Source organism: Myxococcus guangdongensis (assembly GCF_024198255.1).
Lineage (GTDB): Bacteria > Myxococcota > Myxococcia > Myxococcales > Myxococcaceae > Myxococcus > Myxococcus guangdongensis.
Window position 1 is genome coordinate 57672 of record NZ_JAJVKW010000019.1, and the last position, 57671, is coordinate 115342.

Genomic DNA, 57671 nt, shown 5'->3' on the forward strand with positions numbered 1-57671 from the left:
CCAGGTCTCGAATCCAATCGGAGAGGGGCTGCCAGTAGCGCAGCAGCGCTTCGTGCGCGACCTCGATGAAGACGTCACCCCCCTCCCCTCGACTCAGCACCAGGACGCGGCCCTCCACCAGGTGCCCGAGCGCGAGGTCGAAGGCGCCACGACGCGGCTCCTCGGCGGGACGCAGCCGCTCGAGCCTCGCGCGCTGACAGGCGAACGGCACCACCGTCTCGCGGACGTCCACCAGCTCCACCAGCAGCCGCCGCGCCTGCTCCCGCGCGTCCTCGTGCAGGTCCTGGTAGAGCCTGTCCAGCTCCTGGGCCAGCGCGCCGCCCACGCCGCCCATGGACTCATAGGCGCTGTGCCTGAGCCACCGTCCGTCGCGCGAGCGCCACAGTCGCTCCAGCGCATGCGCCAGGAGCGGGAGCCCTCCGGGTTGGCGCTCCACGTCCTGGACGAGCCTCTGCGTCAAGCCCTCCTCCAACAGGACGCCGTGCTGACTTGCGGGGAGGACGATGGCCTCACGAAGCTCGTCACCCGTCATCTCCGGGACGAGCAGCAGGTGCTCGCCATCGAAGAGCACGGAGTCCAACCGCGGCCCGCCCTCGCCCAACCGCACCTCCGCGCAGCGCCCCAGGTAGTCCACCCGCAGCGTGGCGAGCACCACCACCCCTCGCCGCGAGGCCTCCCACAGCGCGCTCAACAGCGCCGAGCGCTCGTCGGCGCCCAGCAAGGTGAAGGCTTCATCCAAGGGGTCCACCACCAGGAGCCGCTGCTTGCCGGGAGAGGGCCGAGCCCCATGGATGGCCTCCAGCGCCCCCGCCACGCCCGCGCGCACCCGCGTCACCTCCCAGCGATGGGGCGCCAGCGTGGGCAGCAGCCCCGCCCTGAGCAGCGAGGACTTGCCGCTCCCGGAGACACCCGCCATCACCTGGAACGCGGGGAGCTGTCCGGCGGCCGCCGCCTCGACCCTGCGACAGAGCCCGCGCAGCAGGGGCTCCCGGCCGAAGAAGCGACGCCGGTCCCCGAGCTCCAGGGGACGCAGACCGCCGTAGGGCTGGAAGATGAAGGGCCGCAGGTCCGGACCGTCGCTCGTCCGCGCATAGAGCTGGAGTGAATTCCCATCCATCCTCGCGCCGTCGAGCCGCAGCGTCTTGCGCGCCACGGCCAGCGCCTGCTCGAGCGACGTGGTGCGCTCGAGCAGCTCGCCATAGAGCGCGCGGGTGAAGAGGACGGAGCCCTGCTTGGAGAACGGCAGGCGCGAGGCCACCACGGCGGACAGGCCCGCGCGGTGGAGCTCACGTGCCGGGCTCCCGAGGTGATGGCCTGGCAATCCCCCGTCGCCGCCCCGACACGCACACAGCACCACCATGCGCAGGCGCTCCGCATGGGGCTCGAGCGCGGCGCGCAGCGAGGCGGCGTCCACCACCTCCGAGTCCCCCTCCAGACGCGAGGAGTTCAACACGAGGCCATAGGCCCCTGGCTCCGAGGGAGCGCCATGGCACAGCAGGTGGAGCGCGGCGATGGGCTCGTCACTGTCGCGCAGGGCCTGCTCGAGCGAAGCGAGGCTCACGTGTGGCAGCACGTCTCGCGCCGGGTCGAAGGCATATCCCGCGCTGGCGCAGACCTCCGAGAGGGCGCGCTGGTGCGCCGCGGCCGGGACATCTCCAGCCCAGGCGAAGAGGATGCGTCCGCCCGCGGGAGGCGGCGCGGGCCTCAAGGTGCGGGTGAGCGAGCCAGGCCGCTCGTAACAGAGCGTGCAACCCTCGAGGTCACCGAGCGCCTGTCCCGTGGCCTCCAGCGTGAGCATCTCCCAAGGGAGCACGCAGAGCTCCGCCGGCTCCAACTTCAGACAGAGCCGGACGGCCCACCCCTTCGCGAGGGCCTGCCTCAGTCGCCGCTCGTCCTCCGCCCAGCCCAACGTCGACAGGAAGGAGCGAAGCAGCTCTCCCAGCCGTTGGGCCGCGTTGGGGCTGGGGCGACTGGAGCCCAGGGTGGCCAGGTCCTCCAACGCGCGCTCCCAGGGGAAGGGCGCGCGAAGGGACGTGCCGTCCTCCCGGAGGCGGAGGTAATCCGTGGGCTGGAAGCGGAAGCGGTCCGCGTCGTGCGAGCGCTCGCCAGAAATGAGTTGGAGTGTCAGTTCCAGCGAACCCGAGGACATGGAGTGCTCGTTCCTGGTTCAACTCACGGACAGACGTTCGCGAAAGTAGCGCCGGTACAGCTCACAGCGAGGCAACACCACCGCCCCCTCCTGCCGCACCAGGCCCGCGCTTCGGAGTCGGATGAACACATCCTCGTTCGGACAGACGCCGCGCTGGAGCACCTCGCGCAGCCCCGCCTTGAGCTGTGGCTGGCTGCCCAGCCGGAAGAGCAGGTGGCGCAAGTGGTCTCCGAACGGTCCCCGGTCCTCCGCCGCCTGGAGGAACAACTCCTCCACCCGCATGCTCCCGCTGGCCACCAGGTAGAGCGCCTTGCGCGCCAGGTAGGGGTGCCCGCCGAGCAGGGCGAAGAGTTCCTCCTGCTGCCGAGGGCTCAGCGGCGAGCCCTGTCGCTGATTGAGCTCACTCACCTGCGTCACGGAGAAGTCGCCCAGCTCCACCGTCTGCCCCACGTTGAAGGGGGACTGCATCAGGTTCTTGATGAACAGGAAGGGCTCGGTGGAGGTGACGAGGACGATGCTGAGCTTCTTCCACACCGGCGTGGTGGGCAGCGCGCGGTTGTTGTGCCAGCTGCGCAGCATGCCGAAGAAGTCCGTGCCGAAGGGCAGCTCGAAGAGGGTCTCCACCTCATCGAGTCCGAGGACGAGGGGGACATCCAGCGCGCGCAGGACGTGACCGCTCATGTATTGCCCGCAGCGTTGGCTGCTGCCCATGGGCTTCTGCCAGTAGGCGCCCACCTGGTCTGCCAGGCCGAGCTGGTCTCCGAGGGAGCTGCAGAAGCGCTGGAAGAAGAGGTCGGGGTTGGTGAGGGAGGGAGAGTCGAACTCCTGGAGTGACAGGTAGGCCACCCGCTTGTTCGCGGCGAGCGCCCCCGCGAGTCCGCGCATGAGCAGCGAGCTCTTGCCCATCTGCCGTGCCCCCTTGATGGTCACCGTGGTCCCCTGCTTCTGGGAGACGGCCTTCATCACCGTGGAGTCGGCGTCTCGCACGACGTAGAAGGCGGACTCGGTGTCCATGGCGCCGTCGAGAGACTCGTCGAGTTCGAGCGGGGCCGAAGGCAGCGGGGGCCGCATCATGGCGCAGGAGGCATGGGGCACCATGGGCGCTGGCGCCGAGACGCTCGACGTCGTTCCGGGCAGCGTCCCCCCTGTCATCGCCTTGTCGATCTGCTCGAGCAACCGAGGCGTGTCCTCGGGTCCCTCCCAGAGCGCCCAGTTGATGGGGCTGAGGTAGCTGCTCAGGGGCGGAGGGAGCCGCTCGTGGTAGGCGACCCGGATGGGGAGCAGGACGGGGTGCCCGCGTTGCGCGTGGAGCTGGTGCGCCAGTTCGATCTCCGTGCGGGCCATCTCGCTGTTGACGGAGAAGGGAGACAAGAGCGTGATGAAGAAGTCCGCCTGACGAATCTCGGCGTCGATGCGCTCCACCCACCGCTCCCCTACCAGCATGGAGGTATCGATGAAGACCTCGTGCGAGACCTTGAGCGCCTTGACCAGCGCATGGGCGAGGTCCTGGTCCGGCCTGACGTCACGCTTGTAGCTGATGAAGACACGCGCCATGGGTTTTCTCGTTTCTGTCGCTGGATTACGGCAATCGGTCGCACGTTTTCTGGTACGGCACGACCTCTCGTACGTCCGCGGGCCACTCCTCGGGCTTCAGGTTGCGCGGCAACAATGAACAGACAAGGTCGATCCAGTCCGCCGTCTTCACGGGCCACAGCCGCACGATGCCGTCCTCGCTGACCGTGGCGAGCCGTGAACCGTCCGGATGGATGGTGACGCTCCGGACAGGACTGTCGACGGGCAGCATTGCGATCCGACGACCCGTCGAGACATTCCACAGTCGGACGGAGCCGTCCTCGCTGGAAGTGGCCAGGAGTTCGCCATCCGGGCTGAAAGCCACCTGGGTCACGGTTTTGTCATGCCGCATCTTCTGCAGTTCCGTCCCCGTGGCAACGTCCCATAAGCGGGCGAGGCTGTCCTCGCTGCCTGTTGCCAGGATGCGACCGTCACGGTTGAAGGCCAGCGCCGTGACATAGAGAGCGTGCTTCAAGGGGCGTCCCAAGGGTGCGCCACTGGACGCGTCCCAGATTCGGGCCGTATTGTCATTGCCCGTCGTCGCGACAATCGCTCGCCCCTCATGGAAATCCGCAATACCCTGGCCGCCAGGGCGAGGGCTGGACAACTGCGCATCAGCTGGAAGCGACAAGAATTGCATGACACCATTTCCATCCAGCTGAGGCGGACCCTTGCCACCCCGGTTCGACACCGGCGTTTTCATCTCTGGACCCTGACTCCCAGGCAGTCGCTCCGCTTCGGCAGCGACCCAAACGCCTTCCTCCGCATTTCCCATGGATTCTCGACCAGCAACCGGGATGGCTCCCATGGATTGGTCATGCTTCAACCGAAGGGATTCGATGAGCGTGACTCTCGGGTCCCCATCCTGGCTCGCATGGATTCTCGGTATTTCGACGCCCCGGGGCAGCGGCCCCAAGAGAGGGGTGCCCGTTGCGGCGTTCCAGAAGCGCGCCCTGCCATCCTCGCCGACGGTGGTCACGTATCGCCCATCCTGACTGAAGAGGGCCATTCGCCCAGGCGAGCCATGGGGGAGGTGGATGAGCGGAGCGCTTGGAGCAAGGCTCCAGAGCAGCGCGCGCCGTCCTTCGGTCGCGGTGGCCATCGTCTTCCCATCAGAACTCAAGGCCACGGAGTTGACCCGATACAGATGAGGCATCAGCATCAATTGCTGTCCGGTAACGACGTCCCACAATCGCGCGGTCTTGTCCTCGCTCGCGGTCGCCACACGCCCCCCATCTCGGCTGAAGGTCACCGACGTCACGGCTTTGTCATGGCGAAATGACATCAACTCCCGCCTCGTGACGACTTCCACGAGCCTGGCAATCTTGTCCTCACTGGCGATGGCCAGGACGTTGCCATCCGGACTGAATGCCACGGAGGTGATGCGCGCCTTCTGCAGGAGGCCCTTGAGTACGCGTTTCCCAGTTCCCACATCCCAGAAGAGCACCGTCTTGTTCGTGCTGCCCGTAGCCAGCGTCGTTCCATCCGGGCTGAAAGCGAGCGTCGTGATTCGACTCCGATGTTGCAGCGGTTCTCCGAGGGGTTTGCCATTGACCGTGCTCCACATGCGCACGGTCAGGTCCTCACCCGCGGTGGCAACGCGGGTTCCGTCCGGACTGAAGGCCAGCGCGTTGATTCCGCCATCGTGGGCCAACAACTCCCCGACCGACTTCCAGGTCTTCGTGTTCCACAGGCGCAGGGCGCCACCGTCACTGGAAGTCGCCGCCAACCTGCCATCACGGCTGATGGCCACCGCGGTGACGGCGTCTTCATGGAGGAGCACTTCTCGCGGCCTCTTGTCGGCCATCCCCCAGACGCGAGCCGTCATGTCCTCCCCCGCGGTCAGCAGGAAGCTCCCATCCGGACTGAAAGCCACGCTCAGGACGTTTCCCGCGTGCTCCAGGGAGGCAGTATCGGGACGACGAAGCTGGAGGACCGAGCGGATGAGCAGGTCCATGGCGGCCGAGGATTCATGGCGTCTCACGGCCTCCACGGCAAGGGCGGCACTCATCGCCAAGGCAGAGGATGTTTCTCGCAGCGTCGCATCCGCCTTGTTCAGGAAGACGTAGGAGAAGGCTTCGCGCAGCTTCGATGCGGCCTCGGCCTTCGCCGCGGCAATCTCTCGCTCTGCCTGTTCCTTCTTCGCCTCCGCATCCCACGCTTCGCGCTGTAATCGCGCCACCTCCAGGTGGCTTCGTGCCACCTCCGCCCTGGCGATACGTTGCTCGTCCTGCGCCGCCTGTTTGATTTGTTCGGCTTCCTCCCTGGCTCGCTGACGATCCCTGTTGGCCTCTGTCCGCGTCAAATTCGCGTCGGCCTCCGCTTCTTGACGCGCCTGAACAGACACCCGGCTATTGTGCTCCGCGGTGGCGCGCGCCTTCTCTGCATCCCCGAGCTGACCATTCAAGAGCACTGCCGCCGGCAGCAGCACGATGAAGCCCGTCACCACCAACCCGAGAATGGCATACCGCACGATCCGCCAGTCCACGGGGAGCATGCTCCCCGCCCACGACACGGTGAAGACCCGCTCGTAGATGGCATTGCGGACCCGAAGCATCCCCTTCGCCTGGCAGACCACGCCCGACAGCTTGAGGTGCGCCTTGATCAACGAGCGGTCCTCGTCGCGCACCCGCCATCCCCGTCGGACATCCTGATACGTCCGAAGCACCCGCTCCGGGTCCGGCGCCCGGCGCGTCAGCATGTCCCGGACGAACACCAGGTTGTTGTCCTGGAAGCTCCGCTCCGAGAAGAACGTCCGCTCCACCACCCGGTCTACATCCAGGCGGGACCAGTTCCCCATGCCCTGCTCATGGTGGTCGACCAACGCCTGACACAGCCGCTGCGTGAGGTACGGATGTCCCCCCGTCCACGCCATGGCCCATTCGAGGACCCGGCGTCCCTCCTCGAGCGTGCTGCCCAACCCCACCGCCAGCGGCGCGGCCTCCTCGAGCGTGAAGTCCGTCAACTCCACGCGCTGCCCCAGGTTGAACGGGGTGCGCCTCTCGTCCTGGATGAGGTCTCCCGGCGACGCCACCCCCACGAGCACGAACGACAGTCGCACCAGCTCCGCGTTGCGCGCCCGCGCGTTGTACAGGTAGCGGATGGCCGCGTAGAAGTCGTCGGTGAAGCCCATGCCGAGCGTGGTGTCGATTTCATCGACGAACACCGTCACCCGCTCCTTCACCTCCGTGAGCACCACCTCCTCCAGGAACCGCGTCAGTCGCTGCACCGGCCCCTGATCCCCATACTGCCCCCACCACTCGGCCGCGTCGGTGCTCAACCCGAGCTGCTCCTGGATGACCACCAGCAGCCCCACGTACCACTGGTCCGACGTCACCTGCTTCCCGATGCGCGTCAGGTCGATGATGACCGAGCGAATCCCCTCATCGAAGAGCGCCTCCGCCGTGCGCACCATCAAGCTCGACTTGCCCATCTGCCGGGCCGTCAGCACGAACGCGAAGGTCCCCGCCCGGCACAACGCCAGCATCTCCGGGTCCGCTCGCCGCTCCAGGTAGACGCCGCCACCGGCCTGCACCGTCCCGCCCACCGTGTACAGGCTGGTGTCCATCAGCCCGCTCGCGTCGTTGAACAGGGTTCGCATGCTCAAACCACCCCGGTGAACGCTCGCGACGAGCACCCCGATTCAAACCGCGTCGCGCGGCGAGCGCGCCGTGGACTTCGCTCCCGGGTGATTGCGAACCTCCCCCTCGAAAGCCCCGCTCGAGCCGGTTCGGAAGAGACTCCGCGAGACAGCAGGGCAGCAGCACAGGAGAGGACTCGCACGGGCGCTCCGGGGGTTGGCTTCAACGCCCGCACAAAGCAAGTGCCAGACCACCTCGGGTCCCGATGAAAACAGGGATTGCGCGCTGGCGCCCCCTGGCTTCGCGAGCGCCGACTGACGCGTCACTTGCGCGTCAATGCCATGCCAATGACACCCGATTCGCCTGCAACCCGACAGGGCGCCTCCCATCTCAGCCGAGGCGCGCCTACATCTAGCGCTCCGTCCCCCTGAGTCAGGGCTGCCTTCATCCCCCGCCGAGCACCTCTCATCGACTCGACAAATGCGAGACGAGCCCGCCTTGCAGTCCGGATGCCTGCCCCACGGCCAGGAGCCCCACCGCGCCAGCATGCGCGGCCAGGGCCCCCGGCCCGGCGTCACGGCATCAACTCACGAGTCGTAACCCGTGTACCCACGCAGCACGACGACCTTGCGGCTGGCCGGGTAGTACAGCACCGCGAACTGGTTGAACTCGTGGCAGTTGTGGCAGGACACCTCCTGCGTTCCCAGCCACGCCTGCACCTCACCGCCGCCGGTGAACGCATCGATGGCGGCCAGGAGCGCCGCGCCGTCACCGTAGTAGTTCGAGCTCAGCAGGATGCTGTTCGCCAGGCCCGCGCGGTTCGTCACCGTGCCCTCCTCGAACGTCGGGATGTCCCGGTACCCCGGCCACTGCAGCGCGTCGAACGCGGTGCGCAGGCTGGCGGCCGGCTGCGAGCAGCGGGGCGTGGTGTACGCGGAGATGGAGTTCAGCCCGTGCCACGCGCCGTTGTTCGAGCCGTCGTTCCACGCATCCCGCGCCGCCTCCAGCGCCGAGGCGTCGATCTCCGTCAGCGCGAACGGCGTGCTCGGCGTCTCGTTGCAGATGTTCGTCACGTACTGGCACCGCGACACCTGGCGGTACGTGCCACACAGCCCGAAGTCCAGCGTCCCCGCCGGCTGCGAGTGGATGCAGTCGTACACGGACAGCTCGCACGCGGGCGTCGGCCAGACCTCGTACGCGTCTCCCGTCGTCAGGGCCAGGCTCGTCACCCTCGGCACCAGCCGCGCCGTCTTCTGCGACACCGCCTGCCCCCCCTGAATGACGTTGAAGGCGAGCGGAATCGTCGTCGGGTCCATCGCCTGCTCCACCGCGGCGTAGGACCAGTCCAGCTTGAAGCTGTCCGCGTCCACGCGCGACACCTGCGGAATCCCATCCGGCCCCGTCACGAGCAGCCCGTCCGCCAGCACGTCCGCGCGGCCCCGGTACACCAGGCTGCTGATGGGGTCCTTCACGTAGACGGGGTCCACCTTCTCGTCGATCCACACCGGCGACGTGCCCCGGAAGTCGAAGAAGCGCGGGTACACCTCGATGCGCGCCGTGTACTGCGTGGGCGTGCCCGTGAAGGTGTTCACCGTGATGAACAAGGGCAGCCCGGAGAGGATGGAGTTCAGCTCGTGCCCCACCGGCAACACCACCTCGAAGCGGCGCTCGCTGATGATGTTCGCCGTGCCGAACGCGTCATCCGGCACGAAGCTGAACACGTACTGCAGATACCGGTTCGCCGTCGCCTTCAGCACCAGCGAGCGCACCCCGTTGCGCGTCTCGAACGTGCCCATCGTCTCGAAGCTCAGCTCCAAGGACGCCTCGGACGCGGAGATGCGCGTCGCCGTCGCCTCCGCCTCGGAGACCGCCAGCTCCTGCTCGAGCGCCGGCTGCCCATCCGAATCCATACAGCCCGTCGTTCCAGACAACGCCAGACATGCCATCAAGACATTGCGAAGACGCATCATTCCGCTCCAGGTGAGTTACTCGGGGAAAATCACAATAACGTGAGCACCCGGCCGCATGACGTGTCAATCCCGTCACAGCGGTGCGGGCCCCGAACAGACCTGGGCTGATACATGAAATGAAGAAGGCGCCGACCCCAGGACAAGGGACCGGCGCCCGGGGACGACGAGACGTCAGGAGTCGTAGCCGGTGTAGCCCTGCAGCACGACGACCTTGCGGCTGGCCGGGTAGTACAGCACCGCGAACTGGTTGAACTCATGGCAGTTGTGGCACGGCACCTCCTGCGTCGACAGCCACGCCTGCACGTCACCGCCACCCGCGAACGAGTCGATGGCCGCCAGCAGCGCCAGCCCGTTGCCGTAGTAGTTCGACGTCAGCAGGATGCTCTGCGACAGACCGGCCCGGTTGGTGAACGTCCCGTCCTCGGCGGAGGGGAAGCCCTGGTTCTCCCACGCCAGCTCCTGCATCACCGCCTGGATGGTGGTGGGCGTGGTGGGACACTGGGGCGCGATGTACGCCGTCACCGGATGCAGGTAGTGCCACGCACCATTGTTGGAACCCAGGTTCCACGTCGCGCGGGCCGGCTCCAGTGATGAGGCATTGATGGACGTCAGCGAGAACGGCACCGGCGTACAGGCCTTGGCCGACGTCGCGACTTCCCGCCCCCCCTCCGCGAAGGCAGCGAAAGAAAACACAGCGACCACCGCAACCATCAGACGACGGAAGTTCATCAGTGTGCTCCAGGTGAGGAAGGCGCGGATTAGCACACCAGATTGAGAAACCAGCTAACAAAGGTGTCACTTCCACCCCTCGGGGCCGGGGCCGTTTTGTTGACGAGTCCCCGGACCACCCTCCTAATGCCGGACACGTCAGTAGCGGCCTGTAGCAGTCCCCCCGGGAGGAACCCCCATGCAGGATGGAAGCGCCAGCCCCCTGAGCCCCGAGCTTGCCCCGTCACCGGGCGCCACGGAGACGCCCGTCGACGCGCGGGGCCCCGAGGCCGACATCGTCTCCACCCACGTCCTGGTGCCCGAGGAGCAGGTCCAGAAGCTGCGCGAGCTGGCGCGGCGGACCCGTATCCACCAGAGCGAGTACCTGCGCGAGGCGGTGGAGGACCTGCTCGGCAAGTACGGCCGTGGCGCCGCCAAGCCCGAGGGCCAGTCGTGAGCCTGCTCGCCCCGACAGGCGCCTCCCCGCGCCTGGGCGAGCTCTGGCTCCCGCGGCGACGCCGCGAGCGCCCCTCCTCCATCCGCGACGCCATCATCCGCTGGCTGGACCAGGCGCTGTAGGCGCTCCTCCCACGCGGCACCTGGAGGTGACAGACACGCGCGGGCTAGGCTTTCCGGCATGCGCACCGTCCTGCTCGTCGCCGCCCTCGCCGCCTCCGGCTGTGCCGGCCCCGGCGGCTTCCAGAAGCTCTACCCCGGCATGACGTCCCGGGAAGTCGTCGAGGCCATGGGCCAGGGCCCCACCCGCGCCCACGAGTTCCCCGACAGGTCCTCCGCCTGGTACTACGGCGAGGACCAGTGTGTGTTGATGCGCGAGGACAAGCTCGTCGCCAAGTCGACCACGCGCGAGCGCACCGCCGTCGACACGCCCATCGTCTCCATCCGCGACACCGCGAAGGCCGTGTGCGCCCCGGAGGGCTACGCCACGGAGACGCGCGGCGAGCAGCGCATCGACACGCCCTTCGGCACCTTCAAGGGCTCTCTCGGCACGACGAAGGCGCCCAGGAAGACGACGCCTCCGGCGGAGAGTGGCGACACCGCGCCGAGCGCCGACGCGAAGCCCGAAGACCACCCCTACTGAGCGGGCGTCACGCGGTGGGGGCCGCCGCCTCGCCTTCCTTCTCCAGCTTGCCCGCGATGTCCTTGAAGGACATGTGGCCCAGCGACATGAGGAGGAGGCCCAGGCCCACCGTCTGCGCCGTCTGCGCCATCCACAGCACGTTGGCGTACGCCAGCCCACCGGCGTTCACCACGGTGGCGGGCAGGAAGAGGCTCAGGCCCACCTTGCACGCCGCCTGGAAGGTGCCGACCATGCCCGGCGCCGCCGGAATCATCACGCCCACGACCAGCACGCACAGCACCACGTACGCCTGGAAGAGCGACAGCTCCATCGGCTGACACACGGTGCCCGCCGCCACGCCCGAACAGTCGAAGGCGTTGGCGAGCAGCATCATCCCGAAGCCGTTGAGGCCCCAGTAGCCCACGGTGAAGAGGAAGAAGAGCGCCACCTGCTTGGCGTCCGGCAGCTGCCGCATGGCGCCCACGAAGGTGTCGACGATGTCCGCCACCTTGTCGGAGAGCGCCGGCGCGAAGCGGCCCACCGTCGCGCGCACCAGGCGCACGGTGCGCTCCTGCTGCCACAGGCCGAACAGCAGGAAGAGCAGCCCGCCGCCGAACACCGCGAACATCAGCCACGAGCCCAGCTTGACGTAGCGCACCTCGGGCGTCTCGGTGGGCACGAAGAAGAGCAGCACCCGCATGGACGCGGCGACGAAGAGGCCGTCGACGATGCGCTCGAGCACCACGGACGTCATGGCCGCGCTGCGGCGGATGGAGCTGCGCTGGGCGATGAGGAAGGGCCGGGCGAACTCGCCCAGGCGGAAGGGCAGCACCAGCAGCATCATGAAGCCGATGGCGGAGGCCTCGTTGAGCTTGCGGAAGGGCACCCGCTCCAGGCCCGACAAGAGGCTGCCCCAGCGCAGCGTGCGGAAGACGTGGATGCCCAGCAGGCAACCGAAGTACGGCAGCAACCAGATGTAGTTGGCCGACTTGAGGCTGGTGAGCTGCGTCCCCCAGTCCGTGTCCCGGAAGGCCCACCAGAGGAAGACGAGGGTGACGAGCAGGCTGGCTGCGAGCTTGACGGCGCGTTTCACGGCGGCCGGGTATACCGTCAGTCCTGGTCGGACTCCAGCGACTCTCCGGCCAGCAGGCGGAATGGGTGGTCCCGCAGGAGCTGGCTGGCCGTCTGTTCCCCCACCCGGCTGACGAGCTCCGCCAGCGAGCGCCCCACCCAGTCCCGGGCCCCCACCGGCCCGTGGAGGTCCGTGGCGGCGACGGCGTAGAGCCCCTCGTCCAGGAAGGCGCGGGCCAGCTTCTTCGCGGTGGGGCCATAGCGGCCGATGAGCGCCCCCACGTCGAGCTGGAGCCGGGCGCCGGTGCGGACGGCCTCGGCGGCGCGCCCCTTGCGCTCGAACTCCACGCAGCGCTCCGGATGGGCGATGAGCGGCACCACGCCCTTGGTGCGGATGCGGAACAGGATGTCCGGCAGCGCGGGCACGGGCGCGGTGTAGGGCAGCTCCACCAGCGTCACCTTCCCTGCGCCCAGCATGCGCGCAGTGGGCGTTCCCAGGGCGCGCAGGAAGGCGTCGTCCAGCACGTTCTCCGCGTTGCGGCCGAGCGTCAGGGGGATGCGCTCGCGCTCCAGGGCGGCCTTCAGCTCGGCGAGGCGGGCCTCCACCACGTCCACGGGCGCATACTCGGGCCGGGCGTGGGGGCTGGGCGCGACGGTGGAGAAGCCCAGGTCGACCAGCGCCCTCGCCATCTCCAGCGCGTCCTCCAGCGTGCGCGCGCCGTCATCCACGCCGGGCAGCAGGTGGCAGTGCAGGTCGACGTAGCCCTTCACGCATCCTCGCGCTGGCGGTCGGGATGGCTTCCGGGCGGCAGCTCGTCCTCCGTCTCCTCGGACGGGCGGTCGGGCATGCGGTACTCCTCCCCCAGCCACTTGCCCAGGTCCACCGCGCGGCAGCGGCGCGTGCAGAACGGGAACGAGGTGTTCTCAGGGCGGGGGGGAACGGGCTTCTTGCAGATGGGACAGGAGAGGGTGCTCATGAGGGACCTGTCTTCTTAGATAAGCCTTGACGCTCTCGTGGGCCAGGACGTTTCGTGCCCGCCCGCCCGGAGGAGGCTCGCCATGAAGGTCATCCGCATCACCACGCCCGGAGGCCCCGAGGTCCTCGCCGAGGAGGAGCGCCCCGAGCCCGTGCCCGGCCCCGGCGAGCTTCGCGTGCGCGTGCGCGCCACGGCCCTCAATCGCGCGGACCTGCTCCAGATTCGCGGGCTCTACCCCGCCCCGCCGGACGTGGCGCCGGACGTCCCAGGCCTCGAGTACGCGGGCGAGGTGGAAGCGGTGGGCCCGCGCACGCGCCGCTTCAAGGTGGGTGACCGGGTGATGGGGCTGGTGGGCGGCGGCGCGTGGTCGGACCTGCTCCTCACCCACGAGCGCGAGGCCCTGCCGATGCCGGAGGGCATGGACTTCACGGACGCCGCGGCGCTGCCGGAGGCGTACCTCACCGCGTACGACGCGCTGGTGCTCCAGGGAGGACTGAGGCCGGGCGAGACGGTGCTGGTGCACGCGGTGGCCAGCGGCGTGGGCTCGGCGGCGGCGCTCTTGTGTCAGGCCACCGGCGCGCGCGTGGTGGGCACCGGGCGCAACGCGGCGAAGCTGTCCCGCGCCTCCGAGTGGGGCGTGAAGCACACGCTCGTGTGCGAGTCCTCGCCGCCGCGCTTCGCGGACGAGGTCCGCGCGCTCACGCAGGGCCGCGGCGCGGACCTGTGTCTGGATCTGGTGGGCGGGGACTACGTGCCCGAGTCCATGCAGGCCCTGGCGACCAAGGGCCGGATGCTGCTCGTGGGGCTGGTGGCGGGCGCGAGCGCGGAGGTCAACCTGGGCCTGTGGCTCACCCGGCGCTTGAGCATCACCGGCACCGTGCTGCGCAGCCGGCCACTCGAGGAGAAGATGGCCCTGGTCCAGAGCGCGGAGCGGCACCTGCTGCCGCTGTTCCGCTCGGGCGCGCTGCGCGCCGTGGTGGACGCGGTGCTGCCCCGGGCCGAGCTCGCCCAGGGCCTGGAGCGCATGGCGCGCAACGACTCGGTGGGCAAGCTGGTGGTGCGCTGGGGTTAATCCCAGCCATACCAATGCTGCTTGCGTGAGTCGTACGTGTATTTCCAGAAGACGATGGTGTAGCAGGTGATGCCAAACGAGCCGTCCTCGCGACGGTGGTAGGCGGTGTCCGCGGCGACGGAGCCCACGGGCTCGGGCCCCTCGCACGTGGGCACCTGGGCAATCCACTCGGGCACCAGCTCCTTGACGGACTCGGGATAGGCCCCCTTGCTGGAGTGATAGGACTCCAGCGCGGTGATGAGCGGGGCGAACCGGGCCTCCATCTGGTCGAAGCGCCAGGAGGTGCCGCGCGTCAGCCCCACGTAGGACAGCGCGAGGCCCGCGAGCATCCAGGCCAGGGACAGGAAGTTCACCTTCCTGCGCACCGGGAGCACCGCCAGCACCAGCGTGAGGCCCAGCAGCACGGCCCCCGCCAGCATCACGAACGGCACCGCCAACGCCGCCGTGAACGACAGATAGCCCGACATCGTCATGAACGCCGCCCCGAGGAGCGCCAGCAGGGGCACCAGCCATTTCGCCATGCCGTGACGATAGCAGGCGGATGGACCCCGAGCGTCCGCGAACCGACAGCGCCCTTGGACCCCTGGCGCGGCCCACCGCCCATCAAACGACACACCCCTGCCCTCGCGTTCACATAGGCAAGCAGACGGGTCTGCTCAAGATTGGGAACGAGAGTTTTCTCCGGAAAGTCCGACTCCCGAGTCCCCCCACGCTCTCGCCCAGGCTGGCGTCAGTCACCCCCGCGAACAGGGGCGGTCGCAGCGGCCGCACCCCTTTGCGCCAGTCCTCATGTCCGCTTCCCGATGAACGGCCCGCACCCTTTCGCGGTGGCGCGGGCCGCCCGTGCTTCCCAGAGGTGCCCCCTCGCCTCGTCGAGTGCAGACCATGAAGCCAGAACCCTCGCTGTCCGTCCGCAGTGCGCCGCACCCCAGCGCTCCGCTCCCGGGGAGTCTCGGAGCCTTCGGCCCCGGAGCCCGCATCCAGCACTACGAGCTCATCCGTCAGCTCGGCAGTGGAGGCATGGGCACCGTCTTCCTGGCGCGGGACACGCGCCTGGGCCGCCGGGTGGCCATCAAGCTGCTGCACACGAAGGACGCGCAGTTCACCCAGCGCTTCATCCTGGAGGCCCGCACCACCGCGCGGTGCGGCCACGAGAACATCGTCATCATCTACGAGGTGGGCGAGGCCCACGGCAGCCCGTACATGGTGCTGGAGTACCTGCAGGGGCAGCCGATGGACAAGCTGCTCAAGAGCAGCCCGCGCCTGCCGCCCTCGCGCGCCGTGGAGCTGATGTCCCCGGTGCTGCGGGCGCTGTCGTGCGCGCACGCGCACAAGATCGTCCACCGCGACTTGAAGCCGGAGAACATCATCGTGACGGACGCGGGCACCATCAAGGTGCTCGACTTCGGCATCGCGAAGGTGCTGCAGGGGGACGAGCGCGGCGCGGAGACGGACCCGCGCGTCCTGCTCGAGGGCCTGCGGCTGCTCCCCCCGCCGGGCCGCCTGGACGAGTCGTCCCACCTGACGCGCCAGGGGGCGCTCCTGGGGACGCTGGCGTACATGTCCCCGGAGCAGTGGGGCAACGGCGTGGGCGTGGACCACCGCACGGACATCTGGGCGGTGGGCATCATGTTGTTCCGGATGCTCGCGGGCAGACATCCGCTGGAGCCGCTGCGGGGCCCCCAGCTGATGGTGACGGCGATGATGGACGAGCCGATGCCCCAGCTGCGCGCGGTGCTGCCGGACATCCCGGGGGAGCTGGCGTCGGTGGTGGACCGCTGCCTGCTCAAGCACAAGGAGCAGCGCTTCCCGGATGCGCTCGCGGTGCTGCGCGCGTTGGAGCCGTTCCTGCCCGGCCGGTTCATCCCCGACGTCGGCGTGGACGAGAGTCCCTACGCGGGGCTCGGCTCGTTCCAGGAGGAGGACTCGGCGCGGTTCTTCGGGCGGACGCGGGAGACGGCGGCGCTGGTCAACCGGCTGCAGGACCGGCCGCTGCTCGCCGTCGTCGGGCCCTCGGGCGCGGGCAAGTCGTCCTTCGTGCGCGCGGGCCTGGTGCCGGTGCTCAAGCGCTCGGGCATCCCCTGGGAGTCGCTCATCATCCGCCCGGGCAGAGACCCGCTGGCCGCGCTGGCCAGCATGGTGGCGCCGCTCGTCACGTCGTCCCCCACGCTGGAGGAGGACCTGCGCAAGCAGCAGCAGATCTCCGCCCACCTGCGCCGGGAGCCGGGCTACGTGGGCGCCGTGCTGCGGGCCCGCGCGCGGCGGGAGCGTCGGCGCATCGTGCTCTTCATCGACCAGTTCGAGGAGCTCTACACGCTGGTGCCGGACGCGGCCGAGCGCCGCGCCTTCACCGCCTGCCTGTCGGGCATCGCGGACGACGCCACGTCGCCCATCCGCGTGGTGCTCTCGCTGCGCTCGGACTTCCTGGACCGGGTGTCGGAGGACGAGCGCTTCATGGCGGAGCTGTCGCCGGGGCTCTTCTTCCTCACGGCGCCGCAGCAGGACGGACTGCGGGATGCGCTCGTGCAGCCCGCGGAGATGGCCGGCTATCGGTTCGAGTCCCCGGCGATGGTCGAGCAGATGCTCCAGCACCTGGAGACGACGCCGGGCGCGCTGCCGCTGCTCCAGTTCGCGGCCACGCGACTGTGGGAGGCGAGGGACCCGGGCCGGAGGCTGCTGACGGAGAGCGCGTACCAGCGGATGCGGGGCATCTCGGGGGCGCTGGCGACGCATGCGGACAGCGTGCTGGCGGGGTTGTCGTCACAGGAGCGGGCGCTGGCCCGCGCGGTGTGCTTGCGGCTGGTCACCGCGGAGCGCACGCGCGCGATCGTGTCGATGGAGGAGCTGCGGGAGCTGACGCGGGACACCGACGCGCTCCAGCGGCTCATCGATGGGTGGGTGCAGGCGCGGCTGCTGGTCATCCAGACGGGAGGGAGCTCGGGCTCGTCGGTGGAGCTGGTGCACGAGTCGCTCATCGGGAGCTGGCCCACGCTGAAGCGATGGTTGGACGAGGGGCAGGAGGATGCGGCGTTCCTGGAGCAGTTGCGCGCGGCGGCTCGGCAGTGGCAGGCGAAGTCTCGGGACAGCGGGTTGCTGTGGCGGGGGGAGATGGCGGATGAGGCGCGGCGTTTCCAGCGTCGCTACCGGGGGGAGCTGCCGGAGTCGCAGCGGGCGTTCCTGGACGCGGTGGGGGCGCAGGCGACGCGGATGGCGCGGGTGAAGCGGGCGTTCATCGTGGGGGCGGTGGCGCTGGTGTCCATGCTGTTCGCGGCGGCGGCGGTGACGCTGGTGTTCATCCGGGAGGCGCAGCAGGAGGCCGAGCACCAGGCCCTCATCGCGCTGCGCGCGGAGGCGACGGCGCGCAACGCGGAGTTCTTGGCGAAGCGCTCGGAGGCGGACGCGCAGGCGCGGCTCGCCGAGGTGCGCGCCAAGGAGGAGGACCGGCAGGCGGCGCAGTCCCGCGCCGAGGAGGCCAGCGCGCAGGTCGAGGCGACCAACGAGACGCTGGTGCTGCGCAACTCCGAGCTGCTCACCGCGCTGAAGCGGGCGAAGTGGGCGCGCTTCCATGCGAACACGGCGATGCGGAAGGCCGAGCAGAGCGCGTTGATTGCGCGGCAGGCGCGCGCCGAGGCGGAGCGTCTGTTGCAGCGCGAGCAGGAGCGGACGCTGCGGATTCAGTCGACGCTCGGAAGCCCTTTCATCGAAACGCTGAAGTGAAGTGAGGCACGCCCATGTCGGTGATTCGAAGCGGGGGCCCGCGTGGACGCGGGCTGGCCGTGGTGGTGGTGGTGCTGTGGGGGATGTTGGCGCAGGCGCAGCGGCTGGAGGCGCCGCTGGAGGTCGGCGGGAATCGCCCCTGGGCGCAGGGGGTGCCTCGGGACGAGCAGCAGGCGGCGCAGGCGCTCTTCCTGGAGGGGAACGAGCGGCTGCGGGAGTCGGTCTTCGTCGAGGCCAGCCGGAGCTATCGGCGGGCGTTGCGACACTGGAACCATCCGGCGATTCATTACAACCTGGCGCTGGCGTTGATGAACCTGGACCAGCCCATCGAGGTGCACAAGCACCTGGAGTCGGCGCTGAGCCATGGGGCGGACCCGCTCGATTCGAGCCGGTATGAGCATGCGCGCTCGTACAAGGTGCTGCTCGAGAAGCAGCTGGCCTGGGTGGACGTGCGGTGTGACGAGCGGGGGGCCCTCGTCACGTTGAATGGCCAGCCGCTGTTCACGGGGCCTGGGAGGTATCAGGGACTCATCCGGCCCGGGATGCACAGCGTGATTGCCTTCAAGGACGGGTATCTGCCGACGGAGAAGCGCCAGGCCCTGATGCCCGGGGAGCGGACGAAGCTCGAGCTGGATTTGTATACGGAGGATGAGGTCATCCGGTACCGGCGCCGGTGGTCCGCGTGGGTGCCGTGGACCGTGCTCGGCGCGGGATTGGTGGCGGCGGGCGGGGGTGGGTGGATGCACTGGAAGGCGAATGATTCCTTCGGGAAGTTCGATGCGGAAGTCCCCCCAGAAGGAGGCCGTCTCTCGGGACGACTCGGCTCACTGCACCGCCAGGGAACATGGCTCCGAACGGGCTCGATTGGAGCCTACTCGCTGGGAGGCGCCGCGACGGTGACGGGGGCGGTCCTGCTCTATCTCAATCGGCAACGTGCATACCGACTCAATCCCGCGGAGATGGGGCCGTCCATCGTCATCGCGCCTGCATTTGGCACGGATTCGCAGAGCATCATCGGCACCGTCCAGTTCTAAGGAGCTCGCTCATGCACGCCATTCGGCTCAAGCCCTATTCCAATGTCATTCTCAGCCTGTTCCTTGCTTCCATGGGGATGGCCTGCATTGGCGCGGAGAGCACGACCTGCGACCACGGGCTCATCTGCCCAGCCGACCGGAAGTGCTCACTCCGAGGTGACGCCTGCATCCTCCGGACCTGCGGCAACGGAATCAATGATGCCCCAGAGGAATGCGACGACGGGAACGACGTCAATGGGGACGGGTGCAAGAGCGACTGCACGAAAGAGCTTTGCGGCGACCGCGTCACCCAATACGGCCTCGGCGAGAAATGTGACGATGGGAACACACAGTCCGGGGACGGATGCAGCGCGGACTGCAAGTCCGACGAGACGTGTGGAAACGGCATCGTCGATACCCCCAAGGAAGCATGTGATGACGGGAACCGAATCAGCGGGGATGGCTGCAGGGCGGACTGTTCAGCGGAGTTTTGTGGAGACGGCATCACCCAGACGCCCCTTGGGGAGAAATGCGACGATGGCAATACGCTATCCGGGGACGGCTGCAGCGCGACCTGCAAGTCCGATGAGACATGCGGGAACGGCATCGTTGACCCCACCGAGGTCTGCGACGACGGGAATACGGTGGGGGGCGACGGCTGCAGTGAAAACTGCCTCTCTCGCGAGAAGTGTGGTGATGGCGTCGTGAACCCGGAGCAGGGAGAGGTCTGCGACGACCACAACCGGACGGGAGGCGATGGGTGTAGCGCGGACTGTCGCTCGACTGAGCGTTGTGGCAACCACATCATCGACATGGACCTGGGTGAAGTGTGCGACGACGGCAATGTCATGAGTCGCGACGGCTGCAGTGCGAACTGCACCTCCACCGAGAGCTGCGGCAACAGCCTCCTCGACACCGAGGTCGGTGAGGTCTGCGACGATGGAAACGTCGTCGACGGAGATGGCTGCAGTTCCGACTGCCGCTCAGGGGAGTTCTGTGGAGATGGTGTCGTCAACAAGGCCCTGGGTGAGGTTTGTGACGACGGCAACAACCAAGATGGCGATGGTTGCAGCAGGGACTGCTCTTCCACGGAGAGCTGTGGCAACAACATCATCGACCAAACCATCGGCGAGGTCTGCGACGACGGCAACAATCGGGATGGGGACTCATGCAGCGCGAACTGTCGCTCCACGGAGATGTGTGGGAATGGCATCCGGGACCTCGCCGAGCAATGCGACGATGGCAATCCCTCCAACACGGACGGGTGCCTCTCCAACTGCATCATTGCGCGATGTGGCGACGGCTACGTCAATACGGCCACCCCCCCACTCGAAGCCTGCGACGACGGGAACGCGGACACCTGTGGCACTTGCAACAGCTCGTGCACGAAGGAGCAGCCTCCTACCTTCGCCAAGGGAGTCATCGCAGCGGGGGGCAAGGTGATTGACGGAGAAGTCATCGCCCTGACCGACGGGCGTGTGCTTCACTTCTTCGAGTTTGATACGGCCAACGACGATGTGTCTGCGTCGCACATCCGTGTGAATGTCGCTGGCAACGCCGACAAGCCACAGGAGATCGCGAGCATCCTCCTGACTTCCATCCAGTCCATGATCTCCGCGAGCGAGCCTGCACGCCTCCACCTCGCAGTGAAACATGTGCCGGAGACCAGCATCCTGGAGCTCACGGCCCAGAACGAAGGGAGCGCTGGCAACCAGCCCATTCTTTCATCGGTCAAGCACGCGGACTTCAAGGTCAGCGCCCTGAGGGGCGGCGTCGCATTCGACTGCCCTGTGGGCATGGGGTGCACCAAAGATGAGGACTGCCTCTCTGGAAACACCACACACAAGTGCTTGAAGGGCGACGACGAGCTCGTCGGGCAGTGTGGCCGACCTCCCTGAGGTCCATAACGGACAGTTGCACCCCGTCCCGGGGTCCGTATCCTCCGCCGCCATGGCCACCCACTTCGACCCCAGCGCAGCGGCGCAGCCGGGCTCCGGCGTCTTCGGACTCCCCCACTCTCCCGACGAGGCGCACGTCGTCCTCATCCCCGTGCCCTTCGAGGCCACCACCAGCTACGGCGGCGGCACCTCCGAGGGCCCCGCCGCCGTCCTCGACGCCAGCCGCCAGGTGGACCTGTTCGACGTGGAGACGGGCCGCCCCTACGAGCGCGGCATCGCCATGCTCCCCGAGTCCCAGGAGCTGCGCGACTGGAACACCCAAGCCAAGGAGCGCGCCCAGGTCGTCATCGAGGCCGGCGGCATCCACTCCGGTGAAGCCGAGCTCCTCGCCGCCGCCAAGGACGTCAACGCCCTCTGCGACCAGATGAACGAACTGGTCTATCGCACCACCAAGCACTGGCTCGACCAGGGCAAGCGCGTGGCCGCCGTCGGCGGAGACCACTCCATCTCCTTCGGCATCATCCGCGCCCACGCCGAGAAGTACCCCGGCCTCGGCGTGCTCCACCTGGACGCCCACGCCGACCTGCGCGTCGCGTACGAGGGCTTCACCTGGTCCCACGCCTCCATCATGTACAACGTCGCCGAGCGCATCCCCGGCGTGAAGACGCTCGTCCAGGTCGGCCTGCGCGACATGAGCCAGGAGGAGCACCGCTACATCGAGGACTCCAACGGCCGCGTCCACGGCTTCTTCGACGCCGCCCTCCAGAACAAGCGCTTCGACGGCGTGCCCTGGAACCGCCAGGTCGATGAGATGGTCGCCCTGCTCCCCCAGCAGGTCTACCTGTCCTTCGACATCGACGGCCTGGACCCCGTCCTGTGCCCCCACACCGGCACCCCCGTCCCCGGCGGCCTGTCCTTCCCCGAGGCCGTGGCCCTCATCTCCGGCGTCGTCCGCTCCGGACGCACCATCGTCGGCTTCGACCTGACCGAAGTGGCCCCCGACCCCGAGGGCAGCGAGTGGGACGGCAACGTCGGCGCCCGCCTGCTCTACAAGATGATTGGCTGGATGCTGAAGTCCCAGAAGGCCTGAGCCTCAGCTCACCCCGCCCTTCGGCAATCGCACGCCGAAGGGCACGCCTCGCACCACCGAGGACTCCACGCCCGGCGCGGCCCCCTGATGGCGCGACAGCTCCGTCGCCACCGAGGCCATCGACTCGAGCTGCGCGTGCAACACCTCCAGCGCCGCCGCGTCCACCGACGCCCCCGCCTCCAGCCGCCGCAACTGCCGCCGCGCCTCGTCCAGCGGCCCCTGCAGCGCCCGGGCCGCCCACGCCCCCAGCGGCAGACCCACGCTCACCGGCGGCCCCTTCGGCGCGTCCACCAGCGACTTGTGGATGAGCGCCTCGAAGTCGGTGATTTCGAACGGCTTGTGCAGGAACGCGTCCGCCTCCGGCGCGCCCTGCGGCAGCACCGCGCTCAGCAGGATGACGGGCACGCCGTGCAGGTCCGGGTCGCGCTTGAGCCGGCGGCAGAGCTCCACCCCGCTCAGGCGCGGCATCATGTGGTCCGTCACCACCAGATGTGGGCGGCGCGTCCGGGCCAGGGCCAGGGCCTCCTCGCCATCGCGGGCCTTCACCACATCGTGACCCAGGTCCTCGACCACCTGACTGAGGACCTCCAGCACCGCGGGCTCATCATCCGCGACCAGGACCAGACTCATGCTTCGGCTCCTCCGCACCAGCGTGGCCCCCAAGCCACACCGCCAGGACTTCGGCCTGCCCCTTGGATGAAGCGAGAATCCTCGGGGAACGGCCACCTCCCGGAGATGCAATCGTTCACGGACGTGCGGAGTGGTTTATGAAAGGCGACGCACCGCCTCCAGCGATTCGTGGGAATGACGCCGGCTTCCCGACAGTCCACCTGTCCTTCGCCGGACAATCCGCTGGAGGCCCACGGAGGGTGACATGAAGGGTGGAGTCATGAGGTGGGCAACCGTGCTGGTGGCGCTGCTCGCCACGGGGAGCGCGAGCGCGGACCTGGCCCGGCGGCGCGACGCCGTGGTGGAGGTCGTCCAGAAGGTCTCGCCGGCCGTCGTCTACATCGGCACCGAGCAGGAGGTGGAGGCGCGCTTCCGTCGCCGCTCCCCGCTGGAGGAGTTCTTCGGCGGCTTCGGGGGTGAGCGCGGCGAGCGCGGGCGGCAGAAGATTCAAGGCCTGGGCAGCGGCGTCATCATCGACCCGACGGGCATCATCGTCACCAACGACCACGTCATCCGCGGCGCGTCCACCATCCACGTGGTGCTCGCGGATGGGCGCTCGCTCGACGCGGAGGTCATCGGCAGCGACGCCGGCAATGATTTGGCCGTGCTGAAGGTGACGACGAAGGAGGCGCTGCCCATCGCGAAGCTGGGCATCAGCTCCGACCTGATGATTGGCGAGACGGTGGTCGCCATCGGCAGCCCGTTCGGCCTGAGCAAGACGGTGACGGCGGGCGTGGTGTCCGCCACGGGCCGCACCTTCCGCGCGGACAACCGCGTGTACAACGACTTCGTCCAGACGGACGCGGCCATCAACCCCGGCAACTCGGGCGGACCGCTGCTCAACGTGGACGGCGAAATCATCGGCATCAACACCGCCATCTTCGGCGGCGGAGCGCAGGGCATCGGCTTCGCCATCCCCGCCGACAAGGTCCGCCGCATCGTCGACGAGCTCACCCGCTTCGGGAAGCTGCGCCCGGCGTGGGTGGGGATGGATGCCGTGGACCTGACGCCGCGCGCGGCCCGGCAGCTCGGCTGGGACCGCTCCTACGGCGCGCTGGTGACGGCCGTGGAGGACGGCAGCCCCGCGGCCCAGGCCGGCGTGCGGCGCGGTGACATCGTCGCGGAGCTGGGCGGCTCGCGCATCCAGGACGCCGAGGACTTCGACACCCGCGTGCGCGGCTACCCCGCCCGCTCCGCCTTCGCGCTCGTCCTCTTCCGTGAAGGCGCCTCGCGCACCGTCCAGCTCACCCCCTCCGAGTTCCCCGCGCGCATGGTGGAGGCGCTCGCCTGGGACAGACTGGGACTCCGGGTGAAGGAGAACCGGGGGGTGCTGTCGCTGGCGGGCGTGAGGGGCGGCTCGGTGGCCGCGGAGGTGGGGCTGGAGCCCGGGGACATCATCCTCCGGGTGAACAACCAGCCGGTGACGACGGCGGACGCCTTCAAGGAGTCCCTGCTCACGGCGCGTCGGGGACGTAGCGTGCTGTTGCTCGTGAGACGGGGCCGTTACGGCTATCACATCACCCTGCCCTTCGAGCAGGACACGGGGCAGAGCCTGTAGGGCTGCCCTCCTGCCGAGCGTGGGTTCGGGTTCCTCGGATTTCGAAGGGCGCGCATCTCGCACTAGCATGCGTGCCCCATGAGCACCGTGCGCTACCTGTCCCTTGGACCCTTGCTCGCCGGGGCGGGCTCCCGAGCCTTCCTGGGGCTCGCCCTGGAAGATGGACTGCCTCCCCGCCCCGTCGTCCTCATCTGGGCGCCACAGGAGGTGGTCCAGAGCCCCGAGCTGACGGCGAAGCTGACGCGTGAGACGAGCCGCGCGCTCGTCTTCGAACACCCGAACATCCTCCGCGTCCACAGCCTCGCGGCCCAGGACGGGGGACTGGCCCGCGTCACCGAGTTCGCCGACGGCGAGCCCCTGCGCCGCGTGTTGGAGGCGAGCCCGCGGCTGCCTCCGCCCCTGGCCGCGCTGGTGGCGGCGGACGCGGCCACCGGCCTGCACTACGCGCACATGGCCGGCAACGACGACGGCACGCCGCTGGTGCACGGCGACGTGCGGCCCGAGACGCTGATGGTCTCGTTCAGCGGCCTGACCAAGGTGACGGGCTACGGCGCGCTGAGCGTGGCCCCGCGCGAGCGCGACGGCAAGCGCGTGAAGAACCGCCGTGCGTACAGCGCGCCCGAGCAGCTGCTGGGTGGACGCGAGGCGGTGAACGTCCAGTCGGACGTGTTCCTGTTGGGGCTCGTGCTGCACGAGTGCCTCTCCGGGAAGATGCCCTTCAAGGACAACGCGGACCCGGACAAGGCGACGCTCACGCGCACGCTGCCGACGATGTCGCAGGACGTGCCGCTGAAGCTGGACGCGGTGGTGCGCAAGGCGACGGCGAAGCGCGCGTATGACCGGTATGCCTCCGCGCACGCGTTCCGCGAGGCCATCGTCGAGGCCGTGGGCACGCTGCCCGCGCACACGCTGCTCGCGGACTACCTGGCCAAGCTCTTCCCGCCGGAGAACGAGGCCCGCGCGGCGAGGCGTCGTGTCATCGACGCGGGCATCGCGGACGTGCTCCAGAAGACGGGCGTCCCGCCCCCGGCCGTGGCCGAGTTCCTCGCCACCGGCGCCCTGCCCGCCTCCATCATCCCGAAGGTCTGGCCGGCGATGCAGGGGCAGCTGTCCATCCTCGCCGCCGTGTCGGGGGGAACCAGCGAGGTGCAGATCGCCGAGTCCTCCTCCGCGCCTGTGGTGACGGAGCCCGCCGCCGCTTCGACGAGCGCGTCCCAGGTCACGAGCATGACGCCAGCTCCGGCGAGCAGCGCTTCACCGGCCGCCCCCGAAGCCACGGCAAGCGCGCCCACGGGCAGCACGGCCTCCGACGCGACGACCGAGACGACGGGCAGCACGGCGGTGGCCGCGAAGACCTCCGAGCCCACGGGCAGCACGGCCGCGGCGACGAAGACCTCCGAGAGCACGGGTAGCGCTCCCGTCGTCGGAGCGACTCCGCACCAGCCGGCGGGGACCGCCGTCACGACGGGTCCGCAGGTCTCGGCGCCCCAGCCCGTGGCCGCCACGCCGGCGGGCCCCGTGCCGCCTCCGAGCCCAGCCGCGCCGAAGAAGTCTTCACGCGGCTGGCTCGCCATCGTGGGTGTTGGCTCCGCGCTGGCGCTCGCGGGCGCGGCGGTCATCGTCCAGCGGCTGCCCACGCAAGTGGAGGCCTCGCTGGAGGACGCCGGCCCCGCCACGGTGGCGCAGGCGGGCGTGGACGGCGACGCGGGGACGGATGCGGGAGCGGATGCAGGGGCCCAGGTCATCGCCATGGGCTATCTGGACCTCACCGTCGACCCGCGCGTGGACGTGTCCTATCCGGGCGGCTTCCTCGGCCGCACACCGCTGAGCGTGTCGCTGCCGGCGGGCAAGCACGTGTTCACGCTCACCAACGCGGTGCTCGGCATCCAGCTGTCGCGCACGTTCACCATCCCCGCCAATGGGCGCAACGCGCAGCAGCTCTACCTGAACAAGGCCTTCCTCAACGTGCGCGCGCCGAAGGACGCCATCGTCACCCTCGATGGACGGCTCATCGGCGCCGCGCCCGTCGAGGAGCAGGACGTCTACGAGGGCACGCACCAGCTCCTCGTCATCGCGAACGGCGCGCGCTGGCAGAAGACCTTCAAGGTCGAGCCCGGCCAGCGCATCTCGTTCGACGTCGACTTCGAGGCGCCGCCCGAGGAGTGATTCACCCGAGGTCCCCACCGAAGCCGAGCGCCGACAGCGCAGGCGAACGGTGAATCGGTGGGGGCATCGCGACGCGGGCGCGTCCCCGGCGGCGAACCACGCCGCTCACCACCGGCCGATGCGTGGCTCCAGCCTCAGCAACTCCATGATGCGATGGGTATCCACGGGGCGGGCCACGCAGTCGCTCGCGCCGGCGGCGAGGCACCGTCCCCGCTCCTCGTCGGTCAGCTGCGACGTGACGACGACGATGGGCAGCGCTCCGAAGCGCGCGTCCTTCCGCAGCGTCCTCAGGACGTCGTATCCCTCGTCCGTCATGGGCACCAGCAGCAGCACCCCATCCACCTCGGGCGAGTCCCACAGGACGCGCAGGGCCTCTCCCATGCTCTCCGCGTGGAAGCTCTCCAGGCCTCGCGACTCGAGGACGCTGATGAGTGAGAACACCTCGCGGATGTTGTCGTCCACCACGAGCACCCGGTGGCGCGTGGGCCGCTCCAACAAGGCCTCCTGACGCACCAGCGCCTCACGCGCGGAGAACACGACATCCCGCGGGTCCACGGGCTCCCTCCCAGCCACCGCCACCAGCGACTCCGCCTCCACCCGCACGTACGCGGGGATGTCCGCCGCCGACAACTCCATCGCATCCAGCTGCAGCGGCGAGCCGCCACCCGCCGCGACCACCGCGTCCCGCCCTCCGACCTCCGCGCCCACGTAGACGTCCGGCAGGTAGAGCGTGAACGTGCTGCCGCGCCCCAACTCACTGGCGACCTGCAGCTCTCCGCCCAGCAGGCGCGCCAGCTCTCGGCTGATGGACAGGCCCAGCCCCGTGCCGCCGTACTTGCGGCTCGTTCCCGCCTCCGCCTGCTGGAAGGCCTCGAAGATGCGCTGCAGCTTGTCCTGCGGGACGCCGATGCCGGTGTCCACCACGCTGAACGCCAGCACCTCCTCGGCGCGATTGAGCACGTCGCTCTCGAAGTGGAACATGCCCTTCGCCACCGGCGCGACGCGCAGCTCCACCCGCCCCAGGTCGGTGAACTTGAACGCGTTCGACAGCAGGTTTCGCAGCACCTGCCGCAACCGCATCGAGTCGGTCCGCAGGGAGCGCGGCAACCCTCCCGACAACACCACCCCGAAGCCCAACCGCTTCTGGTCCGCGACATGCTCGAAGTCGCGCTCGATGAGCGACTTCACCTCCGCCAGCGGGACCTCCTCCGCGACGACCTCCAGCTTCCCCGCCTCCACCTTCGACAAGTCCAGCAGGTCGTTGATGAGGTCCAGCAGGTCCACGCCCGAGGCGTGGATGGTCCGGGCGTACTCCGCCTCGCGGGGCCCCAGCCGATGGTCCGAGTCCTCCGAGAGCATCTTCGCCAGGATGAGCAGGCTGTTGAGCGGCGTGCGCAGCTCGTGGCTGATGTTCGCCAGGAACTCACTCTTGTGGCGCGACGCCACCGCGAGCTTCTCCGTGAAGCTCATGTTGTCCGTCAGGTCCTTCCACACACCCGAGGACCCGCCCCCTGCCTCCCCGCTCACGCCCTCCACGCCCACCTGCCGGGCCACCCGGTTCACCTCGCGCGCGAAGTCCGTGAGCCGCTCCACCATCGTGTTGACGATGGTCTTCAGCTCCAACGACTCGCCCCGGACATCCGCCTCCAGCGTCTGCGTCAGGTCTCCCCGCGCCACGGCGCCGCTGACGCGGATGAGGTCGCGCACCTGCACGGTGAAGCTGCTGGCGAGCACATTCACGCCGTCCACCAACTGCCGCCACGCACCCGAGGCATCCGGCACGTCGACCAGGCTCCCCAGCCGCCCCTCCACGCCGACCTCGCGGGAGACGCGAGTGACCTCGCGCGTGAGCAGGACGAAGCGCTCGGCCCCGGCGTTGAACGTCCGCGCGATGCGGTCCAACAACGGATGCGTCCCCGACACGGGCACGCGTCGCGAGAAGTCACCCTGATGGGCGGCCTCCATCGCGGCCAGGAGCGCGCGCAGCTGCGCCTCGTCGCTCCCCGTCTTGTGGTTGCCGTCGTCTTCCAAGCCTTGCTCCTGGCAGGCCGCACCCGTCATGACGACGCGGCGCGCGCCCTCTCACGACGCCATCTCGCGGCGACCCCGAACACCGGTCGCGGTCTCGCTCATCCCGAACGACGCTACGCGCTCTTGCGACGGCGCATCATCGCCTCGTACGAGCGGCCCACGCTCTGCGAGAGGATCATCAACTCCCCCACGTCCGGCGGCGTGAGCTGGTCCGGCCCGTTGTCCACGTAGAGCAGGTGCACGACCTTGCCTCGCACCAGCAGCGGGAGGATGACCGCCGTCGTCGGGAAGCCGCCGCCCAGCAGCTTGTAGAACACGGCCATCGCCGCGTCCCTGCGCACCGGGCCCACGTAGTGCGAGCGCGTGTCGCGCACCAATCGGAACGTGCTCTGCTCCCGCAGCGCCACGCCGATGCGCCGCACCGCCGACTCGCGCACGCCGGAGCCCATCCCGTGCCAGCCCGTCACCAGGCTGCCCTGCACCGACAGCAGCAGGTTGCGCCGCCACTTGCCCATCGCGAAGCGCAGCACCGTGCGCGCCACGTCCTCGCGGTCCAGGCTGCGCGACAGCTCCGCCTGCGCCTCCGCGAAGGACAGCGGCGTCGGAGGAGGCTCGGGAGGAGGCGGCGTCGGCGGCGCCACGGCCACGGGCGGCTGCGCCACCGGCGGCCTGGGAGGCTGCTGCGCCATCGGCACGCCCACCTGCACCGGCGGCTGCGCGACGGGCGGCGGCACCTGCACCGGCGGCTGCGCGACGGGCGGCGGCACCTGCACCGGCGGCTGCGCGAGCGGACGTGGAGCCTGCGCGACGGGAGGTTGCGCCACGGGGCGCTGAGGCTGCGCGACGGGCATCGGCGGCGCGTCGAGCACCTCGACGCCGGTGATGACCTCCTCTTCACCGACCTCGACGTCGACGTCGCCGTCCGCGCCACCGCGCAGGGCCTGGGCGTAGAGGGACTGGAACTCCTCCTCGCTCATCAGGTCGGGCGGCTTCTCCCGCGACTTCGCGAGCTCGACCTCTTCCCGCGAGCCGGGCTTCGGGCGCGGCCGCACCGCGTTCATGTCGATGGCCCGCAGGGGCCGGAACGCCTTGCTGTAGCGGCGCAGCAGCTGGTTCATCCGGAACTCGGGGATGACCACCGGCACCACGCGCTTGCCCGTCTTGAACGCAATCGCGTCCAGCGTCGTGAAGTCGTGCGGATTGACCACCGCGACGCTCAACCGCGTCGCGTCCACCCGCATGGGCAGCAGCTCCTTGTCGTCCGCCTGGTTGGGCGGCACCAGCTCCAGCGCCTTCGGGTCCGGCACCATCTCGCCGGAGGCGAACGCGGCGTTGTGCAGCGCGCCCAGCGTCTTCGCCAGGTCCTGCTCGGACAGCAGGCCCAGCTCCACCAGGTTCGTCCCGAGCCGGCCGCCCTGAACCACCTGGGCCTCGAGCGCCTCCTCGAGTCCCTCGGCGGTGACGAGGCCATCCTTCAGGAGCTGTTCACCCAGGCGCATGTCGGGCTTGTAGCCGCGCCCCAACCCCCTCCGCAAGCACGCCGCCGCCCTCGCCTAGTCCTCTGGATGATGACTGAGCGCGACGCGATTGCCCTCCGGGTCCCGCACGTACACCGTCCACTTCGTCTGGTGCTCCAGCGTCACGCCCGCCTGAGTAAGCTCCGACACCACACGCTCCCGCTCCGCCCGGGCGATGCGGAACGCCAGCAGCAGCAGGCCCGGGTGCTCATGGCGGAACGGGCGCCCCTCGGGCTCGCCGCTCGACGCCTCGATGGCCAGGAAGCCGCCCCCGGGCACGCCTACCCAGATGCTCCTCAAGGTGCCGTCCGGCCTCGGATGCCGGGTGAGCTCGGGAAAGCCCAGCAAGTCCCTGTAGAACGCCGTCACCCGCTCGACGTCCCTCGCCTGGATTGCCACGTGGTGGAAGCCCTGAACGTTCATGGGGGCGGATGGTATGGTCCGCCCGCCCATGGCGCGACTGCTCATCGTCGAGGACAACCACGAGCTGGCCTCCCTCATCGTCTCCACGGCCCAGAGCCGGGGCCATGACGCGCGCGCCGTGCACACCGGCGAGGCCGCCCTGGAGGCGCTCAGCCCGGGCTCCCGCTGGGACGCGGCGCTGGTGGACCTGCTGCTGCCCGACATCCGGGGCAGCGAGGTGCTCGGCGCCCTGCGCGCCCACGGCATCCCCGCCATCGCGGTGAGCGGCGTCTACAAGGGAGATCGGTTCGCGCAGGAGGCCGTGCAGATTCACGGCGCCCGGGGCTTCTTCGAGAAGCCCTTCGAGCTCATCCAGGTCCTGGAGGCGCTCGAGAAGGCCGGCGGCTTCGAGCCCGTGCCGCGCGCCCCGCCCCCGGTGGATGAAGGCGCCGCGCAGGAGGTGCTGCTCGACGACGCGGACCTCATCGTGCTGGAGGAGCTGATGCCCACCCCGGAGGATGCGGGGGAAGCAAGCTCTCCCATGCAGGCCATCCCCGACTCCGCGCCGCTGCCCGGACTGGAGAGCGAGGAGCCCGCGCTCCCCCTGCCCTTCGCCCACCGGGGCAAGGTGTGGTCCGGCGAGGAGGCGTCGCCCACGCCCGCCCCCGCGAAGACGCGGCGCGCCCTGCCCGAGTGGTCGCTCGCGGGGGACCTGAAGGACACGTCCGTCGCGCGGCTGCTCAACGCCTATTACGAGTCACGCCACCACGGCGAGCTGAAGCTGCGCCAGGGCTCCGTGCTCAAGGTCGTCTACTTCGAGTCCGGACGCATCGTGTACGCCGCCTCCAACCTGGCCCATGAGCGCTTCGGCCGCTTCTGCGTGCGCCGGGGTGTGCTCGACGAGGCGAAGCTCGCGGAGGTCGCCGCCGTCGCGAAGGAGCAGGGGCTGCGCACCGGCGAGGCGATGATTCGCCTGGGCCTGTTGGATGCGGGCCGACGCAAGCAGCTGCTCGAGGACCAGGTGCGCGAGCTGCTCTGGTCCACCTTCCCGTGGACGGAGGGCGCGTACGGGTTCAGCGCGATGCGCCCCCAGCGCGCCGACCTGGTGAAGCTGTCCGTCTTCCCGGGCGACTTGATTCTGGAGGGCGTGGAGAAGACGGAGACGCTGGTGGCGCTGCGCCAGCGCATGTCCGCCGGACGTCGCCTCTTCCCCACCGCCGACCCGCCCTACGGTTTGCACGAGCTGAAGCTGCAGGGTCCGCAGGCCCTGCTGCTCGCGTACGCCGACGGCAGCAAGACGGTGGAGGACCTGCTCGCGCTGGTGGACGTGTCGGAGCGACAGGCCCTCGCCACGCTGCGGGGCCTGGAGCTGCTCGGCGTGCTGGAGGAGCGGCCGGAGACGCCCAGCCGCCGTCACCGCATCTCCTTCGGTCTCTGAAACGAGCCGTCAGCCCTCGCGGCGACGGCGCAGCAGCCGCGCCACCGCGAGCAGGCCGAACAACGCCGCGCCCGAGCCACCCTGCGAGCAACCACAGGACGACGGCGGCTCACGGTCCAGGGTCCCCGACACGGGCACGCCCTTGAGGAACACCTCACCGCTGAAGCGGGACGAGCTCAACAGCCGGGGCCGGGCCACGTACGTCAGCGTGCTCTCCGTGTGGGCCGGGAGCGACACGCCCTCCACCGCGAAGCCGCCCTCCGTCGACTGCGCCGCGAGCAACTGTCCCGCCACGCGCACGCTGCCAGGCACCACGTCCATGCCCTCGACGTGCTCCACGTAGCGCAGGCCCGTCACGTCACACGCGGTGGTGTTGCGCAGCGCCACCACCACGCCCACCAGGCCCGTCTCCTGCCCCGCGGAGGCCTCCGTCTCGTGGCGCACGTCGACGAAGGGGGCCACGACAATCGGCACCGAGTGCACCCGGTCCGCCTGGCCTCCGCCGCTCGCACTCGCGCTCGCGGTGACGCGCAAGGTGACGGACTCGCCCACCAGCTCCTGCAGCCCCGTCTCCCGCGTGCTCAGCGTGACGCTCGGGCCCGACAGTGAATCCTCCGTGAGGGCCGGGCCGGACTCGCGCGACCACGACAGGCTGACCTCGCCGCAGGCGTCCGCGGGAATCTCCTGGGTGAGCCGCGCCGTCGCGCCCTGACCACACCGGGCCACCAACGCCTCTCCCTCCAGCTCACCCAGCGCGACCGGACGCGCCTGCGCGGTGAACGTCTCGCGCGCGCGGCCCGCCTCGACCGGCGTGGGCCCCTCCGAGAACAGCTCGCCGCGCACGGTGAAGGGCGTCTGCGAGCAGACCGCCGGGAGCGTGAAGCGCCACGCGCCGGGCACGGGGACGATGTCCGAGGCGATGGGTGCTCCGGACGCGGACTCCAGGAACATGCGCGCCTTGAGCGCATAGGCCCCCGGGCAGCGCAGCGACGTGCCCAGACGAGCCTCCGCATCCTGTCCGCCCGACAGCTGCATCGACAGGTCCAGGCTCGCGGAGGAGACGTCCTCGGGCTCTGGCGCCGCCTCCACCTTCACCAGGGACTCCGGACCCTCCAACACCGTCCCGTCCTGCAGCGACATGCGGTTGCGCACCGAGAACGTCAGCGAGGCGCTCACGCAGCCTTCGGCCGACACCTGGAGCGCGCGCGCCGTCACGGGCGCGGCCAGGTCGACGGCGACGCCCGCGTCATCGCGCACCGACAGCCCCGGGGGCACGGAGGTGCTCCCGTCCGCCAGTCGCCACACCGTCTGCACCCCGGGCAGCGCCTGCGTCCCGGCGCACGGATGCAGGAAGTCCGGACGCACCTCCACGCTCTCGCCCGAGGTGAACCGGCGGACCGCGTCGGGCGCGAAGGGCGCCGAGGGGCGTCCCCAGGGCTGCACGTCCACGCTGAACGTCGTGGGTGACGAAGGCGTCTGGCCCCGGTCTCTCGCGCGGACCTCGTACGTGTAGCGCGCGCCGGTGGCCGAGCACAGGAACTCGGGCGGCACGAAGGTGGCGCGGCCACCGTTGCCCTCGGGCACCAGGACGGGCTGTCCCGGAGGCGAGCTCCACACGTAGTCCACCGACTCGCACAGGCCCGCGCCGGGGGACGCGGTGAAGACGCGCGAGGGGCCTCCCGCGGTCGTCGAGGCCTGGGCGGGCTGCACGCGCGGCGTGGCGGGCCCCAGCGTGTTCTCGACGCGCACGTTCACCGTGGTCTGCCGGTCATGCGTGCCCAGGCCGTCGGCCGCGAAGACGGTGAGCTGCGTGGTGGTCGGCTCGCAGACCTCGGGCGCGGTGAGCGTCAGCGTCACCGCGTCCGGCCGGGGCGTGGCGCTGACATTCAACGTCGACTGCGCCGCGTCCACGGAGACCCGCACCGCGTCACCGTCGGGGTCCGTCGCGGTGACATCCAGCGTCCGCGTGGTGCCCTCCGCGATGAGGACCGGGTCCGGGATGGCGCCGAACACGGGCGCCGAGGCGTTGGAGTAGTAGATGACGTTCGGCTCGATGTTGCTCAGCGTGAGCACGCAGAAGGTGGGGTCCACGCAGGACACCTGATTGAACGGGGCCGATACGGGCAGCGACGCGCCCGCGAAGGCGGGATGGATGCGCCACGTCGTGCCCGAGTCCGCCGCGCTCGCGGTGGGCACCGCGCCCAGGACCACGGGCTCTCCATTGCCGTCGATGCCCACCGCCAGACCGAAGCCCGTCCCCCGGGCGCTGCCCTGCTCGGTGGTGACATCCACGGACGTGATGCGCACCGGCCCCGATTCATACAGGGTGACGCGCTGGAACGTGTCGTTGGGTGGAACGCCCGCCGACAGCTGCCCCCGGAAGAGCCCGTCCTCGTTGCCCAGCAGCGCGACGGGGTGGGGGCCGCTCGTGGCGAAGAGGTCCACCGTCAGGAACGGGAGCGCCGTCAGCGAGGTGGGCACGCTGAACTCCGCCAGGCGCTGGTCGCCACGCACGTAGATGAGGTTGGGCGGCCCGACGACCTGGATGAGCGCGTGCGGCACCGCGCCCGCCGTGTCCGTCACCCCCATCACCGAGGTCGCCTTGAACTGGCTCGTCTGCAGGATGCGCGTGTTCCACGGGAGCACACCGGTGCCGGACGGCGTCGCGCTCAGCACGAGAATCTCGTTCGTGTCCACGGTGATGGCCGCGTAGCTGCTCCCCGACTGCGTCTGCATCACCCGGCGCACCTCGAACACGGTGGAGGTGGGAATCTCGGGGATGAACTTCGAGTCGGGGATGCAGTTGTCGTACCCGTAGAGGGTTCCATTCGCATGCACGCCGGCGAAGCAGCCCCCGGTGGTCAGCAACGTGCCCACCGCGGGAGACAGGAGGCGGAAGGCCACCTGCTCCTCGTTCTCGAAGAGGTCGGCGCCCGTGGAGTGCGCGAGGGCCACATGCTCATAACCCCAGGCCCGTACGTCCCGGGGCTCGCCGGCCACGCCGGGGCCCACCTTCCATTCCGCGGAGGCGACCGCGGACACTCCCACGCAGAGACAGATGAGGATGCCGGCGCGCACGCGTGACTCCTAGTAGGCGAGCTCCGCCCGCAGGTAGAGCCGGTCCTGATTCTCCGACGACTCGGTGGCCAGACCCAAGCCGCTGAAGCCCAGCAGTGTGTACCCCACGGCCATCCGGAGTCGCTCATCCATCCGATAGGCCACTTCCGCCCGCACCGCCGTCAGCCGCTCCCCATCCAAAGAAGCCGTCCTGCGTGCCGCTTCCGCCGCCACCTCCACGGCGCCCACCACGCGGACGGCCGGACGCACCGTGCCGGTCCACACCCACCGCGACGATCCCCGCAACTCACTGCGTCCCGCATGCAGCCCGGCCGCCACGGAGAACCTGTCCCCCAGCCGCACCGCCGGCATCAGCGAGAGGATCTGCAGCGCCCTGTCTCCGAACGCCGAGCGCGTCCCCGGCAGCAGCTCGCGGGTGACGCCGTAGCGCGCCACCACCAGCCACGGACCGGGCCTCCAGGCCAGCGCCGCGTAGCCCTCCAGCAGCCGGGCCTCCAGCGCGTCGTCGTTGACGGTGCGCGCGAAGTCCACGCGGCCCGACGCCGTCACGTCGCGCAGCAGCTCGGCCTCCGCCGCCAGGGCCACCACCGTCTGCAGCCGGTCCACGGCCTCGGCCGCGCCTCGCTCCGGAGTGCCCTTCTCGCGCCGCAGCTCGAAGCGGCCCTCCAGTCGCAGCCGGCTCAGGAGCAGCTGGCCGAAGACGCCTCCCGCGTCGCGACGCAGCGGCGGGTCCACGTCCAGCAGGCTGCGCACGCCGCGCTCGTAGCGCGCGCCCACGCTCAAGCCGTCGAGCACCGTCTTCTGGAAGCCCACCGCGCGAGACATGCGCAGGGTGGAGGCGTCATGCAGGCCCACCTCCTCGACGAAGAGCGCGGTGCCGCTGTCGGGCAGCTCCGTGCGCGCGCCCGTGAGCGTCCGACCCGCGCCGAAGTCCGGCCCGTCGACGTCCACCGAGTAACCGCCGTAGTACACGTCCGAGCCACGACGCGACTCCACGTTCGCCCAGGCCCGAGGCCCCAGGTCCGGCCCCCACCCGCCGCGCACGTCCACGCGCGTGTCGCGGCCCAGCGCCACGTCCACGCCCGCCGCGCTGAACGTGTCATCCACCCGCCCGGGCCCCGCGCCATGCAGCGCCAGCTTCTGCCGGTGGGACGCCTGGAGCCAGAGTCCCTCGAGCAGACGGTAGCGCCCCGCGACGCCCACGGAGGTCCGGCCGCCCGTCAGCGCCTCGCCCTGCCCGACGACTTCGGCCGCCTTCAATCGGGCGTCGCGGGCCTCCACGCTCACGCCCCAGTTCGACTCCTCCCAACCCACGCTCGCGCCGACGGTGCTCGCGGAGAAGGGATGGTCGACGAAGGGCTCACGTGGATCCGCCGACTGACGTCCATCCGCGAGCAGCGACAGACGCAGTCGACCCAGGGGCTGACGCACCCGCAGCGCCAGTTGCTGGAAGCGCGCCGCGTCCAGGTGCGCGCCGTCCGAGAAGCCCCGCGCGCGCCAGCGATAGGACGCGTCCACGGTGCCGTCACCGGAGAACCCCGGACCGCGCAGCCGCAGGCCCAGCGCCTCGCCGCCCGTCGCGATGGCGCCCGTCGGGCGCAGGTAGCTCAACCCTCCATCATCCGAGACCCCGAAGAGCCCCGCGCTGACCGCGGAGCCGCGACTGGAAGCACCCTCCGCCTCCAGCGAGTAGCCACCGACACGCGCCGAGGCCCGGCCGGAGTAGAGCGTGTAGGGACGCCCCTCGCCGCGCCCCTCCCGCACCGCGGCGAGCCCCACGCGGGCGCCCTTCCACTCGGCCCACAGCTCGCCACCGCCGGAGTCCTCGGTGTCCATGGAGCGCAGCGCCGCGTAGTCCGCGACGAGCACCGGCTCCGGCGCCTGCGTCACCATGTCCGTTCGGAAGAAGGTGTCGCTCGCGAGGAACGACAGCGGCCGGGCCAACAGGATGCGGCCCGCGAAGTAGTCGATGTCGTAGTCGCGACCTCGCACCAGGTGCCGCTCCGCCAGCGGCAGGCCCGTGACGCCGTCGCGCACCTCCACGCGCAAGAGCTCCGAGCCCTCCGCCACCGACACCGCGCCCAGGTAGTAGAGGCTGCCGCCCGTGGCGCGAAGCTCCTCGTGCGCGGGCACCGCGGCGAGCCCTCGCGTCGGGTCCGTGAGGCTCCCGCCGAACGCGTCCACGCCGGCGCGGAACGCCCCATCGCGCGAGTCCGCGGACGTCGCCAGCTCCGCGTACGGGCCGAAGAGCGGCCGGTGGTAGCGGCCCACCTCGCGGTCCTGCACCAGCGCGCGATAGGTGCCCAGACCCGCGCGGCCATGCTCCGCGTGCCGGGCCTCGACGCGCAGACGCGCCTCGGTGGCGTTCGGCGTCACCGACACCGAATCATCGCCCCACTCCGCCGGCGAGAAGTCCGGGTCCGCCACGCGGTCGAAGCGCTCGGGCACCCGGGGACGCAGCCAGTCCGGGAGCTCCGCGCCGCGCAGCGTGCGTGCATCCGTGTCGCGCAGGTCCACCTCGCCCACCACGTCCACGGGCCCCAGGCGCAGCTCGGCGTGCGCGGAGCCGCGCCCTCGCAGCTGCCAGTCGCTGTTCCCCGGCGCGAAGGACACCTCGACATCGAGCAGGGCCACCGCGAAGGGCCGCGCCTCCGCCTGGATGTCCAGCACCAGCTCGCGCTCGCTCGCGCCCGGAGGGGCCAGGACCAACGGCACGGAGTTGAGGCCCGGCGACAGCGTCACGGGGAGCTCCACCCAACCCTCGGGCCCCACGAACAGGGGCTCGCTCCCGGCGCCGCGCACCAGCGTCCCCTCGCGGGCCTCGACCTTCATGCGCGAGACGCCGGTGGCCGCGCGCTCCTCACGCGCCGCGGGCAGCCGCACCGAGCCCAGCAGCTCCAGGGCCCTGGGCACCACCAACCAGCCCTCGGAGCGCTGCACGACATCGATGCGCTGGCGATACAGGCGCACCGAGCCGTCCGGCGCCGCCGCGGTGATGGTCAGCTCGTTGTCGCCCGCGATGAGTGGAACCCGCGCGCTCCAACCACCCCGCTCATCCACCTGCGCATCCGTGGAGCCCACGCGCACGCGGTCCCCCACCGACGCCTGCCCCGCCACCCGGAACAGCACCGCGCCCTCGCCGGACGCGACGCTCGCCACGGGCGGCGCTCGCTCGAAGGACAGCCCCAACGCCGACGCCGACGAGGGCCGCGTGCGCACCGCGAAGTCCTGGAGGACGACGGCGCCCCACGGCACCTCCACCGTGGCGGCCTCCGGCGTCACCTGGCTCGTCGCCGGCAACGAGCGGGCATCCACCTTGAGCCGATGACGCCCCGGCCGCAGGTGCAGCCCCCGCGTGACATCCGGCACGCGAGCATCCACGCCGGTGATGTGGAAGCGCCCTTTCGAATCGGTGAGCACCTCACGCCCCGTCGTCAGCACCAGCCGCACCTGCGCGAGGCCGGGCTCATCCGCGCCGCAGCGCCCGTCCCCATCCGTGTCCTGGCACACGCGCCCGGCGATGGTCGACGCGAGCGACGGCACGTCCATCGGCGTGCCCTGCGCTCGGGCAAGGCCCGCCCAGAACAACACCAGCAGGAGGCCCAGGCCCGAGCGTCTCACGGTCGTACCTCGGCCAGCGCCGTGACGCCGGTCTCCACATCCGCCACGGAGACACTCACGGGAGCCGCCGCGCGCACCGTGAACGACGTGCGGCCCTCGCGGACCTGCTCCGCTTCACGCGCGCCATCCGACAGCGAGACATGCACCCGCCGCCCCTCGAGCGTCTGTCCCTTCGCGTCCTCCAGCCAGTACGTCACGCGCGCGCCATCCACGAGGAGCCGCACGTTGACGGGCACCTCGGGCGCCACGCGCACCGTCTGCGTCAGCGGCTCGGGCACCAGGGGCGAATCCAACGGATACGCCTGTCCGTCCTTCGTGAGGACATGGAGCGTGCGCACCAGCCCCGTCCACACGCCGTGCGCCACCACGTGCGCGCCCGGCGCCAACACGCCCAGGGACACGGTGCCATCCGGCCCCGTCGTCAGCGGATGTCCATCCACGCGCAGCGGCTGCGAGGGCACCGGCTGGTCCGCGAGGTCGGACACGCCCGCGAACAGCTTTCCGCCGCGAGACCACACCGCGATGCGCGCGGGCTCGCTGCCCAACGGCCCCCAGGCCCGCGCACGCAGCGTCACCGACTCCTCCCCACCCGAAGCTGGCGGAGACCACGCGCCCACGAAGTGCCCCGGCGAGGTCTCCTGCGCCACGGAGAACTCACCCTCGGGCGCGTCCAGCGCCAGCATCACGCCGGGACGCGGCCGGCCGAGCGCGTCCCGCACCCCCACCGTCACGTCCACGCGCGAGCCTCGGTGTACGAGCGAGTCGGCCACGGACATCGTCAACTCCGACGCGGGCCCCTGCGCGAGCTGGAGCGCCAGACTCTCCTTGGAGCCCGCGCCACGCTGAGGCCACGCCGCCTCGATGCGCTCGTCATCCGCCAGCGTCTGGGGCGCGGTGTAGAGCCACTCCAGCATGCCGCCCGCCGCGCGGGTGCCACCCGACAGGGTTCCCCGCCGGGCCTGCGCCGTGACCTTCGCGTCCTCCACCGGCTTGCCCAAGGGGTCACTCGTCGCGCACACCAACCGCGCTCGCGACACCCCATCCGCTGGCAGGCGCTGCGGCTGGAGCACACACGCCAGTCCATCCGTGGGAGGCAGGTTCAGGTCGATGCTCTCCCGACGCACGTTGCCCGCCCGGTCCACCACGCTCCCCTTGCCGAAGCGATGTCCCGGCGGCACGACGATGGGCAACCGGAAGCGCCCATCCGGCCCCGCCGTCACCGGACCGAAACTCTCACCGGCGATTTCGATGGAGATGCGCGCGTCCTTCTCCGTCGTGCCCGGCAGGTTCACCGACGCGGCCAGCGGCACCAGCACACGGCCATAGGCGCCATGCACGGACTGCGGACTGGGCCACGCGGAGAACGCGACGAGGATGGCCACCTCCGGATAGCGCGTGTCCGGCAGGATGTATCGCGCGCGATACATGCCGGGCTCCACCCGCTCCAGGTCCGCCACCCGCCCCGTGCTCACGCGCACCACGGGCGGCGCGCCGCTGTCATCGGCCGTGCCGTCCGGCCGCAGCAGCTTCACCGTGAGCCGAGCCTCCTTGTCGCGCCCCTTCACCGGCGCGGCGGGCTCCAGCGCCAGTTGCACCTCGGTGGCCGGCGGCCCCAACACGAAGCGCGCCTGCGTCTCCAGTCCATCCACCTTCGCGCGCACCACCACGTCGCGAGCCCCCGGACGCGGCACCACGACATAGGTGCCCAGCGGCGGCTGCGCGACACCAGGACGAAGCTCAGCGCTCTCGGCTGTCACCACCGGCTTGCCCACCCACGGCACGGGCGTACCCGAGGCGTCCCTGCGCACCAGCGCCAAGGGGAAACCATCGGGCGTCACCGCCGAAGACGGTCCAAGCAGCTCGAGCGTGTCGGCCCAGGCCGAGGAAGCGCACACGCATAGCAGCAGGAGAACTGGGGGATGAAAACGGTTCAGGACGCACGGAAGTCTACAGGCTGCTTCCCCTTCGCCGAAGTTCCTTCCGCGAAACCAACACCGGCTCACGCCGAGGACGCGCCAGCCACCACGCCAACAGCATCAGCCCCACCGCCCCCGACGTGGTTCCGCTCGTACTGCACCCGAAGCCCCGCGCGTCGTCGTCCGACTCGAAGGTCAGGGATGACACCCCACTCACCTCGAGGGAAATCGGTGTGATGGCCTGCCCGGGGACCTGCTGCGAGCCCGCCGGCGACACCGTCGCGCCACACTCCGACGCGGTGCCGTACACACGGATGCGGAATGAGCTTCCTGGATTTCCGGAGATCAGCGCGGCGAGCCAGGTATTACCGCCGAGCGTGACGTCACGCGCCACGAGCGCCACGGTGGGCTTGAAACGGGACGGGTCGACAATCTCGCGTCCATCCAACCACACCCAACCGGACGTGGCGCGCTCGCCGCTGTAACCATTGTCGACACACATCACCCCGGCGCCCTTGCCGTGGAAGCCCAGCGAGACGGCGTTGGGTTGTCCCGTGGTGCGCGCCACCTCCAGCGCGGCCAGCAGCGGCGTCTTGCCGGGCTGCTTGCACACCTCCTCGGCGGTCCGCGACGGCGTGGGCGAAGCCGTCGGCGCGACGTCGCACGGGCCATCGCGTGGGAGCTGGAAGGTGAAGCTGTGCACGTTGAAGTCACCGTTCTTCGACACCGTCCACACCACGCGCACGGTGCCGTCGTCGGACACGCTCAAGTCGTTGAGGTTCTCGTTGTCCGGTGAGTTGGTGAGTTGGTACAGCGTCTGCGTGTCGATGTCGTACAGCGCGATGTCGAAGTCGCCCTTGGCCGGATCCCTCCGCTCGAAGGCGATCAACGAGCCGCTGATGCTGGGGTTCGCATCCAGGCCCGGGAGCGCGAGCCGCTGCTCGGTGCCACCGTTCACCGGCTTCCAGTAGATGTCCCGGTCCGACACACCGTCGACGGTGCGCGTGCTCGCGTAGACGACGAGATCCCCGTTGGTGTCCGGCTGGGACTCCTCACCCTCGCTGCCGGTGAGCGCCTGCGAGTAGAAGGCGTCGCCCTCCCGCCGCGCGCGCCAGATGTCGCACTGCAGCCCCTCCGCGTTGCACTTGGCCCAGACCACCGTCTTGCCATCCGGCGCCACCGCGGGCGTGCGGTCCAGCATCCGGTCATCGGTGAGCCGGGTGAGCGTGCCCTGGTCCAGATCGTAGAGCGCGATTTCAGGCTCGAGCGTGCTGCCGGTGAAGCCGAAGTCCTGCCACGCCACCGTGCGTCCGCCGATCACCGCCGCCCTGCGGCTGCTGCCCGGCTGGGGCGCCAGCTCCTTCGCCGGCAGCCCCGCGCCCACCTGGTACGTGTAGATGGCGCTGGAGGTGCTGACGCGGGTGAAGACCACCGTGTCCCCGCTGATGTCCGACACGAAGTCGAACGCGCCGTCGTTGGGGATGGCCGCGTCCTCGCCGGTCACCAGGTCGTGGTAGCGGATCTCGCTGCGGCCGCCGGACTCGTTCGTGTAGGCGACCAGCGCGCCGCTCACGTGCGGGTCCGTCTGGTCTCCGGGGCTGTCGTTCACCACCTTGGCGAACCCGGACAGCGTTCCGACTTCAGGGGTGGCGGCAGGGGCTAAGGCAGGGAGCAGGCACGTCACGAGGGACAGAGCGCGCAGCATCGGAAACCACCTTCCCGGAAGGACGCTGGAACGACAGACCCATGCCCGCACAAGGCAGCAGTGGGCCCGGAGTCCTCCCCGGAGCTGGTTCCCCACGGCAACCACGGCCGGCCTTGCTTCGGGCCCCGCGGCTTTGCGCACCAAGGCTTTCGCCCAGGATTGCCCTTGAACAGGAATGACTTCGCGGCGAAGTCTAGGGAGACCCCCTGCCAGGGGTCAAGCCGACCGCCCGCCAGGACGCTCGGGGTTTCAGGGGCTTGAATCGTTCGCCTGATTCCAGATGTCCGAGTCCGTCTTCAACGGTGGCGGGCGCGTGTCGACGATGACCTCGGCCTTCTCGCGTTGCTCGACACGTCCGACGCCCACCGCCCGCACGTCCACGGTGTTGGCGCCCTCGCGCAGCTTCACCTTGCGCTCGAAGCGTCCCTCCGCGTCGGCGAGCACGCGCACGTCGTTCACCTGCACGCGGCTGCCCGGCGTCGTCTGTCCCCGCACGAGCAGCTCCTTCTCGCGGCGCGTGCGCTCGGAGGGCCAGTCCACCTTGAGCAACAGGCTGGTGGGGATGGCCGCGGGCTCGGACGGCGCCTGTCCGGGACGCACCACGGACTGCTGGCCCGCACGGACGATGACGACCTTGCCCTGCCCCAGCAGCGTGACCTCACCCTCGCGCGTGCCCACGGCCACGGTGCCCTGGCCGTTGTTGCTCATCGTGAAGGCACCGGACTCGTGCAGCGTGGCCACCGCGTCGCTCTGCGCGGCCTTCACCTCGAAGGTGTGACGCTTGCCAGGGCGCACCACCGCGGTCGCCATACCGGTGGCGAGCAACAGGCGGGAGGCGGACTTGGTCAGGTCCTCCACGGACACCTCGGTGCCCGGCTCCATGCGGAACTCCACCGCCTCGCCGCCGATGAGCACGGCGTAGGAGCCGTCCTCCGTGCGCACCTTGTCGTGACGCCGCAGCGCCATGCCCACGGACGCCTTGCGCCACGCGCCGCTGCCCTCCTTCACCTCCACCGTGCCGGTGACTTCGGTGAGCTCCAGCTCCATCGCCTTCTCCACCACGGGCGCCGCCACGGGGATGACGGGCGGCGGCGGAGGCGGCGGCGCGGGGGGCTGGCGCAGGAAGAGGAACCAGCCCAGCGGCAGGGCCGCGAGAATCAGCACGAGGCCGACGTAGAAGGGCGTCTGGCGCCGATGGGAGCGGGGCTCGGCCATGGAGTCCTCCTAGCTATCACAGCCGGCGTGGGATGCTCAGGCCCTCGGCAGCTCCACGGTGAAGCAGGCTCCCTGCCCCACTTCCGAGCGGACGCTGAGCGTGCCTCCCGCCTCCGTCACGACTCGCCACGACACGCTCAGCCCCAACCCCACGTTGGACCACACGTCCTTCGTGGTGAAGAAGGGCTCGAAGATGCGCGGGCGGATGTCCGCGGAGATGCCCCGCCCCGTGTCCTCCACCTCCAGGACGATGCGCCCGTCGCGCTCCAGGGTCCGCATCGTGAGCCTGCGCGTGGGTGACTTCATCATCGCGGTGCGCGCGTTGGACAACAGGGCCAGCACCACCTGCGACAGGTGGCCGGGGTCCGCGCGCACGCGGCCCAGCCCGGGCGCGAGCTTCGTCTCGAGCGTCACGCCGTCGCTGAGGATCTGGTGCTCGGTGAGGCTGAGCGCGTCGCGCACCACCGCGTTGAGGTCCACGGGGCGCATGTCCGGACGCTCGCGCTGCTGGGAGAAGCGCAGCAGGTTCTGGGTGATCTCCTTGCAGCGCTTGGCGCTCTGCTCGATTTTGCGCAGCGTGTCCAGGTCCGGGTCCGCGGAGCCCCGATCCAACATGAGCAGCTGCACGTTGCCGAGGATGCCGGCCAGCGGGTTGTTGATTTCGTGCGCCACGCCCGCGCCCAGCTGCCCCACCGCCGCCAGCTTCTGCGCCTCGAGCAATTGGGCCTGCGCGCTCTTGAGGTCGCTCGTGGCCTCATCCACGCGCAAGCGCAGCTCGTCGTTCCATTGCAGCATCCGCGCGCGGGCCGCCTCCAGCTCCGCGCCCATGCGGTTGAAGGTGGTGGCCAGCTCGCTCAGCTCGTCCTGCCCCTCCACCTTCACGCGCTTGTCCAGCTCACCCCGGCCGAAGGCCTCCGCGCCCTGGACCACGTCCTCGAGCCGCCGGTTGAGCCGCCGCGTGAAGAGCGCGCCCACGCCCAACAGGACGAAGAGCGCGCCGCCGATGGAGAACAGCACCGTGCGCCGCATGGCCCGCACGGGCGCGAGCGCCGCGGCCTCGTCCACCTCCACCACCACGTCGAAGCGCAGGCCTCGCGACACGCGGGCCACGCTCACCCGGCGCGGCGGGCCCTCCAACCGGAAGCTGCGCACCACGTCCGGCTCCGGCGCGGTGGGCGCGAGCAGGTGCGCGGCGACCTCCGGCGCGAGCGTCATCATCCGCCGCTCGGGCTCGGAGCTGGCGAGCACCCGGCGCTCCTCGTCCACCAGGTCCACCCGTCCCAGCGCGCCCGGAGGACGGCGGCGCAGCGCGGCCTCCAGCGGACCGAAGACGACCTCCGCCAGCGCGAACGGCGCGTCCTCACCCTCGGCCAGCTTCACGGCGACGGCCACCGCCGCGCGCCCGCTCTCCGCGTGCACGTACGCGCCGCCGAGCGCCGCCTGTCCCTTGCCACCGCCCCGCAGCTGCTGCACCGGCACCGAGCCCACCATCCGCTCGAGCGCTGTCTCCCGGAAGCCGGGGTGACCTTCCGTGTCGCGAGGTCGGAACACGGGCGCGCCCACGGGCTGGCCTCGCGCGTCCAGCTTGAGCACCGCGCTCACGGCCTGGGACTGACCGTAGAGCAGCCGCAGGCCGCCCACCGTCTCCGCCTCCGTGGCGGCCTGCCAGTCGATGAGCTCCGCGGAGCGCGCCAGCGCGTCCACCACCTCCATGAGGGTGGAGCCCACGGCGTCCGCCGCCGCGGCGGCCTGCGTGCGCTGCTCGGCGTCGATGCGGGCGACGAGCTCCGCCTCCGCGCGCGACAGCAACAGGAAGCCGACGGCGGCGAGCGGCAACACCGTCGCCGCGAGCATGAACAGGACCAGCTGCTGGTAGAGCCTCACCCGGCGACGGAGCGTACCACCTGCTCGCGATCACTGCGCAGGTAGACGGAGCCCAGGATGGCCTTGGCGCGCTTCTTCATGTCGGCCGCCCGCCGGGCCAGCTCCGCGTGGTCCTGGGTGCCGTCCGTCATCACCGCGACGATGGACACGCTCATGATGGGGAAGCGCCGGCGCTCCCCGAAGCGGTCCTCCGCCTCGATGTGCCCCCGCTCCCGGTCCTGCCTGTCGTAGTAGAGCGGGATGATGCGGTCGAAGGTCTCGATGGCCGTCTGGCACACCCGGTCCACCGACTCCGGCGACGCGATGAAGACGAAGTCGTCTCCGGCCACGTGTCCCAGGAAGTCCCCGGCCACGCCCTCCTGCGCGAAGATTTCACGCATCAGGTCACCCGTCTGACGCACGACGCCGTCCGCCTTCGCGAAGCCGTAGTAGTCGTTGTAGGCCTTGAGGTTGTCCAGGTCCAGGTAGCAGAAGGCGAAGGGGCGACGGGCGATGAGCCGCCGCTGCACCTCGCGCTCAATCGCGGTGGAGCCCGGCAGCTGCGTCGTCGGGGAGGCCGACAGCTCCTGCTCCTTGCGGCGCAGCACGCTCTCCACCCGCGCCCCCAGCTCCAGCGCGTCGAAGGGCTTGGTGAGGTAGTCGTCGCCACCCAGCTTCAACGCGCGCACCTTCGAGGACGTCTCCGCGCGCGCGGAGATGAAGATGACGGAGATGTGTCCGCTGGCCCGCTCGGCCTTGATCTCCTCGAGGAACAGGAAGCCGTCGCCGTCCGGCAGCGTGACGTCCAGCAGGATGACGTCCGGCCTGCGCTCGCGCAGGGAGCGGCGGCCCTCGTCCAGCGAGCCCGCCACCATCACGTCGAAGCCGATGTTCTCCAGCACCTCGCGGCAGATGGCGGCAATCTTCGTGTCGTCGTCCACCACCAGCACGCGCCCGTGCGCCGGGCCCGCGCGGCCGCGCACCAGCGAGTCCACCGTGGCCAGCAGCTTGTCCGGCGTCAGCGGGCGCACCAGGAACGCATCCGCGCCGGCGCGGAAGGCGCGCTGACGCTCATCGAACGCGGAGGTGAGCAGCAAGGGCGCGCGCCGCGTCTCCGGGTCGTGCCGGAGAATCTCGGCCAGCCGCAGGCCGTCCACGTCCGGCAGGCGCACGGACACCAGCACCATGTCCGGGTGGTGCTTGCGCGCGCAGGACAGGCCCTCCTCGGCGTTGAACGCGAGCCGCACCTCGTAGCCGCGCGCGGACATCAGCGCCTTGGCGATGTAGCCCACCTCGTGCTCGCCCTCGATGACCAGCACCCGCCCCCGGCTCTCGCGCCGCTTGGGGGACTGGGCGTCGACCGCGTCGTCCGACTGCCGCAGCTCCGCGGGCGGCTCGGTGGGCAGCACCGCCATGAACCGCACGCCGTCCACGCACGGCTCGCACCAGATGCGCCCGCCGTGGGCCTCCACGATGTTGCGGCAGATGGCCAGCCCCAGGCCCGTGCCGCGCACGGTGCGGTTGGCCTTGGTGCGCGCCTGCTCGAAGCGGTCGAAGATGCGCTCCAGGCTGTCCTCGGCGATGGGGTCTCCGCTGTTCCAGCAGGAGAGCACCACGTAGCCGGGCAGGCTGGACGTGGCGTGCAGCTCCACGCGCACCTCGCCGCCCTCGGGCGTGAACTTCACCGCGTTGTTGAGCAGGTTGTTGAGGACCTGGTTGAGCCGGTTCGGGTCCGCGATGACGCGCAGCGGGTGGCGCGGCAGCCCCGGCGTCACCTTCACGCGCTTCTCGTCGAAGGCCGGGCCGTACTTCTCCACCACGCGCTGGACCAGCTCGTCCAGGTAGGCGACCTCGAAGTTCATCCGCAGCCGGCCCTTGGCGAACTTCGACAGGTCCAGCAGGTCGTCGACGATGGTGTTGAGCTTCTCGGTGGAGTCCCGCGCCAGCGACAGGTAGCGGCGCTGCCGCTCGTTGATGTCGCCGGCCATGAAGTTGAGCACCAGGTCCAGCGCGCCGGAGATGGACGTGAGCGGCGTGCGCAGCTCGTGGCTCACCATGGAGACGAACTCGTCCTTGCGCTCCTCCAGGCGCTTCTGGTCGGTGATGTCGCGCAGCACCACGCACACCCCGCGCAGCGTGCCGCGCGCGTCGCCCACCGGCGTGGTGGTGGTCTGCACGTGCCGGTCGAAGAGCTTCACCTCCTCGCGCAGCACCTGCGTGCCGCTGTACTCCCAGCCGCGCACCAGGTGGAACGGCTGGAAGCCCAGGCGCTCCTCCATCATCCGGCTGGTGTGCTCGGTGGGGTCATCCCCCACGTGCAAGAGCGTGCGCGCCGCCGGGTTCATCACCACGATGTCGTTCTTCTCGTCGGTGAGCACCACGCCGTCGGCCATGGACTCCACCATCCGCTCCATGCGGTGGCGGGCCTCCTCCTCGGCCGAGCGCAACGACTGGATGGCGTCCGCCGTCTGGTTGGCGAGCACGTCCAACAGCACGCCGTCGTCCTCGGTGAACGCGTCCGAGCGCTGGCTGAACAGCGACAGCATGCCCACCGGGCGCCCACCGGCCACCAGGTTCACCGTGAGCTGGCTGGGGTAGACGGCCGGCGCCGCCGCGTCCTGCGTCGTCGTGCCCGCCACGCGGGTGATGACCCGGTCCTCCGGCAACAACAGGCCGGAGCTCTTGCGGTACGCGCCGAGCATCGACTCCTTCACGCCGAGCAGCGCCTGCTCCCCCACCGTGCCGTGACAGCGCAGCCGCAGCGTCGCGCTGCGCGACTCGTCCGGAGCGATGAGCGCCGCGCCGCAGTCGTACGGCAGCACCCGCGCCACGGCGATGAGCACGCGGTCGATGATGTTGTCGTAGCTGGCCGGGTCATTCGCGCTCGCGCGGCTGACCTCGTAGAGGACGAACAGCGCCTCCACGCGCTGGTGGAGCTGGCGGATGAGCCGCTCCTTGTCGCGCCGCAGCTGCGTGTACTCCACCGCGTTCTTCACGGTGATGAGCAGGTCGTTCACGTCCCAGGGCTTGGTGATGTAGCGATACACCTGCCCCTGGTTGATGGCCGCGATGAGGTCATCGGGGTCCGTGAAGCCCGTGAGCAGCAGCGTGGTGACGTCGAAGCCCTCGGCGCGTGCGGTCGCCGCCAGCTCGATGCCCGTCATCTCCGGCATCCGTTGGTCCGTGACGAGCACGTCCACCGTCTCCCGGCGAAGCACTTCCAGCGCGGCGTGCCCGCTCAGGGCCGTGAGCACGCGATATCGCCGCTGGAACATCCGGGTGAGGATGTCCAGGACGTCGGCCTCATCGTCGACGAAGAGCAGCGTGTGGCGGAGTTCGGACAAAGCGGGCGGAATTGTACGTCGAGTTCGTCCACTCCCCTCAAGAACTGAGAATGCCGAAAAGAGGGGCACGCACTCCAGGTGCGCGGTGGGACACTGAACGAATTGACTCTACACGTCTGTTCAGGGAGAGTGGACACTGAAAGCCTGTTGCCTGGGCAACCGCCCTGTAGCAATCAGGCCCGCCGAGCGAGGGAGCGCATGGAAGAGCTGACGGACCGCCAGCGCGAGATTCTCAGCTTCATCGTGAAGGAGACGGAGACTCGCGGATTCCCGCCCACCATCCGGGAGATTGGCGAGCACATGGACATCCGCTCCACCAACGGGGTGAACGATCACCTCAAGGCCCTGGAGCGCAAGGGCTACCTGAACCGGGGCGAGCAGCAGAGCCGCTCGCTGGTGCCCACCAAGCGGGCCCGGCTGCTTTTGGGCCTGGGCGCCAAGCGCGACGCGGGCATGGTGGAGGTCCCCCTGCTGGGAAAGGTGGCCGCCGGCGCGCCGCTGCTCGCGCAGGAGCACATGGAGGACTCGGTCAAGATCGACAGCTTCCTGTTGGGAGGCGTCAACGGCCGGGAGGTCTTCGCCCTGAGGGTGAAGGGCCAGTCGATGATCGACGACGGCATCCACGACGGCGACTACCTCTTCGTGAAGAAGACGCCGGCCGCCCAGCCGGGCGACATCGTGGTGGCGCTCATCGAGGACGAGGCCACGGTGAAGCGCTACTACCCGGAGGGCGATCGCATCCGCTTCCAGCCGGCGAACGCGACCATGCAGCCCATCTACGTGAGCCGCACGGAGTTCCGGTCGACGATGATTCTGGGGCTCGTGGTGGGCGTGTACCGGAAGATGCAGGGCGGGCGCGCGTAACGCGTCCCCTCGTGCTCCTGGGCTCCCGCGGGGAGCTCAGGGGCACTTCTTCACGGCGGGGTCCGCGGCCAGCGCGCGGGCACACGCGGTCTGCTGGAGCGCGACGTCCTTCAGGTCTCGCGCCAGGCGCGCCGTGGTGAGGTGCAGGTCCGCGTCCTTCGCCATGTCCTTCTCGGCGCTGAGGTTGCCGAGGATGCGCAGCGCATCCGACTTGCGCTCCATGGTGACGAGCAGGTCCGCCAGCTCGCGCAGCTCCCGCACGTCGTTGCCCTGCACCGACTCGAGCGCGGCGGCCAGCTCCTCCTCCGCGCCCAGCTTGCTCTTGAGTCCCAGCTGGATGCGCGCCAGCGCCACGTGGACGATGGCGCGGTCCTTCACGCGCAGGGATTCCTTGTACGCGGCGATGGCGTCGCCCGGCTTGTCCAGCTGCGTGTGGATGGCGCCAACCAGCTCCCACAGCGTCGGGTCCCTCGGGGACTTGCCCGCGGCCTCCTGGTAGGCGGCGGCGGCCTCGGGCAGCTTCTTGACGCGCACGAGTGAGTCCCCCAGCGAGGTGAGCACGCCCGGGGTGCGCACGCCCTCGTTGACGGACTTCTGCACCAGCGCGAGGACCTCCGGCTCGCGACCCTGCTTCGTCAGCACGTCGACGGCGCGCAGGATGAGCTCGGACTTCGCCTCCAGGTGGGAGGCGACGCTGGCGGCGAGGATGAAGTGGCGAACGGCCTCCTCGTGCTCGCCCTTCTTGAAGTGGATTTCGCCCAGCTGCTCCAGGGCGTTGGCGTCATTGGGGTACAGGCCGATGGCCTTGCGCAACGAGCTCATCGCCTCTTCGGTGCGGCCCAGCTGGGCCTGGACGAAGCCCAGGCGGCTCCAGTTGGTGGAGCGCTTGGGCTCCAGCTTGAGGGCGGCCTCGAACTCGGTGGCCGCCTCGGGGATCTTCCCCATGGAGAGGTAGACCTCACCGCGGGCGGCGGGCAGCCGGGGGTCATTGGGGGCCAGCTTCTGCATCTCGTCGTAGGACGCGAGCGCGGCGGTGAACTGGCCCTGGAGGTACTCGGCGGTGCCCTTGATGTAGAGGCCCTCCGCGTGGTCCTTGGGCGTCACCGTGGGGCGCTCGTCGCACGCGGCGGAGGCGAGCAGGGCAATCAGCGGGAGGGCACGCAGGGGCTGGAACATGAGGGGCTCCGAATCCTAGAAGTGGTACGCGATGCCCAGGTTGAGGTCCAGATTGAGGCCATCGCCGAGCTGGGATTCCGCCAGGCCGAGCACCGCCTGGGCGACGTTGGTGCCCGCCTCCAACTGGACGCCGACGTGGCCGGCGATGAGGTACTCCAGGCCGATGAAGCCCACGACGGTGGGCAGGGGGCCGGTGGACTGGAAGATGCCGAAGTCGCCGAAGGACAGCTGCACGCCCAGGCCGAAGCCCCAGTACGGGCGCAGGGACTGCTCCACGTTGTGGTAGTGGCGCGCGCCCACCACGCTGGGCAGGACGTTGAGGCCGCCCCGGGCGCCCTCGGCGGTGGATTGCACGTAGGAGAAGCCCACCTGGATGAAGCCGAGCCACTCGGGGTGGAACCAGTAGCCCACCTCCACGTCGGCGCCCGGGTTGAGGGTGGACAGCTTGTCGACGAAGTTGTTGTTGATGCGCAGGCCCAGGGACAGGCCGCCGCCGCCGGTGCGGGGCGCGCCGCCAATCAGCGGGCGGGCGCCGTGGTTCTCCCCCGGGTTGACGAGCTCGGCGACCAGCGCGTCGGCGATGGCGTAGACGGTGGGGAACAGCGTGTCCGCCTCCGGGGACTCGGCGCGCGGCTTCGCCAGCGTCAGCCCCGCCTCGGTGTCCACCAGCCGGGCGGTGAGCAGGTACGAGTCGCCGAAGCGGTCCACGCGGCCGGACACGACGAAGCGCGCGCCCGTGAGGGTGGCGAGCTCCTGGAGACACGGCCCGACGTCACACGTCTCGAGCTCGGCGAGCTGCTTGCGGCGCTCGGGGTCGAGGGCCGCCTCGAGGTCTCGCTGGGAGATGACCCAGAGGCGGGGGGACTCGGCGAGCCGCGCGGTGATGAGCGAGGTGACGCCCGTCACCGAGTCACGCGCGGACGGATTGGCGTCGAACGCGAGCACCGCGACGCTCATCGGCGCTTCGTCTGGAGCGGGAGCCCCCGGAGCGGACGGTGCGGTGACGACGGGAGCTTCGGAAGCCGGAGGCGCTTCAGCCGAGACCACCCGCGAAGCCTCGGGAGGAGACACCGGCTCCACGGTGGACTGCGCCCAGGCGGAGGGAGCGAGGACGAGGAGAACCACGAACGGGGCGAAGACGCGCGACACGGCGCGGGACTCTACCCTTCCCCGGCCCCCGCCCGGAGGGCCTGCCCGGTCTGGCTGAAACATTCTCGCGGGAATCAGCCCCCAGCAGGCGACGAGGCGAGCCCCGCCCTCCCCGGCCAGGTACTTCACAGGCTGGGCATCGGCCCCAGGTAGTCGAGCGGGTCCACCGGCTTGCCATCCAGGCGCAGCTCGAAGTGCAGGTGCGGACCGGACGTCTTGCCGGACTCACCCACCGTCGCGATGACCTGCGAGCGGCGGACCTTCTGGCCCGTGCGCACGCGCAAGTCGCGGTTGTGCGCGTACAGCGTGATGAGCCGGTTCTCGTGCTCGACGATGACGATGTTGCCGTAGCCGCGCTGCTCGCCGGCGTAGAGCACCGTGCCCTCCTGCGCCGTCTTCACCGGCGTCCCCGAGGGCGCCGCCAGGTCGATGCCGTCGTGCGGCTCGCGGCCCTTCTTCCCGAAGCGTCCGTACAGGACACCCTTGAGGGGCCAGTCGATCATCCCCTGCGTGGCCAGTCGGGGACGTGCGCCCGGACGCGACACCGGCCGACGAGGAGGCTCCTCGCGCCGCGCCACCACGGGCCCTCCGCGCCGGGGCGGGGTCTCCACCGAGGTGCGCACCGGCTCCGGGTCCGCCTCCGCGGCCAGCGCCTCCGGCGCCTCCACCTGCACGCGCCGCTCCACGCCAGGAATCGTCAGCTCCTGCCCGACGGCCAGCGAGCGCACGTCCTTGATGCCGTTGGCGGACGTGAGCTCGTCCACCGTGAGCCCGTACGTCTTGGCGATGCGGTACACCGTCTCGCCCGCGGCCACGCGGTGCCGCACGGCCACCAGCTCCGGCTCGTCGTGCGTGGACCGCAGCGCGAACGGGAACGTGCCGGCCTTCGGCGGGGGCGCTTCACCCGACGCAGCCGAGGCACCGGACCTGTCACCCGAGACGGCCTGAGAGCGGGTCTCCTGCACCAGCGAGAGCTCCGCTCCGGAGGACGACGCCCGGGTGCCCACGCAGCCCACCGTGATGACGCACGAGAGGAGAAACAGGAGCGCCCTGGCCGCTCGGATGGAGATGCCGGGCCTCAACGCTAGGCACCATCCAGCTCGTGTCGAGCGAAGCCCTGGAGGCTCCACCCTCCCAGGTCCTCGAGGCGACCATGGTCCGTCAGGTCCAGGTGCAGCGGCGTCACCGACACCCGCTTCGCCAGGTGCACGGCGTTGCAGTCGCTGCCCGGGATGTCCTCGTGCTGATACTCGCTGCCGCCAATCCAGTAGTACTTCCGGCCGCGAGGGTCTTCCTTCTCCACCACGCCGTAGCCGTACGAGTGGCGCCCCAGCCGCGTGACGCTGTAGCCCTCCGGCTCCACGCCGCCGGGGATGTTCACGTTGAGCAACATCCGGTTGGGCAACGGACGCGACAGGGCCTCCGTCACCAGCGCGCGGGCGAACCGGGCCGCGGGCGCGAAGTCGAACGTGCCCCGCGCCACGAGGCTGAAGGCGATGGCGGGCACCCCCAGCAGGGCCCCTTCCATCGCCGCCGCGACCGTCCCCGAGTAGGTGACGTCTTCGGCCAGATTCGAACCGTGGTTGATGCCGGACACCATGAGCGTGGGGCGAGCATCCTTCAGGAGATGGACGATGGCCAGATAAGCGCAGTCGGTCGGCGTCCCGTCGATGGCGAACCACCGCTCGCGGACCTCCTTGATGCGCAGGGGCCGGTGCAGGGAGATGGCGTGGGACGCGGCGCTCTGCTCACGGTCCGGCGCCACCACCCAGACCTCTCCCAGCGGACTCACCGCCTCCACCAGCGCCTGGAGTCCCTCGGAGAAATAGCCGTCGTCGTTGGATACGAGAATCCGCGGTTTCCGCATGGCCGCGCGGTTGTAGAGGAGCCCCCGGGAGTGGGCAAGCACACTCGGGGACCGCGCTGCTACAGTGTCCACCCGCCGAATGCCGCCGCCCCGTCGCCGCAATGCCCCTCAGGGGCCTGACCCGCTCCTCGCCCAGCGACGCAGGGGCGCCCTCCTGGGGCTCGCCGTGGGCAACGCCCTCGCGGTCCCCACCGCGCACCGCCCCCTGCACGCGCCCGCCTTCCCCGCCCTGGCGGACGGCATCTACACCGCCATGTCCGGTGGAGGACCCCAGCAGCTGCGCAAGGGCCAGGTGACGGAGGAGGTCCACCTGGCCTGCGCCCTGGGCCACAGCCTGCGGGACTTCAAGCGCTACGACGCGGCCGACGCCCTGCGCCGCTACCGCGCCTGGCAGCCCCACGCCTTCGACGTCAGCGAGGCCCTCAAGGAAGTGTTCGAGGAGTGCCAGTCCGGCCTGCCACCGCTCGGCGCGGGCCGCCGCGTGTGGCTCCGAAGCCACCGCAAGGCCGTGGGCGCCGGCAGCCTCGCGCGCGTCGCCCCCCTGGGCGTCTACCTGGCGAGCGACCCGAAGGCGCGCACCCAGGCCTCGCTCGAGGACTCCGCCCTCACCCACTACGACCCGCGCTGCCAGCTCGCCTGCGCGGGCCTCACCGCCGCCATCGCCAAGGCCGTCACCAGCGGCGCGGAGCTCAAGCTCGAGGACGTGCTCACCGCCGCGGAGTCCGGCCTGCTCCTCGCGGGCGCGGCGCTCGGCCGCTCCGCGCCCGACTACGTCCAGGAGGTCGCCTTCGCCCAGCAGCTGCTGCGCGAGGACCTGGCGCGCGCCCGTGACGACGACCCGCGCCTGTATGGCCCGGAGCTGCACGTGCACCGCTCACAGCACGCCATCCACGTCGCCTTCCGGCTGGCCTTCTGGGAGCTGCTGCACGCGCCCACCGCCCAGGCCGCCCTCATCGACGTCATCCACCGGGGCGGCGACACGGAGGTCCACGGCGCCGTCACCGGCGCGCTGGTGGGCGCCTTCCACGGCGAGGAGGCCCTGCCCGCGGAGTGGAAGAAGCACGTGCTGGAGGTCCTCTCCACCCAGAAGGGCCCCCTGTGGGACGTCTACCATCCCCGCCACCTGCTGGGGCTCGTGGCCACCTGAGGGCCGTCCCAGCCCGGGCCCAGGATGCACGAAGCCCGCGGTGGACCGTCCTCATCGGGGACGTCCGCCGCGGGCTGGGTGCCACACGACGCGGCCGTGGGGCCGCGCAAGGTTGTCTCGTCACGAAAGCATGTCGATGACCACCACGCCCCGCTGGGGCTTCTCTTCCTCGGTCTCCGTCCGCCGCCGAGGGCGGTCGTCCGGCATGGGCAGGGGCAGCTCCACCACGGGCCTGTCGTGGTCCTCGCGGCGGCGCTCCCGGCGCTTGATTTCCTCGATGATGAAGGCGTCGAGCATGGGTCTTCCGTCTCCCCTCAGCCTACGTACCCCGATGTACGCCCGCCGTCCCGCCCGAAAAGCACTTCGACTTCCACGACACTCAGATGCAAATTAAGAACCCCGGTTCCGCACTGGGTACGCTGCCGCCATCTCGCCCGGTTGCTCGTTCGCCATCCGACATCCGGGCCAGGGGAACCGTGGCATAGATGTCATGGACATCCGAAACTTCCGGTCGGGATGGTGTTGATTCTAATGCCCTCACGACGGCCCGCAAGCAGACCCTTCGCGGACACACGTCGCCCTTCAGGGAGGTCAGCCTCCCTGCTGGAAGGGCTCGCCCGCCTGCCTGCCGCGTGACAGGCGGGGTCAACCTGGCGCGAGAGGTCCGTGCGGACCCCGGACACCCCGACTCAGGGTGATTCCGCCCGCTTCTTGAAGGCGTCCAGCATCTTGGGGAGCGAGGTGTCCACCAGCGCGTTGACGACGGCCTTGGGCACCAGCAGGCCCAGGGCCATCTCCACGTTGTAGGTCGCGCGCGTCTTGCCCTCGCCCTCGGCCTCCAGGAGCCAGCTGCCCTTGTTGTCCTTCATGACCTCGCCTTCGATGAAGGTCCAGGCCATGCGGCGCGGGCGCTCCTCCACCACGCGGATGGAGTAGCGGACCGTCTTCATGACGTCGACCTTGTAGTGGACGTCGACGGTGTCGCCCTTCCGGTTGGCGGTGCGGATCTCCTTCACCTCCGGGAGGAACTCCGGGTAGCGCTCGTACTGCGTGATGACGTCGAACACCTTCTCGATGGGGGCGTTGATGACGATGGTCCGCGTGGCGCCAGGCATGGTGTCGGTCTCCGAAAGCGTCGAGGGGACGGCCTAGATGGAAGCGTATCCCGGCTTCTTGTCGAACTTGTGCAGGGACTGGATGAAGCGCACGGTGCTCGTCTTGCTGCGCATCACCACCGAGTGCGTCTCGCAGCCGCCGCCGAAGAAGCGCACGCCCTTGAGGAAGTCGCCGCTGGTGACGCCCGTGGCCGCGAACATCACCTCGCCCCGGGCCAGCTCCTCCGCCGCGTAGATCTTGGACATGTCGGTGATGCCCATCTTCTTCGCGCGCTCGATCTCGCCCGGGTTGCGGGGCACCAGCCGGCCCTGCATGTCGCCGCCGGTGGCGCGGATGGCCGCCGCGGCGATGACGCCCTCGGGGGCGCCGCCGGTGCCCATCAGCACGTCCACGCCCGTGCCCTCGAAACAGGTGGCGATGGCGCCCGCCACGTCACCGTCCTCGATGAGCCGGATGCGCGCGCCCGCGGCGCGAATCTCCTTGATGAGGTCCTGGTGCCGCTCGCGATCCAACACCACCACGGTGAGGTCCGACACGTAGACCTTCATCGTCTCCGCGATGGTGCGCAGGTTCTCCGTGGCGCTCTTGCGCAGGTCGATGGCGCCCCGGGCCCTGGGGCCCACGGCCAGCTTCTCCATGTACGTGTCCGGCGCGTTGAGCAGTCCGCCCTTGCTGGCCATGGCCACCACGGTGATGGAGCCCGGACGGCCGTAGGCGCACAGGTTGGTACCCTCGAGCGGGTCCAAAGCGATGTCCACCGCGGGGTCTCCGTCCGCGCGGCGGCCCACCTTCTCGCCGATGTAGAGCATGGGCGCCTCGTCGCGCTCGCCCTCGCCGATGACGATGGTGCCGTCGATGTGCAGCGCGTCGAAGGCGCGGCGCATCGCGTCCACGGCGGCCTGGTCCGACTCGTTCTTGTCCCCACGGCCCATCAGGCGGGCGGAGGCGATGGCCGCCATCTCGGTGACGCGCACCACCTCCATTGCCAGGTTGCGATCCATCTTCTGTGCTCCTTCAAGGTCCTGCGTTCGGATTTTCCAGCAGCCGGGCCACGGACTCCGGCAACCGCGTGGGCTTGCCGTCGCGCCCCACGCACGCGTGGAGGGTACGACCGGTGCACAGCAACGTGCGCGGCTCGCCCTCGCGAAAAAGCTCGTAGGTGAACACGACCGAGGCCCGCCGCAACTCGCTCACGCTCGCGCGGATGACGAGCATGTCGTCGTAGCGCGCGGGCGCCTTGTACGCGCAGCTCGCCTCCGCCACGGGCAGCATCCACCCGGAGCCCTCCAGCTCCCGGTAGCTGCCACCGCGGGCGCGGAAGAACTCGCTCCGGGCGAACTCGAAGTAGCGGAAGTAGTTCGCGTAGTAGACGACACCCATCTGATCCGTGTCGCCGTAGATGACGCGAAGTCGGGCCTCGACCATGAGGGCGCGGACCGTAGCAGGGGCTGGCCGCCTGCGTCCAAGCCGCGGAGAACCTTCTGGATTGCATCCACGCGGCCGGGCAGTGCAGCTTCTCGGACGTATGATTCGCGCCCTCGTCCTGACCGCGGTGCTGGCGTCGCTCCCCGCCGCCGCGCGTCCTCCCCGACTCACCCTGCTCATCACCGTGGACGCGCTCGGCAGCGACGTCCTCTTGCGCAACCGGCCCCGGCTCCAGGGCGGCTTGGGTCAACTGCTCGACAGTGGCGCCTACTTCCCGTACGCGCGCTATGGCTACGCGAAGTGCCGCACGGCGCCGGGCCACACCACGCTCGCCACCGGCGCCAACCCGTGGCGTCACGGCATCGTCGACAACCGCTGGTGGGACCGGGCCTCGGGCAAGCTCGTCTATTCGTTCGTGGACCCGGCGCACCCGGTGCTGGAGGCCGCGTCCAAGCCGGGCCAGGACGCGAGCCCCGTCAACATCATGGCGGAGACGCTGGCGGACCGG

The 57671-nt window shown here is 70.2% G+C and carries 42 protein-coding genes (2 of these 42 cut by a window edge); 14 read left to right on the top strand and 28 right to left on the bottom strand.

What is annotated here, in order from left to right; translation table 11 throughout:
• The 5 genes from LXT21_RS39230 to LXT21_RS39250 form a co-directional block, all read right to left on the bottom strand.
• Nucleotides 1-2149 carry the start of an nSTAND1 domain-containing NTPase gene (locus LXT21_RS39230; protein ID WP_254043366.1) on the bottom strand. 2522 nt of this gene lie to the left of the window's left edge, so only the first 2149 of its 4671 coding nucleotides appear in the window; its start codon is at nt 2147-2149; the stop codon falls past the left edge of the window.
• A gap of 18 nt (nt 2150-2167) precedes the next feature.
• Entirely contained in the window at nt 2168-3703 is a 1536-nt protein-coding gene (locus LXT21_RS39235; protein WP_254043367.1) for an AAA-like domain-containing protein, read from the bottom strand.
• Nucleotides 3704-3728: 25 nt separating this feature from the next.
• The gene (locus LXT21_RS39240; protein ID WP_323395580.1) at nt 3729-7322 is read right to left on the bottom strand and encodes a WD40 domain-containing protein; all 3594 of its coding nucleotides are present in this window, start codon (nt 7320-7322) and stop codon (nt 3729-3731) included.
• Between the two features lie 567 nt (nt 7323-7889).
• The gene (locus tag LXT21_RS39245) at nt 7890-9212 is read right to left on the bottom strand and encodes a hypothetical protein (RefSeq protein ID WP_254043368.1); all 1323 of its coding nucleotides are present in this window, start codon (nt 9210-9212) and stop codon (nt 7890-7892) included.
• A gap of 231 nt (nt 9213-9443) precedes the next feature.
• Nucleotides 9444-10001, bottom strand: coding sequence for a hypothetical protein (locus LXT21_RS39250; RefSeq protein ID WP_254043369.1), 558 nt, complete (start codon nt 9999-10001; stop codon nt 9444-9446).
• Between the two features lie 178 nt (nt 10002-10179).
• Between LXT21_RS39250 and LXT21_RS39255 the strand changes: the two genes are divergently transcribed.
• Genes LXT21_RS39255 through LXT21_RS39260 form a run of 3 tightly spaced genes read left to right on the top strand, consistent with a single transcriptional unit; the run spans nt 10180 to nt 11079 of the window.
• Nucleotides 10180-10437 carry a ribbon-helix-helix domain-containing protein gene (locus LXT21_RS39255; RefSeq protein WP_046714565.1) on the top strand — a complete coding sequence of 86 codons (258 nt, stop codon included), beginning with the start codon at nt 10180-10182 and terminating at the stop codon, nt 10435-10437.
• Nucleotides 10434-10559 (top strand): hypothetical protein, encoded by a 126-nt coding sequence (locus LXT21_RS45040; protein WP_256572368.1) that lies wholly within the window; start codon nt 10434-10436, stop codon nt 10557-10559. The genes LXT21_RS39255 and LXT21_RS45040 overlap by 4 nt, the downstream gene beginning before the upstream one ends.
• 58 nt (nt 10560-10617) lie before the next feature.
• Complete coding sequence (locus LXT21_RS39260) at nt 10618-11079, top strand: hypothetical protein (protein WP_254043370.1); 462 nt, start codon at nt 10618-10620, stop codon at nt 11077-11079.
• 7 nt (nt 11080-11086) lie between these two features.
• On the opposite strand, the gene LXT21_RS39265 is transcribed toward LXT21_RS39260, so the two are convergent.
• The 3 genes from LXT21_RS39265 to LXT21_RS39275 are packed head-to-tail and all read right to left on the bottom strand — an operon-like array spanning nt 11087 to nt 13106.
• Entirely contained in the window at nt 11087-12151 is a 1065-nt protein-coding gene (locus LXT21_RS39265; RefSeq protein WP_254043371.1) for a lysylphosphatidylglycerol synthase transmembrane domain-containing protein, read from the bottom strand.
• A gap of 17 nt (nt 12152-12168) precedes the next feature.
• Nucleotides 12169-12900, bottom strand: a complete 732-nt coding sequence (locus LXT21_RS39270) for a tyrosine-protein phosphatase (RefSeq protein ID WP_254043372.1) — start codon at nt 12898-12900, stop codon at nt 12169-12171.
• Complete coding sequence (locus LXT21_RS39275; protein WP_254043373.1) at nt 12897-13106, bottom strand: DNA gyrase inhibitor YacG; 210 nt, start codon at nt 13104-13106, stop codon at nt 12897-12899. The genes LXT21_RS39270 and LXT21_RS39275 overlap by 4 nt, the downstream gene beginning before the upstream one ends.
• A gap of 82 nt (nt 13107-13188) precedes the next feature.
• Between LXT21_RS39275 and LXT21_RS39280 the strand changes: the two genes are divergently transcribed.
• A complete protein-coding gene (locus tag LXT21_RS39280; protein ID WP_254043374.1) occupies nt 13189-14178 on the top strand; it encodes an NAD(P)H-quinone oxidoreductase in 990 nt (329 codons plus the stop codon).
• Here the strand turns inward: LXT21_RS39280 and LXT21_RS39285 are convergent.
• A complete protein-coding gene (locus tag LXT21_RS39285; protein WP_254043375.1) occupies nt 14175-14699 on the bottom strand; it encodes a hypothetical protein in 525 nt (174 codons plus the stop codon). The genes LXT21_RS39280 and LXT21_RS39285 overlap by 4 nt on opposite strands.
• 364 nt (nt 14700-15063) lie before the next feature.
• Between LXT21_RS39285 and LXT21_RS39290 the strand changes: the two genes are divergently transcribed.
• From LXT21_RS39290 to speB, 4 genes are read left to right on the top strand one after another with little or no spacing between them, the layout of a single operon-like run.
• Complete coding sequence (locus LXT21_RS39290) at nt 15064-17895, top strand: serine/threonine protein kinase (protein WP_254043376.1); 2832 nt, start codon at nt 15064-15066, stop codon at nt 17893-17895.
• A 14-nt stretch (nt 17896-17909) separates the two neighbouring features.
• On the top strand, nt 17910-18929 hold the full coding sequence (locus tag LXT21_RS39295; protein WP_254043377.1) for a tetratricopeptide repeat protein: 1020 nt from the start codon (nt 17910-17912) through the stop codon (nt 18927-18929).
• An 11-nt stretch (nt 18930-18940) separates the two neighbouring features.
• The gene (locus tag LXT21_RS39300; protein WP_254043378.1) at nt 18941-20806 is read left to right on the top strand and encodes a DUF4215 domain-containing protein; all 1866 of its coding nucleotides are present in this window, start codon (nt 18941-18943) and stop codon (nt 20804-20806) included.
• A 52-nt stretch (nt 20807-20858) separates the two neighbouring features.
• Nucleotides 20859-21896, top strand: coding sequence for an agmatinase (gene speB / locus LXT21_RS39305; RefSeq protein WP_254043379.1), 1038 nt, complete (start codon nt 20859-20861; stop codon nt 21894-21896).
• 3 nt (nt 21897-21899) lie between these two features.
• Here speB and LXT21_RS39310 read toward each other — a convergent pair whose 3' ends face one another.
• Nucleotides 21900-22526, bottom strand: a complete 627-nt coding sequence (locus tag LXT21_RS39310) for a response regulator (protein WP_254043380.1) — start codon at nt 22524-22526, stop codon at nt 21900-21902.
• A 244-nt stretch (nt 22527-22770) separates the two neighbouring features.
• Here LXT21_RS39310 and LXT21_RS39315 point away from each other — a divergent pair, with 244 nt between their 5' ends.
• Nucleotides 22771-24123, top strand: coding sequence for a trypsin-like peptidase domain-containing protein (locus LXT21_RS39315; protein WP_254043381.1), 1353 nt, complete (start codon nt 22771-22773; stop codon nt 24121-24123).
• Nucleotides 24124-24201: 78 nt separating this feature from the next.
• The gene (locus LXT21_RS39320; RefSeq protein WP_254043382.1) at nt 24202-26289 is read left to right on the top strand and encodes a protein kinase domain-containing protein; all 2088 of its coding nucleotides are present in this window, start codon (nt 24202-24204) and stop codon (nt 26287-26289) included.
• A gap of 105 nt (nt 26290-26394) precedes the next feature.
• Here the strand turns inward: LXT21_RS39320 and LXT21_RS39325 are convergent, their stop codons facing one another.
• The 3 genes from LXT21_RS39325 to LXT21_RS39335 all read right to left on the bottom strand — a co-directional run bounded on the left by LXT21_RS39325 (nt 26395) and on the right by LXT21_RS39335 (nt 30260).
• Nucleotides 26395-28320, bottom strand: a complete 1926-nt coding sequence (locus LXT21_RS39325) for an ATP-binding response regulator (RefSeq protein WP_254043383.1) — start codon at nt 28318-28320, stop codon at nt 26395-26397.
• Nucleotides 28321-28433: 113 nt separating this feature from the next.
• Nucleotides 28434-29819: a GspE/PulE/PilB domain-containing protein gene (locus tag LXT21_RS39330; protein ID WP_254043384.1), complete on the bottom strand. Its 1386-nt coding sequence runs from the start codon at nt 29817-29819 to the stop codon at nt 28434-28436.
• Nucleotides 29820-29873: 54 nt separating this feature from the next.
• On the bottom strand, nt 29874-30260 hold the full coding sequence (locus LXT21_RS39335; protein ID WP_254043385.1) for a VOC family protein: 387 nt from the start codon (nt 30258-30260) through the stop codon (nt 29874-29876).
• 28 nt (nt 30261-30288) lie between these two features.
• Between LXT21_RS39335 and LXT21_RS39340 the strand changes: the two genes are divergently transcribed.
• Complete coding sequence (locus tag LXT21_RS39340) at nt 30289-31677, top strand: DUF4388 domain-containing protein (RefSeq protein ID WP_456094094.1); 1389 nt, start codon at nt 30289-30291, stop codon at nt 31675-31677.
• 9 nt (nt 31678-31686) lie between these two features.
• On the opposite strand, the gene LXT21_RS39345 is transcribed toward LXT21_RS39340, so the two are convergent.
• The 7 genes from LXT21_RS39345 to LXT21_RS39375 all read right to left on the bottom strand — a co-directional run bounded on the left by LXT21_RS39345 (nt 31687) and on the right by LXT21_RS39375 (nt 48419).
• Nucleotides 31687-34755, bottom strand: coding sequence for a hypothetical protein (locus tag LXT21_RS39345; RefSeq protein ID WP_254043387.1), 3069 nt, complete (start codon nt 34753-34755; stop codon nt 31687-31689).
• Nucleotides 34756-34764: 9 nt separating this feature from the next.
• The gene (locus tag LXT21_RS39350; protein ID WP_407667093.1) at nt 34765-38376 is read right to left on the bottom strand and encodes a flagellar motor protein; all 3612 of its coding nucleotides are present in this window, start codon (nt 38374-38376) and stop codon (nt 34765-34767) included.
• On the bottom strand, nt 38373-40271 hold the full coding sequence (locus LXT21_RS39355; protein ID WP_254043388.1) for a hypothetical protein: 1899 nt from the start codon (nt 40269-40271) through the stop codon (nt 38373-38375). The genes LXT21_RS39350 and LXT21_RS39355 overlap by 4 nt, the downstream gene beginning before the upstream one ends.
• 52 nt (nt 40272-40323) lie before the next feature.
• Nucleotides 40324-41997 carry a TolB-like translocation protein gene (locus LXT21_RS39360; RefSeq protein WP_254043389.1) on the bottom strand — a complete coding sequence of 558 codons (1674 nt, stop codon included), beginning with the start codon at nt 41995-41997 and terminating at the stop codon, nt 40324-40326.
• A gap of 249 nt (nt 41998-42246) precedes the next feature.
• Nucleotides 42247-43212 (bottom strand): FecR family protein, encoded by a 966-nt coding sequence (locus LXT21_RS39365; RefSeq protein ID WP_254043390.1) that lies wholly within the window; start codon nt 43210-43212, stop codon nt 42247-42249.
• Nucleotides 43213-43248: 36 nt separating this feature from the next.
• Nucleotides 43249-45096: a sensor histidine kinase gene (locus tag LXT21_RS39370; protein ID WP_254043391.1), complete on the bottom strand. Its 1848-nt coding sequence runs from the start codon at nt 45094-45096 to the stop codon at nt 43249-43251.
• Nucleotides 45093-48419: a response regulator gene (locus LXT21_RS39375; protein WP_254043392.1), complete on the bottom strand. Its 3327-nt coding sequence runs from the start codon at nt 48417-48419 to the stop codon at nt 45093-45095. Before LXT21_RS39375 ends, LXT21_RS39370 begins: the two co-directional genes overlap by 4 nt.
• 198 nt (nt 48420-48617) lie before the next feature.
• Between LXT21_RS39375 and lexA the strand changes: the two genes are divergently transcribed.
• Nucleotides 48618-49283: a transcriptional repressor LexA gene (lexA, locus tag LXT21_RS39380; RefSeq protein WP_046714584.1), complete on the top strand. Its 666-nt coding sequence runs from the start codon at nt 48618-48620 to the stop codon at nt 49281-49283.
• Nucleotides 49284-49319: 36 nt separating this feature from the next.
• Here the strand turns inward: lexA and LXT21_RS39385 are convergent, their stop codons facing one another.
• The 4 genes from LXT21_RS39385 to surE all read right to left on the bottom strand — a co-directional run bounded on the left by LXT21_RS39385 (nt 49320) and on the right by surE (nt 53475).
• Nucleotides 49320-50459, bottom strand: a complete 1140-nt coding sequence (locus tag LXT21_RS39385; protein WP_254043393.1) for a tetratricopeptide repeat protein — start codon at nt 50457-50459, stop codon at nt 49320-49322.
• A 15-nt stretch (nt 50460-50474) separates the two neighbouring features.
• Nucleotides 50475-51416: a hypothetical protein gene (locus LXT21_RS39390; RefSeq protein ID WP_254043394.1), complete on the bottom strand. Its 942-nt coding sequence runs from the start codon at nt 51414-51416 to the stop codon at nt 50475-50477.
• Between the two features lie 317 nt (nt 51417-51733).
• A complete protein-coding gene (locus LXT21_RS39395; RefSeq protein ID WP_254043395.1) occupies nt 51734-52690 on the bottom strand; it encodes a peptidoglycan DD-metalloendopeptidase family protein in 957 nt (318 codons plus the stop codon).
• 2 nt (nt 52691-52692) lie between these two features.
• Complete coding sequence (gene surE, locus LXT21_RS39400) at nt 52693-53475, bottom strand: 5'/3'-nucleotidase SurE (protein WP_254043396.1); 783 nt, start codon at nt 53473-53475, stop codon at nt 52693-52695.
• A gap of 79 nt (nt 53476-53554) precedes the next feature.
• Here surE and LXT21_RS39405 point away from each other — a divergent pair, with 79 nt between their 5' ends.
• Nucleotides 53555-54622, top strand: a complete 1068-nt coding sequence (locus LXT21_RS39405) for an ADP-ribosylglycohydrolase family protein (protein ID WP_254043397.1) — start codon at nt 53555-53557, stop codon at nt 54620-54622.
• Nucleotides 54623-54742: 120 nt separating this feature from the next.
• Here LXT21_RS39405 and LXT21_RS39410 read toward each other — a convergent pair whose 3' ends face one another.
• From LXT21_RS39410 to LXT21_RS39425, 4 genes are all read right to left on the bottom strand, one after another.
• Entirely contained in the window at nt 54743-54919 is a 177-nt protein-coding gene (locus LXT21_RS39410; protein WP_194869062.1) for a hypothetical protein, read from the bottom strand.
• A 392-nt stretch (nt 54920-55311) separates the two neighbouring features.
• Complete coding sequence (locus tag LXT21_RS39415) at nt 55312-55737, bottom strand: type II toxin-antitoxin system RatA family toxin (protein WP_223752017.1); 426 nt, start codon at nt 55735-55737, stop codon at nt 55312-55314.
• A 33-nt stretch (nt 55738-55770) separates the two neighbouring features.
• Complete coding sequence (gene glpX / locus LXT21_RS39420) at nt 55771-56739, bottom strand: class II fructose-bisphosphatase (protein WP_254043398.1); 969 nt, start codon at nt 56737-56739, stop codon at nt 55771-55773.
• Between the two features lie 13 nt (nt 56740-56752).
• Entirely contained in the window at nt 56753-57163 is a 411-nt protein-coding gene (locus LXT21_RS39425) for an acyl-CoA thioesterase (protein WP_254043399.1), read from the bottom strand.
• A 100-nt stretch (nt 57164-57263) separates the two neighbouring features.
• Between LXT21_RS39425 and LXT21_RS39430 the strand changes: the two genes are divergently transcribed.
• Nucleotides 57264-57671, top strand: partial view of an alkaline phosphatase family protein gene (locus LXT21_RS39430; RefSeq protein ID WP_254043400.1) — the 5' end (the start) only. The gene runs 1209 nt beyond the window's last position; 408 of the gene's 1617 nt are visible here — the first part of the coding sequence; its start codon is at nt 57264-57266; its stop codon lies off the right edge, out of view.

Bases quoted from the DNA above. Each gene is read 5' to 3' on its own strand.
- LXT21_RS39235 (WP_254043367.1), bottom strand. From the start codon at position 3,703: ATGGCGCGTGTCTTCATCAGCTACAAGCGTGACGTCAGGCCGGACCAG.
- LXT21_RS39240 (WP_323395580.1), bottom strand. From the start codon at position 7,322: ATGCGAACCCTGTTCAACGACGCGAGCGGGCTGATGGACACCAGCCTG.
- LXT21_RS39245 (WP_254043368.1), bottom strand. From the start codon at position 9,212: ATGGATTCGGATGGGCAGCCGGCGCTCGAGCAGGAGCTGGCGGTCTCC.
- LXT21_RS39250 (WP_254043369.1), bottom strand. From the start codon at position 10,001: ATGAACTTCCGTCGTCTGATGGTTGCGGTGGTCGCTGTGTTTTCTTTC.
- LXT21_RS39255 (WP_046714565.1), top strand. From the start codon at position 10,180: ATGCAGGATGGAAGCGCCAGCCCCCTGAGCCCCGAGCTTGCCCCGTCA.
- LXT21_RS39260 (WP_254043370.1), top strand. From the start codon at position 10,618: ATGCGCACCGTCCTGCTCGTCGCCGCCCTCGCCGCCTCCGGCTGTGCC.
- LXT21_RS39275 (WP_254043373.1), bottom strand. From the start codon at position 13,106: ATGAGCACCCTCTCCTGTCCCATCTGCAAGAAGCCCGTTCCCCCCCGC.
- LXT21_RS39280 (WP_254043374.1), top strand. From the start codon at position 13,189: ATGAAGGTCATCCGCATCACCACGCCCGGAGGCCCCGAGGTCCTCGCC.
- LXT21_RS39285 (WP_254043375.1), bottom strand. From the start codon at position 14,699: ATGGCGAAATGGCTGGTGCCCCTGCTGGCGCTCCTCGGGGCGGCGTTC.
- LXT21_RS39290 (WP_254043376.1), top strand. From the start codon at position 15,064: ATGAAGCCAGAACCCTCGCTGTCCGTCCGCAGTGCGCCGCACCCCAGC.
- LXT21_RS39295 (WP_254043377.1), top strand. From the start codon at position 17,910: ATGTCGGTGATTCGAAGCGGGGGCCCGCGTGGACGCGGGCTGGCCGTG.
- LXT21_RS39300 (WP_254043378.1), top strand. From the start codon at position 18,941: ATGCACGCCATTCGGCTCAAGCCCTATTCCAATGTCATTCTCAGCCTG.
- speB (WP_254043379.1), top strand. From the start codon at position 20,859: ATGGCCACCCACTTCGACCCCAGCGCAGCGGCGCAGCCGGGCTCCGGC.
- LXT21_RS39310 (WP_254043380.1), bottom strand. From the start codon at position 22,526: ATGAGTCTGGTCCTGGTCGCGGATGATGAGCCCGCGGTGCTGGAGGTC.
- LXT21_RS39315 (WP_254043381.1), top strand. From the start codon at position 22,771: ATGAAGGGTGGAGTCATGAGGTGGGCAACCGTGCTGGTGGCGCTGCTC.
- LXT21_RS39320 (WP_254043382.1), top strand. From the start codon at position 24,202: ATGAGCACCGTGCGCTACCTGTCCCTTGGACCCTTGCTCGCCGGGGCG.
- LXT21_RS39330 (WP_254043384.1), bottom strand. From the start codon at position 29,819: ATGCGCCTGGGTGAACAGCTCCTGAAGGATGGCCTCGTCACCGCCGAG.
- LXT21_RS39335 (WP_254043385.1), bottom strand. From the start codon at position 30,260: ATGAACGTTCAGGGCTTCCACCACGTGGCAATCCAGGCGAGGGACGTC.
- LXT21_RS39340 (WP_456094094.1), top strand. From the start codon at position 30,289: ATGGCGCGACTGCTCATCGTCGAGGACAACCACGAGCTGGCCTCCCTC.
- LXT21_RS39360 (WP_254043389.1), bottom strand. From the start codon at position 41,997: ATGCTGCGCGCTCTGTCCCTCGTGACGTGCCTGCTCCCTGCCTTAGCC.
- LXT21_RS39365 (WP_254043390.1), bottom strand. From the start codon at position 43,212: ATGGCCGAGCCCCGCTCCCATCGGCGCCAGACGCCCTTCTACGTCGGC.
- lexA (WP_046714584.1), top strand. From the start codon at position 48,618: ATGGAAGAGCTGACGGACCGCCAGCGCGAGATTCTCAGCTTCATCGTG.
- LXT21_RS39385 (WP_254043393.1), bottom strand. From the start codon at position 50,459: ATGTTCCAGCCCCTGCGTGCCCTCCCGCTGATTGCCCTGCTCGCCTCC.
- LXT21_RS39390 (WP_254043394.1), bottom strand. From the start codon at position 51,416: ATGAGCGTCGCGGTGCTCGCGTTCGACGCCAATCCGTCCGCGCGTGAC.
- surE (WP_254043396.1), bottom strand. From the start codon at position 53,475: ATGCGGAAACCGCGGATTCTCGTATCCAACGACGACGGCTATTTCTCC.
- LXT21_RS39405 (WP_254043397.1), top strand. From the start codon at position 53,555: ATGCCGCCGCCCCGTCGCCGCAATGCCCCTCAGGGGCCTGACCCGCTC.
- LXT21_RS39410 (WP_194869062.1), bottom strand. From the start codon at position 54,919: ATGCTCGACGCCTTCATCATCGAGGAAATCAAGCGCCGGGAGCGCCGC.
- LXT21_RS39415 (WP_223752017.1), bottom strand. From the start codon at position 55,737: ATGCCTGGCGCCACGCGGACCATCGTCATCAACGCCCCCATCGAGAAG.
- glpX (WP_254043398.1), bottom strand. From the start codon at position 56,739: ATGGATCGCAACCTGGCAATGGAGGTGGTGCGCGTCACCGAGATGGCG.
- LXT21_RS39425 (WP_254043399.1), bottom strand. From the start codon at position 57,163: ATGGTCGAGGCCCGACTTCGCGTCATCTACGGCGACACGGATCAGATG.